The 55,852-nt window shown below is 59.9% G+C and carries 57 protein-coding genes and 1 pseudogene (1 of these 58 cut by a window edge); 28 read left to right on the top strand and 30 right to left on the bottom strand.

Annotated features, from left to right (window positions below; all coding sequences use genetic code 11):
• The 4 genes from BM317_RS17315 to BM317_RS17300 all read right to left on the bottom strand — a co-directional run.
• Window positions 1-611: the beginning of an anthrax toxin-like adenylyl cyclase domain-containing protein gene (locus BM317_RS17315; protein WP_092164956.1), read on the bottom strand. It extends 757 nt beyond the left edge of the window; only the first 611 of its 1,368 coding nucleotides appear in the window; the start codon lies at window positions 609-611; the stop codon falls past the left edge of the window.
• Entirely contained in the window at window positions 604-861 is a 258-nt protein-coding gene (locus BM317_RS30880; protein ID WP_092475389.1) for a hypothetical protein, read from the bottom strand. The genes BM317_RS17315 and BM317_RS30880 overlap by 8 nt, the downstream gene beginning before the upstream one ends.
• 81 nt (window positions 862-942) lie before the next feature.
• Window positions 943-1,392 carry a DoxX family protein gene (locus BM317_RS17305; RefSeq protein ID WP_218189402.1) on the bottom strand — a complete coding sequence of 150 codons (450 nt, stop codon included), beginning with the start codon at window positions 1,390-1,392 and terminating at the stop codon, window positions 943-945.
• Between the two features lie 119 nt (window positions 1,393-1,511).
• On the bottom strand, window positions 1,512-3,071 hold the full coding sequence (locus BM317_RS17300; protein ID WP_092475387.1) for a GMC family oxidoreductase: 1,560 nt from the start codon (window positions 3,069-3,071) through the stop codon (window positions 1,512-1,514).
• Between the two features lie 580 nt (window positions 3,072-3,651).
• On the opposite strand from BM317_RS17300, the gene BM317_RS17295 reads away from it, so the two are divergent.
• Both BM317_RS17295 and BM317_RS17290 read left to right on the top strand, forming a co-directional pair.
• A complete protein-coding gene (locus tag BM317_RS17295; protein WP_092164950.1) occupies window positions 3,652-4,218 on the top strand; it encodes a helix-turn-helix transcriptional regulator in 567 nt (188 codons plus the stop codon).
• A gap of 194 nt (window positions 4,219-4,412) precedes the next feature.
• Entirely contained in the window at window positions 4,413-4,877 is a 465-nt protein-coding gene (locus BM317_RS17290; protein ID WP_092475385.1) for a transketolase, read from the top strand.
• 172 nt (window positions 4,878-5,049) lie between these two features.
• Here the strand turns inward: BM317_RS17290 and BM317_RS17285 are convergent, their stop codons facing one another.
• Together BM317_RS17285 and BM317_RS17280 are read right to left on the bottom strand one after the other, a co-directional pair.
• Window positions 5,050-6,918 (bottom strand): hypothetical protein, encoded by a 1,869-nt coding sequence (locus tag BM317_RS17285; RefSeq protein ID WP_092164948.1) that lies wholly within the window; start codon window positions 6,916-6,918, stop codon window positions 5,050-5,052.
• A gap of 176 nt (window positions 6,919-7,094) precedes the next feature.
• The gene (locus BM317_RS17280) at window positions 7,095-7,535 is read right to left on the bottom strand and encodes a CesT family type III secretion system chaperone (protein WP_092475383.1); all 441 of its coding nucleotides are present in this window, start codon (window positions 7,533-7,535) and stop codon (window positions 7,095-7,097) included.
• A gap of 599 nt (window positions 7,536-8,134) precedes the next feature.
• On the opposite strand from BM317_RS17280, the gene BM317_RS17275 reads away from it, so the two are divergent.
• The 12 genes from BM317_RS17275 to BM317_RS17220 all read left to right on the top strand — a co-directional run bounded on the left by BM317_RS17275 (window position 8,135) and on the right by BM317_RS17220 (window position 16,183).
• Window positions 8,135-9,082 carry a sigma 54-interacting transcriptional regulator gene (locus tag BM317_RS17275; protein WP_092164944.1) on the top strand — a complete coding sequence of 316 codons (948 nt, stop codon included), beginning with the start codon at window positions 8,135-8,137 and terminating at the stop codon, window positions 9,080-9,082.
• 62 nt (window positions 9,083-9,144) lie between these two features.
• On the top strand, window positions 9,145-9,501 hold the full coding sequence (locus BM317_RS17270) for a type III secretion system major pilin HrpA (protein WP_092164937.1): 357 nt from the start codon (window positions 9,145-9,147) through the stop codon (window positions 9,499-9,501).
• A gap of 69 nt (window positions 9,502-9,570) precedes the next feature.
• Window positions 9,571-10,458: a hypothetical protein gene (locus tag BM317_RS17265; RefSeq protein ID WP_092164935.1), complete on the top strand. Its 888-nt coding sequence runs from the start codon at window positions 9,571-9,573 to the stop codon at window positions 10,456-10,458.
• A 54-nt stretch (window positions 10,459-10,512) separates the two neighbouring features.
• Window positions 10,513-10,869, top strand: a complete 357-nt coding sequence (gene sctI, locus BM317_RS17260; protein ID WP_092164933.1) for a type III secretion system inner rod subunit SctI — start codon at window positions 10,513-10,515, stop codon at window positions 10,867-10,869.
• Between the two features lie 7 nt (window positions 10,870-10,876).
• Window positions 10,877-11,680: a type III secretion system inner membrane ring lipoprotein SctJ gene (gene sctJ, locus BM317_RS17255; protein WP_092475381.1), complete on the top strand. Its 804-nt coding sequence runs from the start codon at window positions 10,877-10,879 to the stop codon at window positions 11,678-11,680.
• A 98-nt stretch (window positions 11,681-11,778) separates the two neighbouring features.
• On the top strand, window positions 11,779-12,198 hold the full coding sequence (locus BM317_RS17250) for a hypothetical protein (protein ID WP_092164929.1): 420 nt from the start codon (window positions 11,779-11,781) through the stop codon (window positions 12,196-12,198).
• A gap of 25 nt (window positions 12,199-12,223) precedes the next feature.
• On the top strand, window positions 12,224-12,802 hold the full coding sequence (locus BM317_RS17245; protein ID WP_092475379.1) for an HrpE/YscL family type III secretion apparatus protein: 579 nt from the start codon (window positions 12,224-12,226) through the stop codon (window positions 12,800-12,802).
• A gap of 102 nt (window positions 12,803-12,904) precedes the next feature.
• Entirely contained in the window at window positions 12,905-13,129 is a 225-nt protein-coding gene (locus BM317_RS17240; RefSeq protein WP_092164927.1) for a type III secretion protein, read from the top strand.
• Entirely contained in the window at window positions 13,116-13,541 is a 426-nt protein-coding gene (locus tag BM317_RS17235) for a type III secretion protein (RefSeq protein ID WP_092475377.1), read from the top strand. The genes BM317_RS17240 and BM317_RS17235 overlap by 14 nt, the downstream gene beginning before the upstream one ends.
• A gap of 1 nt (window position 13,542) precedes the next feature.
• A complete protein-coding gene (sctC, locus tag BM317_RS17230) occupies window positions 13,543-15,624 on the top strand; it encodes a type III secretion system outer membrane ring subunit SctC (RefSeq protein WP_092475374.1) in 2,082 nt (693 codons plus the stop codon).
• Complete coding sequence (gene hrpT, locus BM317_RS17225) at window positions 15,621-15,830, top strand: HrpT family type III secretion system protein (RefSeq protein ID WP_170866265.1); 210 nt, start codon at window positions 15,621-15,623, stop codon at window positions 15,828-15,830. The genes sctC and hrpT overlap by 4 nt, the downstream gene beginning before the upstream one ends.
• A gap of 5 nt (window positions 15,831-15,835) precedes the next feature.
• On the top strand, window positions 15,836-16,183 hold the full coding sequence (locus BM317_RS17220; RefSeq protein WP_092164924.1) for a type III secretion protein HrpV: 348 nt from the start codon (window positions 15,836-15,838) through the stop codon (window positions 16,181-16,183).
• Window positions 16,184-16,276: 93 nt separating this feature from the next.
• Here BM317_RS17220 and BM317_RS17215 read toward each other — a convergent pair whose 3' ends face one another.
• The 14 genes from BM317_RS17215 to sctW all read right to left on the bottom strand — a co-directional run bounded on the left by BM317_RS17215 (window position 16,277) and on the right by sctW (window position 29,135).
• Window positions 16,277-17,698, bottom strand: coding sequence for a hypothetical protein (locus tag BM317_RS17215; protein ID WP_177345038.1), 1,422 nt, complete (start codon window positions 17,696-17,698; stop codon window positions 16,277-16,279).
• On the bottom strand, window positions 17,686-18,561 hold the full coding sequence (locus BM317_RS17210; protein WP_092475371.1) for a type III secretion system chaperone: 876 nt from the start codon (window positions 18,559-18,561) through the stop codon (window positions 17,686-17,688). Before BM317_RS17210 ends, BM317_RS17215 begins: the two co-directional genes overlap by 13 nt.
• Window positions 18,562-18,706: 145 nt before the next feature.
• Entirely contained in the window at window positions 18,707-19,783 is a 1,077-nt protein-coding gene (gene sctU, locus BM317_RS17205) for a type III secretion system export apparatus subunit SctU (protein ID WP_092164921.1), read from the bottom strand.
• On the bottom strand, window positions 19,780-20,574 hold the full coding sequence (gene sctT / locus BM317_RS17200) for a type III secretion system export apparatus subunit SctT (protein ID WP_092475367.1): 795 nt from the start codon (window positions 20,572-20,574) through the stop codon (window positions 19,780-19,782). Before sctT ends, sctU begins: the two co-directional genes overlap by 4 nt.
• Window positions 20,574-20,840: a type III secretion system export apparatus subunit SctS gene (gene sctS / locus BM317_RS17195; protein ID WP_092164917.1), complete on the bottom strand. Its 267-nt coding sequence runs from the start codon at window positions 20,838-20,840 to the stop codon at window positions 20,574-20,576. The genes sctT and sctS overlap by 1 nt, the downstream gene beginning before the upstream one ends.
• A 7-nt stretch (window positions 20,841-20,847) precedes the next feature.
• Window positions 20,848-21,501 carry a type III secretion system export apparatus subunit SctR gene (gene sctR / locus BM317_RS17190; protein ID WP_092475365.1) on the bottom strand — a complete coding sequence of 218 codons (654 nt, stop codon included), beginning with the start codon at window positions 21,499-21,501 and terminating at the stop codon, window positions 20,848-20,850.
• The gene (locus BM317_RS17185; protein WP_092164906.1) at window positions 21,498-21,878 is read right to left on the bottom strand and encodes a FliM/FliN family flagellar motor switch protein; all 381 of its coding nucleotides are present in this window, start codon (window positions 21,876-21,878) and stop codon (window positions 21,498-21,500) included. The genes sctR and BM317_RS17185 overlap by 4 nt, the downstream gene beginning before the upstream one ends.
• Window positions 21,868-22,590: a hypothetical protein gene (locus BM317_RS17180; protein WP_092164904.1), complete on the bottom strand. Its 723-nt coding sequence runs from the start codon at window positions 22,588-22,590 to the stop codon at window positions 21,868-21,870. Before BM317_RS17180 ends, BM317_RS17185 begins: the two co-directional genes overlap by 11 nt.
• A complete protein-coding gene (locus tag BM317_RS17175; protein WP_139236039.1) occupies window positions 22,587-23,147 on the bottom strand; it encodes a type III secretion system HrpP C-terminal domain-containing protein in 561 nt (186 codons plus the stop codon). Before BM317_RS17175 ends, BM317_RS17180 begins: the two co-directional genes overlap by 4 nt.
• 7 nt (window positions 23,148-23,154) lie before the next feature.
• On the bottom strand, window positions 23,155-23,598 hold the full coding sequence (locus tag BM317_RS17170) for a type III secretion protein (protein ID WP_092475355.1): 444 nt from the start codon (window positions 23,596-23,598) through the stop codon (window positions 23,155-23,157).
• 2 nt (window positions 23,599-23,600) lie between these two features.
• Window positions 23,601-24,950, bottom strand: coding sequence for a FliI/YscN family ATPase (locus tag BM317_RS17165; RefSeq protein ID WP_092475347.1), 1,350 nt, complete (start codon window positions 24,948-24,950; stop codon window positions 23,601-23,603).
• Entirely contained in the window at window positions 24,947-25,906 is a 960-nt protein-coding gene (locus BM317_RS17160; RefSeq protein WP_092165029.1) for an FHA domain-containing protein, read from the bottom strand. Before BM317_RS17160 ends, BM317_RS17165 begins: the two co-directional genes overlap by 4 nt.
• A 17-nt stretch (window positions 25,907-25,923) precedes the next feature.
• Window positions 25,924-28,023, bottom strand: coding sequence for a type III secretion system export apparatus subunit SctV (gene sctV / locus BM317_RS17155; protein ID WP_092164896.1), 2,100 nt, complete (start codon window positions 28,021-28,023; stop codon window positions 25,924-25,926).
• Complete coding sequence (gene sctW / locus BM317_RS17150) at window positions 28,023-29,135, bottom strand: type III secretion system gatekeeper subunit SctW (protein WP_092164894.1); 1,113 nt, start codon at window positions 29,133-29,135, stop codon at window positions 28,023-28,025. Before sctW ends, sctV begins: the two co-directional genes overlap by 1 nt.
• Before the next feature lie 246 nt (window positions 29,136-29,381).
• Here sctW and BM317_RS17145 point away from each other — a divergent pair, with 246 nt between their 5' ends.
• The 4 genes from BM317_RS17145 to BM317_RS17130 all read left to right on the top strand — a co-directional run bounded on the left by BM317_RS17145 (window position 29,382) and on the right by BM317_RS17130 (window position 32,681).
• Complete coding sequence (locus BM317_RS17145) at window positions 29,382-29,918, top strand: RNA polymerase sigma factor (RefSeq protein WP_092164892.1); 537 nt, start codon at window positions 29,382-29,384, stop codon at window positions 29,916-29,918.
• Between the two features lie 97 nt (window positions 29,919-30,015).
• Window positions 30,016-30,375, top strand: coding sequence for a hypothetical protein (locus BM317_RS17140; protein WP_092164890.1), 360 nt, complete (start codon window positions 30,016-30,018; stop codon window positions 30,373-30,375).
• A gap of 2 nt (window positions 30,376-30,377) precedes the next feature.
• Window positions 30,378-31,289: a lytic transglycosylase domain-containing protein gene (locus BM317_RS17135; RefSeq protein WP_256574158.1), complete on the top strand. Its 912-nt coding sequence runs from the start codon at window positions 30,378-30,380 to the stop codon at window positions 31,287-31,289.
• Window positions 31,290-31,343: 54 nt separating this feature from the next.
• Window positions 31,344-32,681 (top strand): hypothetical protein, encoded by a 1,338-nt coding sequence (locus BM317_RS17130; protein WP_092475344.1) that lies wholly within the window; start codon window positions 31,344-31,346, stop codon window positions 32,679-32,681.
• 202 nt (window positions 32,682-32,883) lie between these two features.
• On the opposite strand, the gene BM317_RS17125 is transcribed toward BM317_RS17130, so the two are convergent.
• Window positions 32,884-33,630 (bottom strand): hypothetical protein, encoded by a 747-nt coding sequence (locus BM317_RS17125; RefSeq protein ID WP_092164884.1) that lies wholly within the window; start codon window positions 33,628-33,630, stop codon window positions 32,884-32,886.
• 355 nt (window positions 33,631-33,985) lie between these two features.
• Window positions 33,986-35,098 carry an FAD-dependent monooxygenase gene (locus tag BM317_RS17120; protein ID WP_092165027.1) on the bottom strand — a complete coding sequence of 371 codons (1,113 nt, stop codon included), beginning with the start codon at window positions 35,096-35,098 and terminating at the stop codon, window positions 33,986-33,988.
• A gap of 392 nt (window positions 35,099-35,490) precedes the next feature.
• Here BM317_RS17120 and BM317_RS17115 point away from each other — a divergent pair.
• The 3 genes and pseudogenes from BM317_RS17115 to nahK all read left to right on the top strand — a co-directional run bounded on the left by BM317_RS17115 (window position 35,491) and on the right by nahK (window position 40,004).
• Window positions 35,491-35,960: pseudogene (locus BM317_RS17115) on the top strand (nitrous oxide reductase accessory protein NosL).
• Window positions 35,961-36,268: 308 nt separating this feature from the next.
• Entirely contained in the window at window positions 36,269-37,432 is a 1,164-nt protein-coding gene (gene nosP / locus BM317_RS17110) for a nitric oxide-sensing protein NosP (protein ID WP_092164882.1), read from the top strand.
• Window positions 37,362-40,004, top strand: coding sequence for a hybrid sensor histidine kinase/response regulator NahK/ErcS' (nahK, locus tag BM317_RS17105; protein ID WP_256326633.1), 2,643 nt, complete (start codon window positions 37,362-37,364; stop codon window positions 40,002-40,004). Before nosP ends, nahK begins: the two co-directional genes overlap by 71 nt.
• A 178-nt stretch (window positions 40,005-40,182) precedes the next feature.
• Here the strand turns inward: nahK and BM317_RS17100 are convergent, their stop codons facing one another.
• The 6 genes from BM317_RS17100 to BM317_RS17075 form a co-directional block, all read right to left on the bottom strand.
• Window positions 40,183-40,848: a response regulator transcription factor gene (locus tag BM317_RS17100; protein ID WP_072405723.1), complete on the bottom strand. Its 666-nt coding sequence runs from the start codon at window positions 40,846-40,848 to the stop codon at window positions 40,183-40,185.
• Window positions 40,849-40,906: 58 nt separating this feature from the next.
• Window positions 40,907-41,440, bottom strand: coding sequence for a PQQ-dependent catabolism-associated CXXCW motif protein (locus BM317_RS17095; protein WP_092475342.1), 534 nt, complete (start codon window positions 41,438-41,440; stop codon window positions 40,907-40,909).
• Between the two features lie 188 nt (window positions 41,441-41,628).
• Window positions 41,629-42,420: an ABC transporter permease gene (locus BM317_RS17090; RefSeq protein WP_060742605.1), complete on the bottom strand. Its 792-nt coding sequence runs from the start codon at window positions 42,418-42,420 to the stop codon at window positions 41,629-41,631.
• Window positions 42,417-43,148, bottom strand: a complete 732-nt coding sequence (locus tag BM317_RS17085) for an ABC transporter ATP-binding protein (protein WP_092164876.1) — start codon at window positions 43,146-43,148, stop codon at window positions 42,417-42,419. Before BM317_RS17085 ends, BM317_RS17090 begins: the two co-directional genes overlap by 4 nt.
• Entirely contained in the window at window positions 43,145-44,134 is a 990-nt protein-coding gene (locus tag BM317_RS17080) for a YVTN family beta-propeller repeat protein (RefSeq protein WP_092164874.1), read from the bottom strand. Before BM317_RS17080 ends, BM317_RS17085 begins: the two co-directional genes overlap by 4 nt.
• 27 nt (window positions 44,135-44,161) lie before the next feature.
• On the bottom strand, window positions 44,162-45,328 hold the full coding sequence (locus tag BM317_RS17075) for an ABC transporter substrate-binding protein (RefSeq protein WP_092164872.1): 1,167 nt from the start codon (window positions 45,326-45,328) through the stop codon (window positions 44,162-44,164).
• Window positions 45,329-45,705: 377 nt separating this feature from the next.
• Between BM317_RS17075 and BM317_RS17065 the strand changes: the two genes are divergently transcribed.
• Together BM317_RS17065 and BM317_RS17060 are read left to right on the top strand one after the other, a co-directional pair.
• Window positions 45,706-46,959, top strand: coding sequence for a HAMP domain-containing sensor histidine kinase (locus tag BM317_RS17065; RefSeq protein WP_092164868.1), 1,254 nt, complete (start codon window positions 45,706-45,708; stop codon window positions 46,957-46,959).
• Window positions 46,959-47,597 (top strand): response regulator, encoded by a 639-nt coding sequence (locus BM317_RS17060; protein WP_092475339.1) that lies wholly within the window; start codon window positions 46,959-46,961, stop codon window positions 47,595-47,597. Before BM317_RS17065 ends, BM317_RS17060 begins: the two co-directional genes overlap by 1 nt.
• A gap of 177 nt (window positions 47,598-47,774) precedes the next feature.
• Here the strand turns inward: BM317_RS17060 and BM317_RS17055 are convergent, their stop codons facing one another.
• A complete protein-coding gene (locus BM317_RS17055) occupies window positions 47,775-48,419 on the bottom strand; it encodes a pentapeptide repeat-containing protein (RefSeq protein ID WP_092164865.1) in 645 nt (214 codons plus the stop codon).
• A 147-nt stretch (window positions 48,420-48,566) separates the two neighbouring features.
• Window positions 48,567-50,432: a quinoprotein ethanol dehydrogenase gene (gene exaA / locus BM317_RS17050; protein WP_092475337.1), complete on the bottom strand. Its 1,866-nt coding sequence runs from the start codon at window positions 50,430-50,432 to the stop codon at window positions 48,567-48,569.
• Window positions 50,433-50,685: 253 nt separating this feature from the next.
• On the opposite strand from exaA, the gene pedF reads away from it, so the two are divergent.
• From pedF to BM317_RS17025, 5 genes are all read left to right on the top strand, one after another.
• On the top strand, window positions 50,686-51,147 hold the full coding sequence (gene pedF, locus BM317_RS17045) for a cytochrome c-550 PedF (protein WP_092164861.1): 462 nt from the start codon (window positions 50,686-50,688) through the stop codon (window positions 51,145-51,147).
• A 5-nt stretch (window positions 51,148-51,152) separates the two neighbouring features.
• Window positions 51,153-52,028: a substrate-binding periplasmic protein gene (locus tag BM317_RS17040; protein WP_092164859.1), complete on the top strand. Its 876-nt coding sequence runs from the start codon at window positions 51,153-51,155 to the stop codon at window positions 52,026-52,028.
• Window positions 52,029-52,038: 10 nt separating this feature from the next.
• Entirely contained in the window at window positions 52,039-52,794 is a 756-nt protein-coding gene (locus tag BM317_RS17035; RefSeq protein ID WP_092164857.1) for a quinoprotein dehydrogenase-associated SoxYZ-like carrier, read from the top strand.
• Between the two features lie 16 nt (window positions 52,795-52,810).
• The gene (locus tag BM317_RS17030; RefSeq protein WP_092475334.1) at window positions 52,811-53,749 is read left to right on the top strand and encodes a quinoprotein relay system zinc metallohydrolase 1; all 939 of its coding nucleotides are present in this window, start codon (window positions 52,811-52,813) and stop codon (window positions 53,747-53,749) included.
• Window positions 53,750-54,049: 300 nt separating this feature from the next.
• The gene (locus BM317_RS17025) at window positions 54,050-55,825 is read left to right on the top strand and encodes a PQQ-dependent methanol/ethanol family dehydrogenase (protein WP_092475331.1); all 1,776 of its coding nucleotides are present in this window, start codon (window positions 54,050-54,052) and stop codon (window positions 55,823-55,825) included.
• Window positions 55,826-55,852: the final 27 nt, after the last annotated feature.

The following is a 55,852-nucleotide window of genomic DNA, read 5'->3' as shown; positions in this document are numbered from 1 at the left end:
AGCACCTCAACAGCCTGACCGTCCGTGGTTATTCGATAGGTGCCGTTTGCTGTTTTCTCAGCAGTGAAGTTAAACGCGGAACCATCCTCCTTGGTGCTTGCGAACGCAGGTGGAACAAGCGGTCTTATCAAATTATGTTGCTTCAGGTAATCCATACGTGCCGCTGGCAGTTCCAAAGGCACCTTAACCGCATGGCCGTTCGCCACGCACTCTTCGATTTGAAGATTCGCTTTTTCCGTCTCGGCCGATGTCGTGTTGCCTTTTCCACTGAGCTGCTGATTTGCCGGAATAAAACCGAACAGCGGGCCGACCATGGAACTCTTCCCTTTTATATTCAGCCCCTTGGTGGGATAGCCCATCTCGATCAGCTGTGCGTTGTGTGGATCAACAGGGCGGAAAGCGATAATGCATCGATGCTTCCGAGCGATGTCATGGAGCTGGTGCAAGTGCTTCCCACAGATGCCTGTTTGCTGGCTGACTTTATCGATATCGTCGCGAACAACCTCAGTCAACGGGCGGGCGGAAACTGACGTGGCATGCTCAGCCTTAGGCGCTGTTGCTGGGGTAAAGCTGAATGTTGGGCTCCATTGAACCGGACCTAAGCTACTCATTCCATCTGCTTTCCATAATTTTAGTTCTCGAATAGGTGGCGATTTCAGGCATGTGGGTTCCGCAAACCTCGGGAATTTGCTCCTGAAGGTTAGGGCGACCGAGTGGAATACCGCCTGACGCACCCATGATCACCTGCTTGCCGCCTCCATAATCGGTACCTGCTTCCTTTGCCAGGCGCTCGGCCGATGGCACCGAAAAAAAACGCGCCCGAAAGAGCGCGTCAAAAATTGGCTGGATGCGGCCAACCAAAGGAGCTCATGACTGGACCTGCGCGGCTGTTTGATCGGCGGGTCAATGCAATCGCACGCGTGGGTCCATGATCTCTGGCCCTCAGAAACGTGATTTCCGCCCTTTGCTTTCAACCAACGGCAGCAGGCAACGGACGGCATTGCTGCGCAGGTAAAGCGAAGCCCAGGCCGCAATGCCCAATAGCGCACTGATGACCTGCGAAGCAGAGCCGAATTCCCCCAGGCGCAAATGGGTGCAAATGGCACCACCCAGGAACCCTGTCACCAGTATCGCGCCCAATACGGCGGTTCTCGGAATCACGTAGAGCACCGCGCAAACCAGGATGATGCCGCCAATGACAGAGGAGAGGTGATCAGGGAATCCGGTCAGCTCCATGTTTTTTGCGAGGACATGGGGTGCGAAAAGATTCACACCGGCGTCGGCAAGTAACGCCAACACCACCAGAGCGCCCAGGACTCTGCCCGTCCAGCGCGCGGCGCTGGTTTTTTTATGTATATCTGAAATCATGATCAGGACCGTGGTAAAACTCATTGGATGGGTTGACGCACCCGTGTTGAATTCAAGCGAGGCCCGGTTCTCCCGCGGGATTCGGCTCGAAGCAGCCCTAGCGAGTGGCTGGCTTGAGCAGAGTCACCGGCGCCTGCTGACGCTCAAAACTCGTAAGTGGACCGTATAGCCTCCACGGTCCGCTCGCCGATCACGACGCACGGGGCCATGGTATTGCCGCTCGTGACATGGGGCATGATGGAGGCATCGGCGATGCGCAGGCCCTGGACTCCGTAGACGCGCAGTTGACTATCGACCACGGACATCGCGTCCTGACCCATTTTTGCCGTACCGCATTGGTGCCAGTAAGTAACGGCAGCGTTGCGAGCGTAATGTTCGAGCGATTGGGTGTTGAGTTTTCCAGGTAGGCTTTCATGTTTGATCAAGCCCTTGAAGGGCGCCTGCGCGCCCAATTCCTGGACAAAACGAATGTTTTCCAGCGCGTTGCGCCGATCGGTAGGATGCGACAGCGTGTTGGGCTGAATGATCGGCGCATCGGTCACATTCGGGCCGCTGAGCTTGACCCGGCCGCGACTTTCCGGGTGGGCAAGGCCAGCGAACATAGTCCAGCCATGTGCGGGAACGCCAAGTGAGGCGGTCTCTGCGCTGGGCACTGGAAATTCAACTTGGCAGTGGAACATGTCGGGGAGATGCAAGGCGCTTTCGCTGCTCCAGTAGAGCGTGGCCTCCGAGCCGCCATAACCCACTGGTTGAGGTGTCGCGTACTCGAAAATAACGGCAAAGGACACGTGGTCCTGATGATTGGCGCCAACGCCGGGGAGATGCTGGACGAGGGGAATACCATGGCGCTGCAGTTCCTCCTCCGGTCCCACGCCTGATTGCATCAGGACCTTGGGCGTGTTGACCGCCCCCAACGAAAGAATGACTTCGTGATCGGCGTAAAAGCACTCAGTCTGCCCATCTTTTATGGTTTGCACGCCGATGGCGCGTTGGTCCCTGAACAGCACGCGGCTGACAAGCGTATCGGTCAGAACGGTGAGGTTGGGCTGACCACAGCGTGGAGCGACGTAGGCGCGGTAGATGGAGTTGCGCCGGCCATCCTTGACGATGAGATCGTTCAAGGCCGCACCTCCGCGGCCTTCCATCATGGTGCCATTGGGATTTTCAAAAGCCGGTATACCCATGCCGGCAGCCGCACTGATCATGGCGTTGGCAATCGGTTGGGCGTCTCGCACAGGCGCGACATGAACCGGTCCGCCCTTGCCGCGACGCACCGGATCGCAGGTGCCCCGATAGTCTTCCACGCGTTGATAAATTTTCAGGACCGACGTGTAGTTCCACGCCGGGTCGCCACTGAGTGCGGCGAAGTCTTCCCAATCGTTTTTGTGGCCGCGAGCCCACAACATGACATTGACGCTGGATCCGCCACCCAAGCCGCGGCCCATATTCAGTGGGATTTTCCGGTCGTTGAGATGAGGGTTCGCGGCACCTACGAAGTTCCAGTCGCGCTCGGTGCCCAGGTTCAGCGGCCAGTTCCCCGGTTCCAGCACGTGGGGGTGGTCATCGCTGCCTCCTGCCTCGATGAGCAACACCTGCACCTCGGGATTCTCGGCCAGCCGTCCGGCCACGACGGAGCCGGCGGTTCCCGCGCCACAGACGATAAAATCGAAATGATGCTTTTTCAGCTCGGGATTCATAGGCATGAGCGAGGTTCCTTGGCCGGTGTGGTATCGCTCGCCAGATTCAAGCGTCGATCGAGGGGCAAAATCATTGCAGGGGAGAACATGCGGTGAATCTCGCTAGGGTATTGATGGATGAAGCCGGGCACGATGACGGGTCAATCGACTGCCGTTTTGTTTGTTGGGCAATGAGTGACGGCAGGCGGGCAAAAGGTTCCAACGGATGTTTTCCGTCGGCTCGGTAGCAGGAGGTGAAACTCAATCTCGTCAGAGGTGACGAGCGTTGCGAGGGAAGTGCGTTGCGTCCTCGATCCGGGCGCAGAAGAGGACCGAAGTTATTGGCCCTTCTGAACGGCCTGGATGACCGTATTTTCGGTCTCGGCAGGTGTGCTTGCGCGTGGTCGGAAAAATTCCTGAGTCAGCGAGTTATTGCTTTTATTGTGTTTGGATCGATTTATATGAAACAAAAATAGTTTATATGATGGATAGAGAAATATTGTTTCGTGTTTTCGTGAAAATATGCAACACGCTTTCTGATAAATATACTTAAGCTTAAGCAGCGGACCTGTCGACAAAACGTGAATAATAAAACCGGGAGCTGAGCATGATGGACCTGAACGGTTTTAGTTGCCTGTCAAGCGATGCCGAGAGCCACGCCATGGCGGCTCATCATATCTGGCTCATTCCCGGGGTGCTTCCAGATGACGGTTTTGCAAAGAAAGCCAGGGTGCCTCATTGGACCGTCGGTGCCTGCGGTCAGCACGATGGACGTTCGTGGGCGGCTCAGGGATTGGTCCAGTCTTATGATCGGCTCGATGGCCGCGGCTATATCCGCGGCTTCGAAAGCGATTCAGGGCTGATTCGCTATCGACTGCGAGTTGCAACATTGACTTTGGAGGCATTGCGCAGCCAGCCACCGCGGCCACCCGACTTGAGCGCCGAAGGAACTCGCGCCATGGCCCAACCCAGAACAAACAGCAACCCGCTCTCCGAGCGTGAAGCACAAATATTGCGCTGCATCAGTAAGGGCGGCAGCAACAAGGAAGTAGCGCGTCAGCTTGGAATCAGCCCGAGTACGGTGCGCACTCACGTTGAAAACATGTTCCGCAAGCTGCAATGCACCACACGCGCAGCGGCCACGCTCAAAGCACTGAGCCTCGGGTTGATCTGATTCAGAGCGGAATATGCGGCGTCCACGGCACCTGGCGCCGTATGAGCGGGTGGGTAATATTGAATGTCACGCATCATGGACGCCGATGTGCGGCTGGGTGCAGCGGGTTTTTAATATCGGTATCCGGCCAAGCGGCAGGTTTGCTCTCCGGGATCAGGTAGTGCAATAGGTGCAGATTAATGGGAGTGGGTGCGATGGATGTGATGTCACAAGCAGCAGCTTGGATCAAGGAGCCCTCGCCGGATGTCGGGGTAGTTATTGTCATCAGTGCGTCGTTACCCAAATACATCATTGATCAGGTGCACATTGCCTTGGACGATTGGGATCAGGTTGCGTATCTGGCGGTCCATCGTCCAGCGGAATTGATGCGCGACTGGCTGCAGTCAGGGGCGAAGCCGACGCAATCGGGGACGCCTTCTCACGGTCAGGCGAGGCAGTTGCTAAGCCCTGTGTGTCCAAATTGCTTTTTGTTGGATGTCGAAGTCGAAGCGATCCCAAGCCTCGCTTGGCTGGGGTCGGTCTGTGGTCACAAGCTGCGGGTCCTTGAGCTGAGTCTCGATGGGCTGTCCAATGTGGAAATGGACCAGCAGGTCGAGCGGATTCTGTCGGCCGCTCGGACCCTGGCCCGGTGCCTGCTGCAAGAGCGATGCGCGCTCTAGCGTAGGACGTCATCGCTGCACCTTCGAAACACTTCCTGAACCACGTCCATCGATGTGGACAGCCTGGCGCCGTGGGAGATGAGCAGGGCGTCAATAAAACTTCAACCGGCAGCGCCAGGGGTATGTGTCTGCCGGCTGAAGTGTCCAGTTATCCGGAGGCTATCGAGCCGCGTCACTTTTGCGAAGAAGCTCCTGGTGGTTGTGGGGCCGCCACGTCATCAGAGTCCTCACCCAAGCGCGCGGCAACTTGCTTGATGGCGAGCTCGGTGAGCTCCGTCGGAACCTGGGACGCGACTTGTAATCCCCCTCGGACACGATGGTAGGTATTTTCTGCAGCTCTGCCCCATGTTCCCGGCATGGACCCGTGCGGTAAATCGGCCCGGTCGGGCAACCGGATGTTCTGCATTGCCGTTTGTGTGCGTGGGAAGTTGGACGCCGGTACTTGAGCGGGGGCGCCCGGCCCGGGCAACTCTTGCGTTTTATGCTCCTTTTCAAGCGCCGCCTGATGGGCCTCGGTTTCCGCGCCCGCCTGAAAGCTTGCATAGGCCGGAATAAGTAGCGCCGGCGAGCCCAACGCAGCCAGGAGTACCTGGCCGAACTGCTGCGCCGGTGTGTCTGAGCCAAAGGCCCGCGCCGCTGAGCTGACCGCCATTGCACTGCCCAACCCGACGAGTGAACCGTAGGTTTTACTGAACAGGCTTTGACGGACCTCGGGATTGCTCGGATCGCTGGCCAGCACCGCGTCCGAAGCCGCTTTCGCCAAGCGATTCGCCAAAGGTTTGTCGACGTCCTTGAAGGTGTGGGTCGGCAGCGCGCGCCCGCGCCGATCAGGAACGCTGCTGCGTAGCTGCGCACCCGATTGCACACCTCCCATGAACAGGCCGCCCGCCATGGAGGCCAGCGTGCGCGGCCCAAATTGATCTACTGGAATATGCGGCTTGGCTAGCCCTATGCCTTTGCGAATACCTTGTGCCAGGCCAAACGCGCCGAAGGCTTCAGCCTCGCCAATGCCGGTTCCATTCTTGTTGGCTTGCTGGGCGTTGAGATGGCGACTGCGCAGTTGTTCAACCTCCTGCATGGCGGCGTCTTTTTGTTCTGCGGGCAGGGGCTTGAGCTCGCCATCGACAATAACCCGGGGGTTCGGGTTTGGAATGACCTCTGACGCTTTCACCGGCTTAAGCGCCCACCCGCCCAGCATCTCTTGACTCATGGGTTTGAGCAGGTTGACCCCTACCTCATGTGCCGCCGCCATCACGGGGGCGGTGGCGAATGCCTGGGCCTTGAGGTTGGGAACCGCTGACTCCACGACCGCCCGCGCGAAGCCGAACGCCAGGCCCGACGCGAGCATTTGTGGCACGGCGCCTGCGACGACCGCCTTGGCAGTCGCTCCCCAGCCGTCGTTGTGTTGATGGAGCTGCTGAAGCCTGGCCGGAAGCTTGGCGTTATCCAGTGCATCTTTGAACTCGCCATCGATTGATGTGTGCTCGACCAATTCACCGAGCATCTGGCTGATGCTTTCCCAGTCCTCTGACGGTTGTTTCAATTGCTTCAGCGCGCTGACTGTTGCGTCTGCTTTGGTCAAGGCTGTTTTTAAAGCGCCCGGGATCGAGTTCACAGTCTGTTGGGCATGAAGTGAGAAGGCGTTTTCGCTACGTTCTATGTGTTGTCGGTCGGCGGCCGATAGCTGTGGGTCGGTCAATACCTGGTCATAGAGTGCGACGTGTGCGCCAAGTAAATCAGTTTGCGCGCGCACAGCCTCTGTCAGCACGTTGCGGCAAGCCTCCAGGTCCGGTGGTTGTTGTGGATCCTCCGTCAGCTGTTCCAACTCGCGGATCAGCGTCTGTTGCGCCTCCTTGGCGTCGACCAGCAAGCGGCCAGTCATGGATTCGGGCGCTTTTCCATTGGCTCTTGCAAATAGCTTGTCACTTATATCGGCGTAAGGAGTACCAGGGTGCTCCTGTAAATACTTACCTTCCAGAACCATGCGCTGCTTGGCTATCGCGACGTCAAAGCCGGACCGCCCCAGTCGGGGTGCCAACAACGCGGCCTCCCTGGCTAGCGCGGGGGACGGCTGTCCAGGTTGTGGCGGCTGATGAGCTTGGGGGGCTGGGTTGTTGACGGGCGCACGAGCACGAGTGGGCGTCAAGGGGATATTTGTCCCAAGTGTGGACTGTGTTGGGGTGAAGGGAAAATTTCCTGCGGGTAGCGTCAGACCTATCATAATCCCCCCAGATTCGTGCGCGCCGAGGGATCGCGTTTTGCGCCTTCATCGAGAAAGTAGCAGTGCTGCCATGATTGCGCATATTCAGCGATATGCCCCAGCAACTGCACGAACTGAGGTGCGCCGATCTGGGTCAGCTCGACTGTGCAACTGAACTGTACTTGGCCGGTGTCGTCGTTGTGTGAAAAGCAACAGGAACGGTCCCCGTTGAATAAATGAAAATTGACATTCATAAGCTGAAGTAGGATGGCATCTCTGCGTCGATCCGGTAATGGACCGAAGTCTGCGTGAATCATGACGGTATCGGCTAAGTTGGCAAAATTGAAGGCAATGCCTTTCACGTTTAGCTGAACCAGATCGAAGTCAACCGCAGTCACAGGGATTTGACAGAGCTGACAGATATCAGTAACCAAACGGTGGTAGCGCTCTTTACTCATTTTTTATTCTCTGAGCTGTTTGAAGGTGAAACAGTTGTTTTTTTATTGTGTTGAACTGTCTCAAGTACTGAGTGGTGCATGCCGTCGAGCAGGTTCCATGTTTTTTAAAAAAATAACGCCAAGCCGTAAAATGTTTATCGAACTTTCTCGAGGGCTCCGGTCAAACCGCGTTGTATCCGAACTGTGAAGTAATGCCATTAAAGTGACCGCCGGCGATTGACAGGATTTGGGTGAGCGGTATTCTCTGCCGCCCTAAAGCACTAGTTGTTGAATGGCTTTCAAGAAGAAGCGCTGACAGCGACCAGAGAAAACTGGTCGGTACGATAGTGCCAAGTGGTCATTCAAATTGTTTCAAAAAATATCTCCTACGCTCGATGGAATAACTGATCGCAGCGCGCGTCACACACGCACTTTTGGATCTGCCGTGGAATTTGATCAATAAATGGACTGTAAGCGCAGTGCGCGTGCAGTCGTCAGGCTTGGTGTAGCGGGTCTGTCCGACCTGCGATCATAACTAATGATCGCGCAGCTTATGGCCATGCTTCGCCTCGTGCTTGCAGCGGGAGGGCGTATGAAGTAGTGCCGATCACGGGGTTTATATGGGTGTGTGCGATTACTTTTACTGCGGACCTGACAACATTGCTGAAGCGCCTGATATCAAGGTCATCGCCCAAAGTACTTCGCTGCTTGGCGTCGATCTATTGCTCTCTGGAGAGACGGGGACCGGCAAGGACACTTTGGCTCAGCGGATTCATTCGATGTCCGGGCGCAAGGGTGCCTTTGTCGCGATGAACTGTGCGGCAATCCCGGAATCATTGGCCGAAAGTGAATTGTTTGGTGTGGTCAATGGTGCGTTCACCGGGGCTAACCGCTCGCGAAAGGGCTACATCGAGGCTGCGCAGGGCGGGACTTTGTACCTCGATGAAATCGATAGCATGCCGCTCAGTCTGCAGGCCAAGTTGCTGCGTGTCCTTGAGGTGCGAGCGATTGAGCGCTTGGGCTCTACCACGGTCATTCCGTTGGATATTTGTGTGATTGCATCGGCTCAGCGGCCCTTGGCCGAGCTGGTGGATCGGGGCGAGTTCAGGCGCGATCTGTATTTCCGGCTCAACGTGCTGACGATCCAGTTGCCAGCGCTACGTGACCGTCGCGAAGACATCGTTCCGCTGTTTTCCCAGTTCGTGGCCGCGGCTGCGCAAGACCTGGGGTGCGAGCCTCAGGCTATATCGCCCGAACTCATGCAAGCGCTCTTGGGTCATCCCTGGCCGGGGAATATCCGCGAGTTGAAATCAGCGGCCAAGCGATTTGTTCTGGGACTGCCGTCGTTGACCCTTGGCTCAAGCGCGGAGATCGAGGGGCGCACGCTCAAGGCGCAAATGCGGGCTATCGAACGGATCCTTATTCAGGAAGCCCTCAAGCGTCACGGGCATTCCATTGATGCCGTGAGCTTGGAGTTAGGCATACCACGTCGAACGCTCTATCACCGAATAAAGTCGTTGGACGTATTTGGCAAGACCTCCATGATTGAAAAAAAATCTGGAACCTGATTTGAACAACTTCCCACCCATTGGTACCTAGCAAATCCGCTAGAGTATGAGGAGTTGTTATTATGCCAGGTATTTCAAGCAATCCTTTTAGCAACATTACTAATACGCTGGGTAGTGCTGCAAATATGGGTGTCAACGCATTTGCAGGTGCAAAGCAGGAAGCCAATAGCGTTAAAGCTAACGCCGCTACGCAAGGTCAGTTGACTAACGCAGCATCAGGTGGTGAGTCAATGGCCGCCCAGTTGGATGTAATGAAGCGCAACGATAAGGAACAGGCTGGATTGATTAAGTTGCAGGGCGAGGCGGCTATGCAAACTATGAGACTGAATACAGCGAGCGCTATCGATTCCGCTCGTTCTGACGCGGCAAGCAAGTCTATTTCCAATATGGCTGGCCAGGCTAAGGCCATCAGTTACTAACGATCTGCCCTCCTTTTTTCAGTGTTGCGGTAATAAAAAGGGGGGTAGCCTTTAGCGAGAACCTTAAAAATGCTGAATTCTGTTATAGGCCTTGCAGCATCGGCTGTCGGTGGGGTAGGTGTCTCTGGTGTTTCTCAACCTAAACACGACGTTTCATCAAACATCTCGCCTTCTTTGTCAGGCGTAGTTTCGGAGCTTGCCAACTCCCTAATGTCCGGTGGGAAGCCCGATTTTAATAGTCCGCTGGGCAAGATGGTGCACGAAAAACTTTCCGAAAATGGCGGGTTGGGTCTTATGGGGATGGCGTCGAAGCCCCAAGAGACCTTGAAGAATGCCCTGATGGATATCGTTAAAGACAAGATGGGTAGCAATTTTGTTACCAGCGCCGGCGGCAGGGACAGTAAAGAACTCATGGGTCAGGTTATGAGTGGGTTGGGCCAATCCGCGCTGAATAACGCACTGCAGCCCAAAGGCGATGGCACGACATTTTCCAATGCTGACAAGCCGCTGCTTCAGCAAGTGGCCGATTATATGGACAAGAACAAGGCTGCCTTTGGAGCGCCAGATTCCGGCTCATGGAGTAAAGAGCTGGATGAAGATAATTACTTGTCCAGGGGTGAAACTGCCAAATTTCAACAGGCACTCGAACAAGTCTCTCAACACATGGGGGCCGGAGCGAGTAGAACCGACTATCCGGGCGCTGAAAGGATGATGGAGGGCGGAGAAGGTGGCCTTGGTAGCAGTTCTTCGCTTTCGGGAGGTGGCATGAGTGATCTGGAGCAATTGCGCCAGATGCTAAAAGGCAACGACGGAATGAATATCTTTCAGCAAGGGTTGCAGTTGGGATTAGAAATTGCTTCTGGTACGCAAACCGGCCCTCAGGTGAATCAAGGAGGGCAAGCAGCTTCTCATGCCGCTCAGAATGTCCTTGATGTGATGCGCGCTAGCATAACGTGAGCCCTGAAGCGAAAGTTTGATATTCCATCGTCTATGTTCCATAGGAGAAAACCGGTGACCATTTCCAACGTCAATTCATTCAGGGGTGTCACACCTGACCATGAGCTGGAGATGGTTTCCGCTCCCGCTCAGGCTGATGTGGATTTGTTCAATAGCGCAGTGCGCAGCAATCAAGAGCCAGGTGGTCTGGCAAGTAATCTGCTTGGTGTGATCTCGGAGCGTCTAACCGGTCAAACCGAGTTATCGCATCAGGCTGAGCGTGCGATGAAGACCGCTTCATCTTCAACCGATCCGTTGGATATGCTGAAAATGAATAGTGCTCTCTCCCAATATTCGTTGCAAACGGCGCTCACCACCAAGGTGGTGAGTAAAGGCGCGCAAGTGCTCGATAAACTGACCAATTTGCAATAGGTTCCTCGTGAAAGTACCCGGATTACTAACGGTCTTGGCCTCCTTGGCGCTCGCCGGCTGCAGCGACGACACCGTACTGTTCAGTGGTATGACAGAGCAGCATTCAAACTCAGTGGTCGCTAGGCTGGCACAGGAACACATAGCCGCGCGTAAGCAGATAGAAAAGGCCGGCATAACCGTAATCGTTGCCAATGATGATGTGAATCGGGCGGTGCGGGTGTTGGATGCTGCTGGTTTGCCTCATCAGACCCGGACTAGTTTGGGCGAGATATTTAAAAAGGAAGGGGTCATCTCCACGCCTCTGGAGGAACGCGCTCGCTACATCTACGCGCTTTCGCAAGAGTTGGAATCAACGCTGTCCCAAATCGACGGCGTCATCGTGGCCCGCGTACATGTCGTCTTGCCCGAGCGAATCGCGCCGGGAGAGCCCGTTCAGCCGGCATCTGCATCGGTGTTTATTAAGTATGCAGCGTCGGCCTTGGATCCGGACAGTGTCCGTGGGCGCATTCAGCAAATGGTTGCCAGCAGCATCCCGGGGATGAGCCAGGAGAGCAATTCCACAAAGAAATTTTCGATTGTATTCGTGCCATCTATGGAGTTTCAGGACCCTGAGCATCTCGTGTCCTTCGGACCGTTTCTCATTGATAGCAAGGATGCAGGCTTTTGGTGGGGGCTGGTAATTGCGTTGCCTTTGGGTCTGGTGTTTGCGGCAGGTGTCTCGGTCCTGATGTTGCGTCCAGACTGGCGCCAAGCATTGCTTACCCGCTTGCGCGCCAGGCGCCGGACAGCCGGCTTGCCCGCGCAGCTATGACCGATGAGCAGTGGGTCCGATGGTGGTGCTGTACGTGGCGCTGGATGCACCCAGAGTGGAGGTCCGGTGTATGGGAAAGAAATGGAGTTGATTTTGATGTGTGCATTGAAATCTGCCGCAGCCAACACGGCATCTTGCTCAGCTTACTGGGCATTGTCCCATCTGCGCCGCCCGAGCCAGAGCCCAACGTTATCGAATGGCTGTCGTTGACAGAAAAGCAACGTCTGCAGGCTTTATCTCTGGTTCACGCAATTTGTTTTGCGGTGAGAAATGATGAGTTGTCGGAGGAGCAGTGGTCGTGGTGCCGTGGCATAGCCAAGGCGCTGCGACCAGGACTGTGGTTGACTGCTGATGTCACTGACTCGCGCGCGATGCTTGGGGGGTGGCTGGGTGAACGATACTGGTCGCGCCTGCGTGTGTCGTGGGCGCCCCAAGTGGCGCTGGAGCCTGCTTTTAATGTTCCCGCACGCAAACTTGATGCGCTGTGGCGGTCGGTGTTGTGGAGGGTTCAGGTATGACAGGCGCGCAGATTGAGTGTCGAAAATGCTGATTCGTCGAAGTATGTCCTTGGGCGATCTTGAACTTGGACGCGAGTTAATCGTTCGTCACGAGCAGTTCGCTGACTATCGGGGAGCTGTTGACGTGATGTTGCAGGCGCGTGCTGACGCCAATGCGCTGCTGCAACAGGCAGAGACCCTGCGACAAGAGTCTCTGGATAGAGCGCTGGCTGAGTTTTGGACCCAGGCCAGTGGTTTTTTAGAAGCGTTAGAGGCAGAACGCCAACAATGCAGGGAGGGTGTAGTTGAGGTGTGCCGCGAGTTGTTGAATGTCGTTATCGGCAGACTGTTCGATGAATGCCCTCCGAAGGAACGCATCAGGATTCTGCTGGACCATCTAGTAGCAACCTGTGCATATCCGTTGAGTAGCGCCACTTTGAAGTGCCATCCCGAACTTTTTGTTGAGGTGCAAGCCTGGCTGGCAGCCAACAGTTCCTCGGCCCTGTGGCAGTTGAGGGAGGACAGTACGATGGCGGTCCAGTCTATTCGCCTGAGCACCGAAACCGGCGAATACGCCGTTGAGTGGGACGACTTGCGGCGTTCGCTTCAGGCCGCGAGTGCATAATATTTCAATATACCCACGCATGTTTGACTCCAATTATTCTTTTTGGAACCTCCAAGAGCATTGGCGCCACCCATGTTGGGTAAATTTCAGGGAGTTGCACGCATGATCAATTTTAAGTCCCTCCAAAATCAATTGGAAAACAACTTTTCCAATGCAAGTGACAGCGTTGATGAAGCAGCCATAAATGTTGCTGAAAGCGGCAATTTGGAAGACATGAGGGCGTTCGTTCAAGCGACCCAGTCGATGGGCATCACGACCGTTGTCTTGGGTGAAGGGATGCGCGCTCATCACAGCATGACCAAAGCGATCATCGATGGAATTCAGTGATTTCAGCGCGCGACTGAACCGGTGGCTCGATGACTGTTCGGTCGCCCCTTTGGATTGCTGGGTTGACGATGCGAATGTGCAGCTTGCCTGGGTCGAAGGAGGAATCCGCTGCAGCATCGACGTGCTGGATCCGTTTGATGCCAGCGCTCCTGATCGACTGATGAGCATCCTGGGGCAGGGAGGGGCGAGCGTTGCGTGCCGTTGTCCGGGGGCACTGGGTACCGATCCGCAAAGCCAGTGTCTGGTGCTGGTGCACTGGATGGCCTCGTCCAGTTCGGTCGAGGCCTTGCTGGAGGTCTTACAGACCTTGGCCAATCAGCGCGCAGCCATGCTCAGCCTGATGCATAAAACCTTATTTGATTCGCCTTCGGCCGAGTCCCGTCTAGCAACTAATTGGCACACTGGAGTGTGATATGCGTAAGGCCTACCGGTGGTTACCGTGGCTGTTATTGGGACTGAGTGCCCCGGCGTTCGCGGCGATACCGCCAGCGTGGAAACAAACGGCCTATGCGTTCGACGCGCAACAGACTGAGCTTTCAAGCGTTCTTGAAGCATTTGCCCGAGAGTTTGGCGTCAACCTTGAGATGGACCCCATTGAAGGTATCGTCGAGGGGCGTATCCGCGCGGACAGCCCGCAGGCGTTTCTTGATCGATTGAGCCAGCAGCATCAGTTCCAATGGTTCGTCTACAACAACACCCTGTATGTCAGCCCGGCCCGTGACCAGATAACCGAGCGAATCGAGGTATCCCCGGACGCCGTTGACGACCTCAAGGGCGCATTGACTGAACTCGGCTTGCTCGATTCACGATTTGGCTGGGGAGTCCTGCCGGATGAGGGCGTGGTGTTGGTCAGCGGACCTGCGCGGTATGTTCAGTTCATTCGCGACTACAGCAGCAACGTCGACAGGCCCGAGGAAAAGCAAGACGTCGTGGTCTTACCGTTGCGTTACGCGAACGCTGCCGATCGCACCATCAGTTACCGTGATGAACAGCTGACCGTTTCAGGGGTAGCCACGATCCTCAAGGAGCTGCTGGATAGCCGCTCGCAAGGCGGGTCAGGTAGCGTCTTTAACGTGTTGCAAGGCGCGGGACTGGGAGCTGGCGCGAGCAGCGCCAGCAGCTTCGCGGGCACGCCAAGTTTGCTTGGCGGCTTGGCCGATGATCAGTTGCAGCAAACCCTGGATCGCGTGATTGCCGGCACCAGCGGCGGCGCTCAGAACAAGGGCGGCTTCGCTGGCAGGTCGCGGATACGGGTCGCAGCCGACGTACGCAACAATGCGGTGCTGATCTACGACTCCCCCAAGCGCAGGGCCTTGTACGAGAACCTGGTCAAGCAGCTTGATGTGCCACGCAACCTGATCGAAATCGACGCGGTGATCTACGATATCGACCGCGACGAGTTGAACGAGTTGTCCAGCAACTGGAATGTCTGGGCCGGAGGGACCAACGTCAGAGGGTCCTTGCTTGAATCAGGCAGCTCGACGCTGTCGGCCGAAAACGCCGGGCGGTTCGCCCTGGCGGTCCGCACGCTGGAAGCCAAGGGGGCGGCGACGGTGATCAGCAATCCTTCGATCCTCACCCTGGAGAACCAGCCCGCTGTCATTGATTTCAGCCGGACCGAGTTCCTCACCGCGACGGGGGAGCGTGTTGCCGATATCCAGCCGATTACTGCCGGTACCAGCCTGCAAGTAGTTCCGCGCTCGATGCAGCACAATGGCAAGACGCAGGTGCAGTTGATCCTCGATATCGAGGACGGACAAATCGAAGCATCGCTGCTTGATGGCACCAAACCCAGCGTGCGTAACGGCAGCGTCAGCACTCAGGCGGTCATCGCCGAGCGTGGATCGTTGGTGGTCGGTGGTTTTCATTCTCTGCAGTCGAGCGACAAGGTAAGCAAAATCCCGTGGCTCAGCGACATTCCGCTCATCGGCAAATTGCTGTTCACGTCCAGCAGCCGCAGCACCAACAAGATAGAGCGCTTGTTCATTCTTACGCCTCGGCTGGTGGGCAACCAGATTGACCCGGCACGTTATGTCGAAAGCGGCAACCCGGAAGATATCGATTCCGCCGCCCAGCGGATCGACGGGCGCCATGGCGATGGACAACCCACTCGCGTTGATATTCAGCGCGCCTTCACTCAGTTGTTGAGTGATGTGCAACCGACAGGTTTTACCCCGAGTAACGAGCCTTTGTTCACGCCGGCCACTTTATGCGCGCCGCAACAGGGCCTGGTCATCGACGCCGATCGCAGCCAGTGGTATGGGCGCAACGCCTGGAGCATTGGCGTGGTGGTCGCGCGCAATACGGGTGATAAACCGCTGCGTATTGATGAAAGCAGTTGTGGTGGGCGCTGGGTGCTGGGTGTCAGTGCATGGCCTCGCGCTTGGTTGCAGCCTGGGGAACAAAGCGAAGTCTATGTCGCGGTGCGTAATCCCCAGTCGCTCAAGAGCAACGCGCCCCTTCGCGACTCATTACTCAAGGAGGCAACTCGATGACCAAGATGAACTGGGCTGCGTTCGGCCTTCTGTGTGTGATGCTCTCCGGTTGCTCGACGACCTGGGGCGGCTGTTCTGGACGGTCCTGCGACCGTCCAGACTCCAATAACCGGGAGCTGGTGATCTGGTGGCCGGCGGACATGCGTACTGGCCTGGAAAATCCGCAGGACACCGCGGACTATACTGTCGTGCCACTGCGGGATTGAGCATCATGATACAAGTCTCGGGGAAAGCGGAGTTCTACGAACGGGTAGCTGCTGGGCAAACAGCGGTATGGCCGGTAGCAGCGGGTGTTTCTTTCGTGAGTCGCCATGAGCACCATGATTGGGGTATAGCGTTGCACATCGACAGTCGTGCGCTGCAGCCCCAGCAACTGCGTGAGGCGCTGGAGCGACGCTTCACGCAATCCTACCTGTTCCCTGACTATTTTCTGTTTCTCGATGCCCACCGCGACTTCGTCGTCTGGCATGCGGTGCCGTCATCCTCCCATGGTCGCGCGGTGCTCGATAATATCTGCCAACATCAATTGCTGTTGGCAGGCTTGAGCCCCTTGGAATGACCGTCCAGCCACTGCGCCAGTAGCGATTGCTGGCGCAGTTTCCCTTCCTTTTGCGACGCTTGAACTGTCGACCGCGCGGCGCGGCGTTGCGGTTCAAGCTTGCTGTTGCCCGGCAGCAGCCGTCGCCGCTTGTTTGTCGACGGCCTTGCGCACACTCGCGTGGGATTGGAATGTTTGATTGACGGTGCGATAGGCCAAACCCATCGCCGCTGCGGTCCCCATATTCCCGAGAAAGCCGGAGAGGGCGGGCGGAACCTTGCCGCGCAGTGCTTCGCCGGTGGCCATATTGATTGCGCCAGCCAGGCTGGCCCAGGCGACTCGAGCGGGGGATTGGTCCAAGACCCGGCCATAATCCTTGAGCGGAAGGCTCGGCTTCAACTCCTGGTTGGTGCCAACCTGGCGCGTGTCGAAATGCCGCTGCAGATGGTTGTCGAGGGTTGCGACAACGGTGTTGAATGCCGCGCGCGTGCCGGCCAGGGATTGGATGGAAGCGGCCAGTGCTTCGCCCAACAGCGGTTGCTGATCCGGCCCGAGCAGTGCCGGACTCGTCAACGTCTGGCCCGGTGGCAAGACCTGTTCACTGATGGAGTCGAGCATGAAACCCATGCTCAAGGTCATGGCACCGTAGGCCCAGCCGAGCGTCGGCATATTATCCTCGTCGACCCCGTAGGTCTTGGTGTCGTCCTGGGGGGCGGTCATGCTGAAAGTGGCCTGCATGGTTTCGCGAGAAAGAGCATAAATCACGTCGCGTAGCTGAGTGGCCAAAACCCTCGCGCTCAGCGCACCGTCACCACGCGCGGCGCCCATGGCGCCCATGCCCAGATAAAGCGCCTCGGCGACGACCTGGTTGCGGGTGATGTTGCGCGAATCGCGCTTCATCTGCAGGCGCAGTGTGTCTTGCTTATCGGGCGGCAGAGCGTTCCATTTCGCTTCGCTGAGGGCGAAGTGCCCGCGCACCGCATCGCTGGAGTCGGCGGCGAGACGCTCCAGGCGCGGTTGGCGTACGTAGAGCTGGGTGGCAATGGTCGCCAATGAGACAGCGGCCTGCAAAGCCAGCATTCCCCCCGGGCTTTTTTTCGCGAGCCCCTCGTTGAGTGCACTGTAGGCATGCATGAACGCCAACTCGCGAAGATAGGTAGGCGCTCCGCAGTTGACCATCTGTTGGACAGTATGGCCCGCAGCGGCAAGCGTTGTGCGGCCGGAAGGCAAATTAGCCATGCTGTCGCTCAACGCGAGCTTTGCTCCGCGTCCGACCTTGTTGCCCAGGGCCACGCCGTGTTCCTTGGCGCTTCCCCAGAGGGCGCCTGTGGCTCTGCCTGCCGGCGCCAGATAGTCGCGATGGAAGGCCTGGCTCAGGCCTGTCACATGCGCGCGGGCGCGCGAAGTGAAATCAGGCAGGTGAACGGGGGCCTCGCCGCGCTCCAAAGCATTGATATCAGCGGTGGGATGTCGATGCCGCAGCTCGATTTGCGGTGTTGGCAGGATACGTCCCAGGTTTGGGGCTATCGGGTCCATGGGATGTTCCTTGCTGGGCGAATGGCCGGGGTCTGCATGAAGCTCTCGGCCAGTTGACCGAAGTCCAGCAGCCATTCGGCAAATGCCTGACCGTCCAGCCCCGTGCTGTTCCAGCGCGCCTGTAACGCGCTGCCGTGTGGCGCGAGGACCACGGCAGCTTGGGTCAGCATCATCAGGTGCAGGTTGGCCAGTAATGCGCGTTCGCGTTGCGTCGCCGTGTTCAGCGAAGTTGGCAGCGGCGTACTGATCAGCAGATGTTGGTGATCACTGTCGGCAATCACTTCATAGGCACGGCCGTTGGCCTGGATCACGCCGACGGTCAATATCTGCTCGAAGGGTGGGGCGGCGATGTCCAAGTGCTGCAGCGCAGCGATCAGTAATGGACGATGCCATTCCCGATTCATCGCCGCCTGCGCCTGTTGCCCCGCGCGCTCATCTTGCCTCGGTGCCGTGGTGACGGGCCCGGGTGCGCCGCCTTGGTTATCTTGAAGTGCGGTGGCACCCGCCACGAGGCTTTCGGCGACGGACAAGAGATGGCTCAGCTCATCGGCAAGCATTTCACGCTGATGTTGCGGCTGCGAGATAAGGCGCAGCACGAGCACGGCGTCACCGCTGTCGTTCAGGCTCACGCTGCTACTGCTCATTGCCGATATGGCGCAATTGGACCGCAGCAGCAACTCGCTCCAGACCTCAACCGGCAAACCGTTGGGGCGTGGCAGCAGAGCCAACACCACCCACTGCTGCACAGGCGACGTCTGCCAGAGCGACAATTGCAAGGTCAGCCCCGGCAACGACAGTTGGGCGCTACGGGAGAACGCTCGTGCCTGCGCAGAGGGAATGCCGAGCCGCTCAGCGGCCTCCAATAACCACGTGTTCGTTTGCTCTGGGAGAGGGATCGATCCCGGGGATTGGAAGCGCGAGCTCGACGAAGGCATGGGGTAGACTTCCAGAAGTTTTGACCACCATTAAAGCGCGCCGGTATTAAAGTTTTATGACTGCAATGGTGGCTCAGTGGGTTTCGAGCTGGATGATTTCCTCGGTGACTTCATCAAGCTGGCGAATGACCTGATAGATGTGGGCAACTTCCAGCAGGGTTTCGCGCGGTATATGGCGACCCGTGCGAACGGTGTACAACGCACGTGCCAGCCAAACACACTGGACCACCGGAATCTTGGCGTCCTGGGCGCGCTTGATCAGCGCCAGTGCATCATCGTCTTGTCCTTTGCAATGAATCAGCGGCAAAGGTGTCTGGCCTGGTCGATAGAACAGTGCCACCGCGTAGTGGGTCGGATTGACCAACAGCAGGTCGGCATCCTCGACCGGCCGGGGGGCTGTGCTGGGTTCGGAGTTGAGCAGTTCGTGCGCCAGCTGACGACGATGGCCTTTGACGTGCGGATCGCCCTCGGACTGCTTGTATTCCTGCTTGATGTCTTCGTGGCTCATGCGCAATTTCTTGGCGTGAAAATATTTCTGCAGGGCAAAGTCGACCATGCCGATCACCAGCAACAGGCCCAAGGTGTTGCGCAAGATGTTCCGAAATACCTCCAGCAACGAGCGCCAGTAGGTGACGAGATCGGTGTCGGCCAACAGCACCAGCTTGCCCAGGATGGGCATGATCGAGACATACAGAATGACCGCAATGGCCAGCGCTTTGAGGACGCTCAACAGCAGGTTCATCAGATTCTGTTTAGAGAACATCTGCTTGATCTGGCCGATTGGATTGAGCTTGCCGAGATCGACCTTCAGGGCCTTGGGCGCAAAGAGAAATCCGATCTGCATCCAGGTACCGGCCAGGCGTATCAGAATCGCCACGCCGACGCTGGCCACGATGAAGGAAACAAGTGTCCACAGCGCCGTTCCGCTGAGCTCAACGGCAGTACTGGCGAAGGGTTCGTTCAGTCGTCGCAAGGGTAATTCGGTGAGGTGCTGGAGGCGCGTCATGCTTTCCTCGGCCATGCCCAGACAGACTTCGCTGACCACCATCAGCACCAGCAGTTTGGCCAGGTCCTGGCTCTGCCCAACCTGGCCTTTTTCCCTCGCGTCGCGTTCTTTCTTTGGCGTCGCCTTTTCGGTTTTTTCGCTCACGGCACTTTCACCAACAGGTTCAGCAGAAATTTCAAATCGAACCAGCGTCCGACCTCGGCGTTACCCAGATCGAGCAGCGTGGGCAGATACACGAGCAGAAACAGCAAACCGATAACGCTCTTGGCCGGCATCGCCAGAATCGAAACATTCAGTTGCTGGGCATAAAGACCGACGATGGCGAAAGCGGCTTCAATCAGCAGCAACAGGCCTATGAATGGCGCCGCGTACAGCAATGCGTGCTGCATGGTTCTGTTCAGCTCTCCAAGCAGTATGTCCAGCCCCTCTACCGTCATGATCGGCATCCAGGCGGTGGGCGGCCAAATGATGTAGCTGTCCCAGATGACCTGGGTAATCAGCGAGAGGCCGCCGGACAGGATGACGAGCATGATGAGCACTTCCTGCAGCAACTCCCCCAGTGGCGTCGCGTCGGGCCCGAGGGATGGGTTGATCTGACCGCCGCTGAGGGCGCCGCGCTGGCTGTCGAGCAAGGCGCCTACCGTCGCGAACATCCAGAAGGGCATATACAGCAGTAACCCCAACAGAACGCCCAGGATCATTTCCTTGAGTAACAAACCGCCGATCATCAGCCAGTTTTCATGTTGTCCGGACAACACCCGACCGATGCTCGGCGCTGGAATCATCGCAACCGCGCAGGTCACGGCATAACGCAGCGGGCCCTTGAGGTATTTGAAGCAAAACGCTGGCACCAGCATCATGCACGGTAGAATCCTGGCCATGGCTAACGCGATACCGAGCATCAGTTCGAACAAATACTCGGCGTTGAATGGCATCAAACGGCGCCTCCGGTGCGTGCGATAAGGTCGAACGCGGTGTTGATGAACAGGATCAATTCAACACCGATCCAGCGGCCGGTCGCCGCCAGGGTCACGCCCACGGCGACCAGTTTGATACCAAAGGGCAGGGTCTGGTCCTGAATCTGCATCAAGGCTTGCACGAGCGACGTCAATACGCCCACCAGCACCGCGACCAGCAGCGGTGGCGCGGTAAGAATCACCACCAGGTACATGCCCTGTTTGAACAACTCCAGCGCTTCCACGGCAGCCTCACAGATAGGAATAGAACAGACTGTCGAGTAACCGCGTCCAGCCCTGGACAAGGACGAACAGCAGTAGTTTGAGCGGCAGCGAAATGGTCATGGGCGAGACCATTTGCATGCCAAGCGCAAGCAGCAGGTTGGACACGATCAGATCAATGACGATGAACGGAATGTAAATCAGAAAACCGATCTCGAACCCGGCCTGCAGCTCCGACAATACAAAGGCTGGAATCGCCAGTAGCAGATCCTTGCTGCTGGCTTTTTCGGCCAGTTCCGCAGGCCACATACGATGGGTGTTGTCGACCAGATGAGTCAGCACGTCCGGATCGGTGTTACGGCTCATGAAGTTTTGCAGCGGGGCGATGACCGTGTTCACGCTGGCTTGAAGTTGTTCGGTAGTGCCTATCTGCAAAGGATTTTCAGCCACCCGTTGCTGGATTTCATAAGCCACCGGAGCCATCACGAACATCGTCGCCGCCAGGGCAATGCCGTACAACGCCATATTGGGCGGAACCTGTTGAACGCCGATGGCATTGCGCGTTATCAGCAACACCATGGAGATTTTCAGAAATGCGGTACAGACAATCAAAAACAACGGGATCAGCGAGAGCGCACCCAGAAACAGCGCGAGCATGATCGGGTTCATGCCATCCAGAATCATTGATCAAATACCAAGCGAGTGATTTGCATACCCAAGCGTCCATCCACGTCTACCAGCTCACCGTAGGCGACCACCCGCTCCTCATGGCACAACGTCGCTGCCCCCGGTGCCATGCCCGTGACATCCACCACGGAACCGGCCGCCAGCCGGCCGAGCGCTTCGAGGCTCAGCTTCACTTCGCCACACCGTACGGTCAACGCCAGGGTCACGCCGGACAAGGGCGATGGCGGTTGCGTTGCAGCCTCCTGCGGGAGGGGGGCGTCTGGCTGCGCCGAATCGAGCCGTTCCTGCTGGTCGTCGTTCGCTTCCTGGGCCGCCAACTCATCGTTATTGTCGAACTCGTACAACGGTTCTTCATCCTGCGGTTCATTGCTCATGAATGGAGCCTTCTTCGTGAATCAGCCTGAGCTGTAAGTGATCATTCCGGTCTTCGCTACAAACCGCCCAGCGCTGGTTGCCCAGGTGCAGGTTTCCTCGACCTTGAACATCGAAGACTGCCTCGGCAGGCAACAGCACATCGCCTGGACGTAATGAGCGCAGCTGATTGACCAGCAAATCCATGCGCCCAACGATGACCGGATGAGTCAGGACCCAACATTCAGGCACGGTTTGTTCGATAAATCGCCACGGTGCGTCATTCAGCACTCGCAGCAGTGATTCGGCGCCGAGGCTTAGCGTTCCGTAGGCTTTCTCGCCATTGCGCTCGATGAGCACGCGACAATCCCAGCGGTCATCCAGTACCGGCTCCTCGGCCAGTGGCGCCAACGGTGCGAGCAGGTCGGACAACACCGGCGCCATCCGTTGATTGATCAACTGCCAATACCACGCTTGCGGCGGCTCGACGGTGAGCACGGGAACTTCACCGCACAGACTCAGCAGCGCATCGGCGTTCGACAACAGCAGGGGGCCGTGTCGGCTGGACAAGCCTATCCAGCGCTCATCGGCAATGGCGCCGCAGGGTGTCAGCGGGCCGAGCGTCATGCGTATCTTTTCAGCTCCGCTGGTGAACTCCAGGAAGCGGCCGCGCCCCAAGGCCAGGGAGGCCATTGCGGCCGTGCTCGTCAGGCGTCGCAGGCTGAGTTTTTTCATGCGGGCCCCGTCGGCTGTAATCTCAGCTCGACGTCATGGTCCAGCGCCTGGGCGAATGCTTGCTGGCAGGCGCCATGATGCTTGGTCAATCGCTCCAGGACGTTTGCGCGCTCGAGACCAAGCTCGATATCCCAATGGCTGTCTCGTTTCTGGGCGCGAATCTGGACCTTGCCCAGATTGGGCATTAGCAGGGTGGCGCTGAAAGGACGGTTGCCGTGTTGCGGCAACTGCAGCGCCAGCTCATCAATCAACTGTGTCGGTATGCCGTCGAGCGGCGCGAACATAGAGAACGAGCTCGAACCATTGCCCGAGCTGCCCTGGTCGTCCGAATGGGCGGGCGGTGGTGGTACAAGCATCTGCATGAACAACATCGCATCGGCGTCCAGTGGCCTGACGCCGTCGTTGGCAGATCTGACTTCGACCGGACGGTTGCGTTGGACCTCGGTACCTTTGCTCGACGGCGTCGTGGATGCCGCGGCAGTGGGTTTTGCCGCAGGTGCGGCAGGTGCCTGTGGAGCAGGGCGCTGGGGTGGCGTGTGCTTGATGGGGGCAGTCATGTCTCACTTATTCCTCACTGAGTGTCTCGCTCATGCAGGCGAGTTTTTCCACCGCGCGTTGCCGTGCCTTGGCGTCCAACTGTGCTTGTTGCAACGACTGCTCCTGCGCTTCGATGTGCAAGCGCAACTGGCTGACGTCCTGGCGGATCTGGGCGAGGCGATCAAGCATGCGTCGCTCCTTTTCGTGCCAGCGGTCGATATCAGCCAGTTCCAGCGTGGTTTGCAGGTGGGTATCGGCTAACGATCGCCGCTTGCGCTTCTGATTGGTACGCTCCTGGTTCATTGAGCGTTCGCTGGCCAGCAGTTGCTCGCGCAACCTCGCCACCTCCCGTGCAAGGCGCGCACGGGCACGTTCTGCACTGGCCTGGCGGTGCTGACGCAAAGGGCCGAGCAGGCCGATGACGCGCTCCAGCGCCTGGCGCTCCGGGTTCATATCGAGATCTTCGTCCAAGGTCAGTCCACCAGTTGCGAGGTAATGTGATTGAGTTGGGCGAGTGTTTCTTCGAGCGCTACCGGCCCGCGCAGGTCCTGGCGCAGGAAGCGGTTGATGCTGTCGTTCAGTTGTACCGCCAGGTCAGTGACCGGGTCGGCACCGGCCTGGTATTCACCCAGGCGCAGGAGCATTTCCACCTGCTTGTAGGCCGCCATCAACTGGCGCAGGCGATTATTGGCCTGGACATGCTCGCGGCTGGTGACGTTGCCGAGGATCCGGCTGATGCTCGCGGACACGTCAATGGCCGGATAGTGCCCACGCTCGGCCAACTTGCGCGACAGCACGATGTGCCCGTCGAGCAACGACCTGACTTCGTCGGCGACGGGATCGTTCATCGAGTCGGCCTCGATCAGCACGGTGTAGATGGCGGTGATCGAGCCGTTCTCGCTCATGCCCGCGCGCTCGACCAGTTGCGGCAGCAGGGTGTAGACCGAGGGGGGCAGGCCGCCACGTCCGATCGGCTCCCCGGCGGCGATGCCGATTTCGCGTTGAGCACGGGCAAAACGGGTGAGCGAGTCAATCAGCAAGAGCACTTTCATGCCGCGCTGGCGGTAGGCTTCCGCGATAGCGGTGGCGGTGAAAGCGGCGCGCGCACGCTCCATGCTGGAGCGATCGGAGGTGGCGCAGATCAGTACCGAACGCCGGCGTAGTTCATCATCCAGTTCATGGTCGAGGAACTCGCGCAGCTCCCGTCCCCGTTCGCCGATCAGGCCGAAAACGATGACGTCGCAGTCCATGTTCCTGGCCATCTCCGCCAGCAGCGTGGTCTTGCCACAGCCCGCTCCGGCGAACAATCCGACACGCTGCCCTTCGCCCAACAGGATGGCGCTGTCGATGGCGCGAATACCGGTGGGCAGCGGGTTGCTGATGCGTGGTTTTTGCATCGGCGGCAGGGCATCGGCGATCACAGCTGTGGTGCTGCGACCATCATGGACATCGGCAAAGGCGCCGAGGCCGTCGCCCAGCAACGGTCGACCAAAACCATCGAGCACGCTTCCGAGCAACTGATCATCCACCCCTATGCGGTGCGCCATCCCAAGCGGTTGGATACGGGCCCCGACTTGAATGCCGGCAGGGGGGCCAAGGGCACTGAGCAGTGTGCATTGATCGGTAAAACCGACAATTTCCGCCAGCATTGAGCTGCCGTCCGCCTTGCTGACTTCGCAAAGATCGCCAATCTTGGCCGCAGGCACCTGGCACTCCAGCAGTATCCCGCTCACCGCCGAAACCTTGCCGCTGACTCGCACGGCCGAACAACTGGCCAGCCGCGCGCGCTGTTGTCGAGCCCATTGTTCAAGCGCATCGGTCACCAGCTCACCTCGATATGCTGGTCGCCATCAAAGATGATTTTGTGCTCATCTATCCGCGTCAAACGCAGGCCCTGCACCACGTCGCCAACATAAATCTGCAGGCCGTCGGCGGTCACCAGGTGAGCATTGTTGCCAGCAATAATTTGCACCAAGGTGAACGGCAAGCTGGTCCTGACGATGCCGACTTGATCGACCATCGGGACCGTGGTGGGGTAGCGCTCTTTGAAACTCTTGAGCATTCGCTGATAGACCTCCAGCGCTTCCTCCTTGAGGTTGCCTTTGAGCACCAACCCTTCGTCAAGCTCCTCGACGGTGACCTCTGTGAGCAGGCGTTCCGCCAATTGAGTGGTCAGGAGCCGGCGGATCTGTTCCCGATCTTTCAGGCTGGTGCTACCGGAGGATTGGGCGGAAGCAGGCGCCGGGGAGGGTTGCGCCGGACTTTGAGGCGCCTTGGCCGCGGTAACCTTGACGGTGCTCGGCGGGGCTTCGGACTGGCTAAGGCCCCAGGCGCCACCGACCAGGCCTACGACCACGCCAGCGATCACCGCCGATATCAGCTTCAAGGAGGGCACGCCTGGCATCGATTTACGCGCGGGAGACGCTGACGACTGAGGCGGCTGGCCGTTGGCATCCGCAGGCGTGGCCAGAGCCGGTACGTCAGGCCAGGGCTCTTCGGCGGATGCCAGGCACAGCCAGACGTTTGCGACGGCGAACGGTTGGTTCGGCGTCAATGTGATAGCGTTTGACGCACGCCCTTCGTCGTCGTTGACCGGCATCTGTTCGGCCGCCAGGTTCCAGCCTTCCTCGGTTCTGCTCAACCGACAATGGAGCGAGGCGATGCCCGGGTCGTATAACGCCAGATCATGGTCGTCGTTGGCGCCGATCAGCCATTGGTCGCCAACCAACGGCAATGCAGCGCCCTGGTGCAGCCCATTCAATACTCGTAGTTCAAACATCGCGAAGGCACTCGACATCAAGCCGCATAGTCGTCTTCCAAGGGCAAAAATTCATTTTCCAGGTCGAAACGGCCGAGGACCTTCACCTCGGAGGCATTGGTAATCTCGGCAAAGGAGAGCACCGGCACGTGATGGAACTCGTCCTGCAATAACGTGCGTAGCGGAGCGCGCAGATCCTGGGCGACCAACATCACTGCACGTTCTGACGATCGCTGCGGGAAAGCCATGCGCAATTGTTGAACCAGCATCAGGCTGGATTCGCTGTTCAGGGCAAAGAACGTCTCGGTTTGCGTCTGACGCAGGCTGTCACGCAGGATGCCTTCGCTCTCAGGGGTGAACAGCCAGACGAGCAATCCCTCCTGGCTGCAATACTGGTTGTAGATCAGCGACTTGAGGGCGATACGTACATAATCGGTGAGGGCCAGGACATCGCGCTCATGTTGCCCATGTTCGATCAAGGTTTCGGCGATCACCCGGATACCGCGCAGGGGCACGCATTCGGAAGCCAGCCGCTGCAGTACCTGAGAAAAACGCGCGAGAGGCATGACGCGCTGCAGCTCCTGGGCCAGTTCCGGCTGTTCTGTTTCCAGCCAGCCGAGGATCGCCTTGGTTTCCTGCAGCCCGATGAATTGCGGTCCGCAAATCTGCAGCGCGCGCTCCATGCGTTCGATAATCAGCGTACTGGGGCTGATAATTTCCACGTCGCAATTGTGCAGGTGTTCAGCATCGGCCGGTACCCAGATCCACTGGCTTTCCTGCCGTTCCGAACTGCCTTTGCTGTATTGCTGGTCGTTCTCAATGGCTTGTGAGGAGCCATCGATAGCCACCAGGGTCTCGCTGAACGTGGCCTTGAGTACAGGAACCTCGTACACCGTAAAGCGGAATTCATCCGGCTCCAGATGCGCCTGGTGTTCGATGATGAACGAGGGCAGCGTCAGCCCGAAGTTCACCACCAGGCGATTGCGCCGTTGACGAATCTCGCTAACCAGGGCTTCGATCCGCTCAAGACTCTGGCTGGGATGAAATTGCAGGACAAACTGGCGGCTGGGCAGGAACATTCGCAGGTCTTCCTGTCCGTTATTTTCCGGGGTTGTCGGGGCAGCTTGCTCTTGATTGCCCTTGGGGTTGGCGCGATTGATCTGCAACAGGCCGCCGCCGCAACAGATGATGGCGATCGTGATGAACACCAGGGTCGGCATCCCGGGCATGGCGGCGAAGCCGAGCATCGCTGCCGAGGCGATGATCCAGGCCTTGGGCTGGCTGGTGATCTGTTCGGCAATTTCACGGCCGATATTGGCCGGCCCGGCGGCATCTTCGTTCGGCACACGAGTGATGATCATGCCGGCCGTCACGGAGATCAGCAGCGCGGGGATCTGTGCAATAAGGCCGTCGCCGATGGTCAGTACCGAATACAGCTGCACGGCATCGCCGGCAGTCATGCCGTGTTGTATGACGCCAATGGTGATACCGCCAATCATGTTGATTGCGACGATGATCAGGCTGGCGATTGCGTCGCCGTTGACGAACTTCATTGCGCCGTCCATTGCGCCAAACAGCTGGCTTTCCTTGCCAAGCTCCGAGCGCCTGCGCTTGGCCTCGTGGACGCTGATGAGGTTGGCGCGTAAGTCGCTGTCGATCGACATCTGTTTACCGGGCATGGCGTCAAGCGTGAAGCGTGCGCCTACTTCGGCCACCCGTTCCGAACCCTTGGTGATGACCATGAAATTCACCACTGTCAGAATCATGAAAATCACCATGCCGACCGCCAGGTTTCCGCCCACCACGAATTGCCCGAACGCTTCCACAATGTGCCCAGCGTCCTGGTCCAGCAGAATCAGCCGGGTCGTGGCAATCGACAGGGCCAGGCGAAACATGGTTGTGATCAGCAGTACCGAAGGGAACGTCGAGAAGGCGAGTGGGCGAGGCAACTGCATGGCCAACATGATCAGCAGACAGGAGATGCAGATGTTCACCGCGATCAGAATGTCCACCAGCCAGGTGGGTATCGGGGTAATCATCATGAACACAATGGCCAGCACGATAAACGCGCCGACGACTTCTGAGCGGCGCATCGCCGCGAGTGCCAGACGGTTTAGCAGGTCGATAATCAGATTCATCAGGCCAGGTTCCCCTTGAGCTGGTTTTGCTCTTGCTGAGTGAGTTCGGCCATCAGCAACAACAGGTTCCCCAAGGCATTCTGTCGGGACTTGAGGTCTTGCCACAGCAAGATAGGCAGCTGTTGGAGCATCGGGCGCAGGCCGTTGAGAAATGACAACTGATGCTTGAGTTGCGCGCCGCCGATAAATTGCGTGAGTTGCAAGGTTTCCTGCAGGTTCATGCCCTTGCCTGAGAGTACGAGCAAGTGTTTGAGAAACGTCGGTGCGCTCACCTGCAGTTGCGGGTTCTTGTCACGCATGCGCCCGAGCAGGTGTTCGCAGCTTTTAAGCAGAGTTGATACATGCCTGGCGGTATTCACGCCATGCATCAGGGTGCGTAATTGCTGGCGAGGGCTCGATGGATTGGCTGAGGCAAGGTCGTCGGCAATGGCACGACGCAGGTCGCGCAAGGTCGGCTCGAACTGTGCTTCGCCATCCTCTTGACCCAGTAGCGTGTCGATGAGGCTGGTTATGGTGGGCTGGCCTACGACGCCGTTGTAATACAGCTCCCGCAGATTTTTGCGTCGCTGCGAGTCCAGCCCCGCTCTGGAAAAGGCCCGGGCCGTATTGACACCCGCGCGGGCTCTGTTGCCATGGCGCTGCCTGAGTGCGCTGGCGTGATCCGATAGCGCCTGGTGCTCATCCCTGGCACCCTCGTGATGCGCTTGTTTCATTGCGGCTTGCAGCATGACATGCGCTTTGGCCGGGTCCCCGCCAGCGAAGGCGAGCACCCGGCCAAGCATCGACTCATCAGAGCGTTGACGTTTCAGGGTCTGGCGCAGGGTACGCACTGCTTCATCCAGCCTTCTGTCATTACTGCCCATCAGCATCTGATAAAGCTCACCGAGCTTCATCGCCTTTGATTGCAAGACGGTACCGCCGATGACCAGCTCACGCTGGCTGAGCTCCTTGCTTTGTTGGATCAATGCGGAGGTGAATCGCGCCACCTGTTGTGGCGTGGTGCCCTGGTCTTTTGCGATGTGCGACGCCGTCTGCGTAGCGGATAACGCTGGGCGGGCGCTTGCCGGATTGACCGAATGAATCGCGACTGGGGTGAAACCGGGGATTTTCATGGGACGGCATCGATGCAAAGAGTCATGCGCAGTGAGTGGCGCAAACCCGCCATCGGGTTCCTGAAGTCAGCGCTTTCGCGTGGGCGTGCATAAATGCGCGACGACTTCGATCGGTTTATGCAAAAGATTGCACGAACAGAAAAAAACTTAAAAAAATCTTCATGAAGAACAGTGGCTTAGATCGCGCAAACGGTTGGCACGCATATCGCTCTTACAGCCGGACTTACCTTCAAATGGTTATTGTCCATGTGTGTAATCAACTCGATCACGTATCCGGCTCCGGCTTCTCTCCTTCGTCAGCTCGATCGCAGGATGGTGCAGAAGGTGCGGTTGTTTATCAGGGCAAAGGTCGCGAACCCTGATGATGCGGAGGATCTGCTCCAGGCAACCTTCCTCGAAGCGCTACGTAACGAACACAAGTTTCGGCACGACTCGCTGCTGCTGACCTGGCTCTGCGGCATCGCGCTCAACCTCATTCGCAGCCATTTCAGGCGCCTCTACAACCAGCCGTTTCATGACGACCTGCAAGAATGCGGCGTATTGGAGATGGCCGACAGTCGCGATGTTGTATCCGAGGTCAGTGGCTTGCGTCAGCTGGTGCGAGTCTTTCGTGCGATGGAAACCTTGCCGCCGAATATGGAGGAGGTGATTCGGGTCGCGATGGAGATGGAAGGTAATTACCTGGAGACCGCCGCTCGGCTGGATATACCGGTTGGCACGGTGCGTTCGCGCCTGTCGCGGGCCCGCGAGCAACTCAAGCGGCGAGTCTCCAGCGAGTACTGAGCCCAGGCGAATCTGCGCCGCGGCGATAAGAACAGGGAACCTCTTTCGCCTCTGGCTCCACGCATTATTTAGATCCCATCTTCACGGAGTGCCCGGTATGCGAGTTTGCATCGCTTACATCCAGGGTCCTGATGACAGTTCGAAGGCCGGACAGGCTATTGCACGGGTTCCGAACTGGACACTCGAGACATCATCAGTGAGCGCCGGAAATGTGCGCGCGAACCTGGCTTGCAGCCGAACATTGCTTGTATTCAGGCCAACCGGTATTGAGTTGGCGTTGCAGGAAACGACCAGAGCGCTCATCGAAAAATCGCCTTCAGCCAAACGTCAGTTTGCTCGACTGATGAGGCGATTGTTCGATACCGGCCCTGTTTCGCAGTCCGCACATCAAACCGCTTTGCCTGAGCACTACGCCTTCGAACCGATCGTCACCGTATTCGCGAACCTGGAGCATTGATTTTGAGCTTGTCTATCTCTCCCATTCGTAGCGCCACCCCCGACACGCTCCCTGCGCCTGAAAACCACAATGAGCGGTTTAGTCGGCACGGCGGTTCAAATCCCGCAGTGGCAGGCGATATGTTCGCGGCTCGCCCCGAGCGACCGATCAATTTCGGCCCGCCTCCTGAGGTGTCTAACCGGCCTGTGTCTGCACAGAAGAGTGATGCCGAGCAAACCGACCTGATGATGCAACTGATGGAAGTCATCATGAAGGCCATCATGCAGTGGCTCCGTTCCTTGATGAATCAACAGGAAGGAGGCGGGGGAGGTGGGATTGCCCAGCCAGGGGGGCAACCCCACAACACGTTGATGGCGCAACCGGGTGGTTCTGCCGCCCCTGGCGGTGGCGTCAACAATGCCCAGGCCGGTGGTGTGGCTGGCAGTCCGGCCTTGAGCGGTCAGGGTGGGTTGCACTTGCCCGCGCAACTGGAGCCGTATCGCCAGGATATCGTGGATGCCTCCAATGCTACGGGTGTTCCGGGCAACGTGATAGCAGCGCAGATATGGGCTGAGTCCAGAGGCAACCTGAATTCCAGCAGCACCAATGTCAACGGCAAGACCGACGCTGGCTTGATGCAAGTCAACGCCGACACCTTCGCTCAATTGAAGAGGGACAATCCGGCGCTGCTTGGCAATGCCGACGTCAACAACCCCCGCGACAACATCATGGCGGGGGCCCTCTATTTGCGCGATCAGACCAATGCTTTCGGTGGCGACATCGGCGCAGGGCTGCGCGCCTACAACTCCGGTCCCGACAAGGTGAATCGCAACGATTTGGCGGATACCGGAGGGGTAGGGGATCCCGGTTATCCGGCCAATGTATTGCAATTCGCCGAGATCATTGCGAGCGGCAGAGGCCAACTGCCTGGCTGATAGACACGTCGCGTTTGCGCAGAACATAAACCCGCATGTAAGGAGTAGCACCTCATGGATATCAATAGAGCCGGCTCCCCCGTGCCACTGCGCACACTAGAGAGCCATCACGTTAACGATGCTCGATCAACGCATCTGGAGCGAAGCGGGGACGTATCGTCTGTTAATGGCGACAACTCTCCAGAGCTGGCCGCGTTGAAGGACAAACTTAACAACCTGTTCGAACCCCACAGGACGGCTGAGAACCATGAGGCCATCAATGCCTTGATTCATGATCGCGCCGTTGAATTGCAGGAAATGGGAGAGACGCCGGAGACGCTCGAGGCGTTGCTCGACAAGGCGGCGCGCATGGATCGTGTCACGGCTCCGATACAAGGTGCGGTGGCTTCCGTGCCCTTTGCGGCGGCCTCGGTTGTTTTGGACAAGGTGCCTGAGGTGACGGCTCATGTTGCCAATAATCCAGCCTTGACCGGCTTTGTGGCGGGCTCTTTTTCCGGTGCGATGGATGCAGTAGGCGGTGGTCTGCTGGCGAGAGCCACGCACGACACTTATTGGCTGAAGCCGCCGCCGGAAACCTTGGAGCCGGTGATGCAGCAAGCCTTGACCAGCAAAAAGGAGCAAACCAGGGTGAGTAACGCTGGGGAGGCTGCGCTGTCCTGGCAGACCTTCAGTGCTCGCAATGCTGTGCGCTTGGGGGTAGCGGGCGTCATGAATGCCACAGTCGGACCGAAGGCTGCCTCGGCGGTTGATACGGCGATCGCCTCAGCGGGAGGTTTGGCTGCCGGCGCAGGTTATGCCCATCTTATGAACAAAAACGACTTGCAGGCCCATCGTGCCGGGCCCGCCTATCTTTTAGGCCGTACCGACTGGAAGACCCAATATCAAGCGCTGAAAGAAAGTACGGCACTGAGCCCGATGGCAAACGGTGCCAAGCGTATGGCCAAGCTTCCCCTGGACGTCGTGACCGGTACGGCAGAGGCTTTGAGTGGCGCGTTGTCCTTTCAAAGTCTGGTCTCCAACTTGGGCGTACTGGGTGGCGGCTTCGGTTTGGCATCGCTGGCTCGCGATGCGGCCAGAGATCTGGCAACCCAGAAAGGTCTGGGGCCAGGAGAGGTCGCTGCGGTAGACCACACGGTCAACCTCGCCATGTCGGCGCTTACTTTTGGTTCCTATGGGGTGGCCAGTATTGCAACCGAGCCCCTCAGCAATGCGGCCGTAAAAGTATTGCAAGAGGACGTTCCCGCCAAAGCGCAGGAAGTTGCTGATGCAACTCTAGAGGCCGGCAAGGCGCTGGCGCGAGGCGCTGTCACTACGGCGAGAGAAATAACGGACCGCGCGCTGGAGCATCGCAGACTCCGAGAGGGGGGCGGTGCGACGGAGAATCCCGTCTGATTTCACGCGTCTCGGATGATGTCGATAGGCTGTAGTCAGGGCTATGAGCATGCGCTTGGCATTTATGCCAAGCGCTTTTTGTCGCAGCAAATGGCGGGGCATTTTTAACGCTGTAAAACACCTGACTAAATGTAAGGCACCAGGGTGATAGGCACCACCCTGTATTTCCAGCCTCAGATGCCCTTTATGTGATCCGATCTGTCTATCTAGCCCAGCGTTGAAGTTGATCCAGTCTGGCCTCAATACCCGCTTGCTGTGGGGCTGGCAGCGAAGCAACTTGTCGGATCGCGGAAGATAGCGGGTTGATCATCGGCAACGAGGGGGTGTAGCTCGTTGCATATAAGCTCTCCATTGCGCTTACATGTTGCTCGAGCGCGGCGCCTCGCTCTTGTTCGGGTAGGTGTTGCAACCCATGCAGGTTCATATTCCTCAAGGTCCAGGCCATCTGGTCTTTTGTTGTCGTCGTCATTCTCATCGGCTGGGCCGACGTGACGACATCGCGCAATTTGCTTGATGCCGCCAAGCCTGTAGTGGCCAAGGCCGGCGTACGTGTGAGATTCAATAACGGCGAAATTGCGCTCGCGAGGCCCATGCTTTGATGGGGTGAAGTATCAATTAATGCTAGAGACTGCTCGATCGTTTTTTTCAAGTGCCCAACGTCTCGAGTGCCGGTGCTTAATTCTGAAAGTTGGCGTTGCAAATAGGTTGCGAGGCGGCGACTCAGTTTTTCATGATCTGCAGGGTGTAGGGGGGAGGCTAATAACCCCAAGGCATCGTCTATTGCCTGGGGGGCAGCGCGTCCATGACCAGCATTGAACTGGCGGAACAATTGCTGCAATTGTTTATGCTCCTGGCCGGCGGTGGGCAAGGTCTGGTGATAGGCGCGCGCTGTGCTGGCGAGCGCAGCCTTGTCTTTCGCAGGCAAATGACTGGCCACCTCAAGAAGCATTTCTGGCGGAACATTGCCCAAAGGGCTGGGCCGGAGTGAGTGGGCTGCAGATGAATGCTCAAACTGAATACCCGTCAAGAGTGACGCGCGTGGATGATCAGCAGGGGCATGCGGTCGTATTGATGATGAGTCTCTTGCGGTATCTTGCGCATTGTTTGAATGAGCCGCGGGGCCATCGGTAGCCGGCTGGGGCGGTGATGGATCTACCGTGGTGGCGTCCATATGATTGTTGCGCACGCGGGAAATACAGTTACCACCCATTGTGATCACTTCCTCAGTATTAAATCCAATGAGTGGTTCCAGATTCTCTGCGGGTTCCCATGTCGATCAGCCATTCGTTGCCCCGAATCTTCAGTCAAAGGGGCGCCGCCAAAGGCGAGTAACTCCGCGCATACAATCTGTTACCGAGCACTTTGAGGACAGCGTTGCGCATCGGAGTCGGCCACGCTCGCATTTTATCCCGGGCTGCACATTGCTTTTGCGTCCATTCAACGCGATGTCTGCGTCTGGCGGTGTAAGTCGCGAGCGCGCCATCTGGGCTCTTTGCTGCGGCTATAGACGCTGCCAATACCAGCGCATCCTCAAGCGCCATGCCCGCGTTCTGCGCCATACTCGGTGAGGCTGCGTGAGCCGCATCTCCAATGAGCACAACACGTCCTTTTACCCAATCGTCCATGACGACTTGTTCTATTTTGCTGAAATGCACCAGGGTGCCGGCAGGTATCTCCGTAATGAGCGGCAAAATAGGACCGGAAAAATCGTTGAACAGCGTTGGCAGCGATGCTTGCGCAGTTGCGCTCTGAATGTCCTGGGAGGCGAGCGCGGTATCGGCGTATACATAGATGTCATTGGCGTTTACCGGAATTGCGAGCAACGCTTTGCGATGACCCAGCATCGCCGTCCAGCTATCAATTGCCGTGGTGTTACGCGTTATGAAACGCCAGCTGACATTGCCGACGTAGGTCGGATTGATCGCCGGAAACAGCATGCCGCGTACCGATGAACCAATACCGTCAGCACCGATGACAATGTCATAAGTGGCGGATGAGCCATCGGAAAAGTTCACCTGGCATGTCGTGGCTGATTGCTCGATTGCTTCTACCGCCAATCCAAAACGTAGCTGAGTCCGAGACAAGGATTGACGCAGAATGCCGTGTAATTCGGCGCGAGGCAGCGAGAGGCAGGGCCCACATGATCCCCACACGTCTTGGGTCTGTGTCACAGATAACTGCCTGCCGTTTTTGTCGAGGATGCTCTGGGTGCGGATGAAGGCGGCGGCACTTTGAACACGGTCGAGCAGGCCCAGCTGCTTGAGTGCGCGGCCAGCGTTTCCCGGCAGGAACAGTCCTGAGTCACCGCAGCTTTCGTCAGGGCGGCGTTCAACCAAATCTGCCTGGTAGCCTTTGAGCTCAAGCGCCCTGGCCATGGAAAAACCGGCGATTCCGCCACCGACAATCAAAATTTTCATCCACAAGCCCTTAGTCATGTTAAGTCTTTGTTACAACAGCCGAAGTTGGCACCTTGTTCCGTCGATGTAATGCAGTTATCAGGTTGGGCTGCTTCTCCGGCTTGACGATGAATGGAACTGCGTCCATTCCGAAGGGCTACACATCCACACCTTTGTCAAATCGATAAGTGGTTCCACTGTTACAAACAGTTCCCTGCGTTGTGTGAACGCAAGCATTTTCTCGGCAGTGCCCGCTTAAATTAAGCAGTGCGCGGCGACCGGTGGTTCACTTGGACACGCCGCCTGATTGCGGCGAGCGCGGCTTGGCTGGGTCGGAGGAGTACATGTCCTCAAGTTGATTTCAATCAAGGGCCGCGCAGGGGGGGGCTTACCATGATCGCCAAGATCCTAAGGTGTCCTTCAAGGCAGGCCGCCTCTTGGCCGGGTTACTGGTGTGCCTGGCGCTGGCGTTCCATCCCAGTGACGAGTGCCATGTGTGCGGCATGGTCATCACTGACTTTCCCGGGCCCAAGGGCGCGGCGGTCGGGGCAGGGGGCGTGAAGAAGTTCTGCTCGCCAGCGGAGATGCTGGGCTGGTGGCTGCACCGGAAAACCATCGGGCCGACGTCAAACTGTATGTCCATGACATGGGCCGCAGTCATTGGGCTACGCCGGATGACGCCCACCTGATCGACGCCCGCACCGCCTACTTCGTCATAGGCAGTGAGCTCGAAGGCGCCATGGGCGTGGTACTGGCCTCGTTCTCCGATCCCCAGGCGGCACAAAAACTCGCCAGCGATACCGGCGGTCGGGTGCTGCGCCTGGAAGACATCGACCAGAAACTGCTGGGGCAGGCAAGCGCGATGGCGCCGATGAGTCACTGATACCTGGCAATGTTGCTTGTATGCCGAACCGCCTTTGTGGAGAGGGAGCTTGCTCCCGCTGGGCTCTGTAGGAGCTGTCGAGTGCAACGAGGCTGCGATCTTTCCCCAAACGCTTGAGTCTCAAGCGAAAGATCAAAAAGATCGCAGCCTTCGGCAGCTCCTACAACCGAGCGGGAGCAAGCTCCCTCGCCACATTGCGCATCAACCTCATCCCATGGAAGCGTCCACCCACTACCCAAGTAGCATTCGTCGCGCCGCCGCAGCTTCGTACACTCAGGGCTCCTATCACGCACCCGCCGGAGGCGACGATGCAGCAGGCCCAGAGCGAGGGTGTGGTGAGCGCCATGTCCCAGGCGAGCGACGTCCAGCAGGTGGCCCAGGCGCTGGCGCGGCAGTTGTTGCACCCGCACCTGGGGTTCGTGCTGTTTTTCTGTTCAGCCGAATACGACTTGCCGGCCCTGGGCCAGGCGCTGTCCCAGAGTTTCGGCGGGATTCGCCTGGTGGGCTGCACCAGCGCCGGGGAAATCACCCCCCAGGGCTACGGCCGCAACTGTGTGACGGCAGTGGGTTTCGATCATCGGCACTTTTCCATTGCCGCCGAGCTGATCGGGGAAATGGAGCACTTCAGCCTGATCGACGCCCAGCAAATGGTCGAGCGCCTGGCCAGCGGTTGTCGCAGCAACGCCTTGGCGCCGATCAAGGGCCATAGTTTCGCCTTGACCCTGCTCGATGGCTTGTCCAGCCGCGAGGAAATGGTGCTGGCGGCCTTGAGCGCCGCCCTGGGGGACATCCCGCATTTCGGCGGTTCGGCCGGCGATGACAACTACCTGACCCACACCCACGTCTACTTCGAAGGCCAATTCCACAGTGGCGCGGCCGTGGTGGTGCTGATCAACACCTGGCTGGAATTCGAAGTCTTCACCACCCATCACATCCTGCCCCGCCAGGAAAAACTGGTAGTGACCGGTGCGGACAGCGCCTCGCGACGGGTCTATGAGCTCAACGCCGAACCCGCCGCCGAGGAGTATGCCAGGCACATCGGCGTGCCGGTGAGCGCGCTCGACTACCGGGTGTTCGCCGCCCATCCCTTGGCCGTGCGCATCAATGACCAGTACTACGTACGGGCGATCCAGCAGGTGCACCCGGACTTGAGCCTGAGTTTCTACTGTGCGGTGGAGACCGGCATTGTCCTCACCGCCATGACTCCCGGTCCCTTGCTGCACAACCTGCAAACGCTGTTCGACGGTTTGCAGGCGCGCCTCGGCGACTTGCTGCTGACCATCGGCTGCGATTGCTTCCTCCGGCGCCTGGAGTTGGAAGATCGTGGCGGCCTGGAGCAGATCGGCCAGTTCCTGCGGGAACAACGGGTGATGGGGTTCAACACCTATGGAGAACAGTTCAATGGCATGCACATCAACCAGACGTTCACCGGAGTTGCCATTGCCCGACATCGCGTCCCCGGCCATCGCTGACCTACAGGCTCAGCTCGCCAGTCTGCAGCACGAAAACCGCAAGTTGCGGCGCATCAACGAGGCGCTGATCGAGCGGGTGGAGTCCGGCGTCACCCGGGGCAACGACCCCTATGCGGCGTTTCAACACTCGGTGGTGCTGGCCGAGCAGGTGCGTGAGCGCACCGATGCCCTGAACCAGGCCATGGCCGAACTCAAGGCCGGCAATCACTTGCTGGGCGAGGCGCGGCTGCGGGCGGAAACCGCCCATCGACACCTGATCGATGCCATCGAAAGCATCTCCGACGCGTTTGTGCTGTTCGACGAGCAGCAACGCATCGTCCTGTTCAACAGCCGCTTCAAGGCCTTCTGGGCCAACAGCCGGGTACGGATCATCGCCGGCATGCGCCTGTCCGAGGTCAAGCGCCTGATGACCGCCAACGGCCTGTTCAGCGAAGAACCCCGGGGCCAGGCCGACGAGCACGTGTTGTATCGCTTGCAGAACGGGCGTTGGCTGCAAGTCAGCGAGCGGCCGACCCAGGAAGGCGGGCGGGTGATCCTGTTTACCGACATCACCGACGTCAAGCTCAGCGAAACCGTGCGCCGCGAGCAGGCCATTGCGCAGAAATCCCATTTGTTGCAGCGGGCGGTGGACAACCTGTCCCAGGGCGTGGCGATGGTCAATGCCCAAGGCGTGCTGGAGCTGTGGAACCGGCGCTTCCTCGAGCTCAGCGGCCTGGCGCCGGTGGCGGCCCACCGGCCGTTCAACGAAGTGATTGCCGACAGTGAGCTGCAACTGCTGACCCCGGCCAGCCGCGACAGCAACGGCCGGCTGATCCACGAATGCGAGCAGCGCCTGTCCGATGGCCGGGTGCTGGAGATTCGCACGCATCCGTTGCCCACCGGTGGCTACGTCAACACCTTCACCGACATCACCGAGCGCTACCAGCACGCCGAGGCACTGAGCGAAAGCGAGCGCTGGATCCGGCTGATCACCGACCATGTGCCGGCGCTGATCGCCTACCTCAACGCCGACCTGGTCTATGAGTTCACCAATAAGGTCTACGAGCAATGGTATTGCTGGCCCCGTGGCGTGATGCTCGGCCAGAGCCTGCGCGAAGCCCATAGCGAGCAGCATTACCAGCGCCTGGAAGCCTACGTGGCCCGGGCGCTGGCGGGTGAGAGCGTGACGTTCGAATTCGCCGAGACCAACATCAACAACCAGGAGCGCTACATGCTGCGCTCCTACGTGCCGAACCGTTTGGCCAATGGCGAAGTGGTCGGGATTTTCGTGCTGATCCGCGACATCACTGAACGCCGTCGCACCGCCGAAGCCTTGCACCAGGCTTACCAGAACCTGGAGCAGCGGGTCCAGGAGCGCACCGCCGAACTGACCACACTCAATGACCAGTTGCTGCGCGAGATCGACGAGCGCAGCCGGGTGGAGTTGCGCCTGCGGGAGGCCAAGCGCGAGGCCGAGCAGGCCAACCTGTCCAAGACCAAATTCCTCGCGGCGGTCAGCCATGATCTGCTGCAACCGCTCAACGCTGCCCGGTTGTTCACCAGTGCCTTGCTTGAGCGCCGTGAGCCGGTCGCCAACGCGCAACTGGTGCGCAACGTCAGCAATTCGCTGCAGGACGTGGAGAACCTGTTGGGCACCCTGGTGGACATCTCCAAGCTGGACGCCGGGGTGATCAAGGCCGATGTCGCGCCGTTCGGCCTCAGTGAGTTGCTGGACAACCTGGCCGCCGAATACGCCCAGATCGCCCGCAGCGAAGGGTTGGAGCTGCATTTTGTCGGCTGTTCGGTGCTGGTGCGCAGCGACATGCAACTGCTCGCGCGGATCCTGCGTAACCTGCTGAGCAATGCCATTCGCTATACCCCCAGCGGGCGGGTGGTGCTGGGCTGTCGCCGACATCGCCAGCGCGTGTCGATCCAAGTCTGGGACAGCGGCATCGGCATCGCCGAGAACCGCCTGGAGGAAATATTCCAGGAGTTCAAGCGCGGTGACGTGCAGCGCCCGAACCAGGACCGTGGGTTGGGCCTGGGCCTGGCGATTGTCGAGAAAATTGCCGGGATCCTCGGACACCGGATCCAGGTGCGCTCCTGGCCGGGCAAGGGCTCGATGTTCGCCATCGACGTGCCGCTGAGCGCCACCGCGCCCAAGCCGTTGCCGTGCCTGGACATGAGCGAGCCGATGCTCGAACGACTGCGTGGGGCACGGGTCTGGGTGCTGGATAACGACGCGGCGATCTGCGCCGGCATGCGCACCTTGCTGGAGGGCTGGGGGTGTCGGGTGGTGACCGCGCTGTCGGAACAGGATCTGGCCCGCCAGGTGGACAACTACCACGCCGAGGCGGACCTGCTGATCGCCGACTATCACCTGGACCACGATCAGAACGGCGTCGATGCCGTGGCCCGGATCAACGCACGCCGGGCCTCACCGATCCCGGCGATGATGATCACCGCCAACTACAGCAACGAACTCAAGCAGCAGATCCGCGAGCGCGGGCACACCCTGATGCACAAGCCGGTGCGGCCGATGAAGCTCAAGATTGCGATGAGTCACCTGTTGGGCCAGCTCCCGAACCATTGAGCCGGACACCGTTTGTGGCGAGGGGATTTATCCCCGTTGGGCTGCGAAGCAGCCCCAGGACCTGTCAGACGTACTAAATTGTCAGGTTTTAGGGCCGCTTCGCGCCCCAGCGGGGATAAATCCCCTCGCCACAGGAAAGTGTTAACCATGTCCCCCGGTCCAAACAGGGGGGACCGGTTCACCGCCGCAGATAAGCCCCGAAATCAATATCCCCGGCACTGAGGATCGCCTGCACCCGGTTGTGCACGTTGAGCTTGCGCAGGATCGCCGAGACGTGGGCCTTGACCGTGGTTTCGGCGATATCCAGGGTGTAGGCGATCTGCTTGTTCGACTCGCCCTTGGTCATGCGTTCGAGCACCAGCAGTTGCTTACGGGTCAAGGCCTGGAGCAGTTCCGGCGGGAACGCCGGGGTTTCGTTCAGGCGCCGGCCCACCGGGCTCTTTTGCGTGCGGATGATGTCCGGCGGCAGGTACACGTTGCCGTTGAGGATCTGCTCGATGGCGTCAGTCATCTGCGAGCGTGGCGAGGATTTGGTGATGAAACCCACCGCGCCATAGGTGATGGCCTGCAACACCACTTGCTTGTCCTGCTCGGCGGAGACGATGACCACCGGAATGGTCGGTGCCTCGTTGCGCAGGTTGATCAGGCCATTGAGCCCGTGCATGCCGGGCATATTCAGGTCCAGCAGGATCAGGTCCAGGTCGTCGTGCTCGGCGGTCAATGCCAGGGCACTGTCCAGGTCGGCGGTTTCCATGACCTCGCTGCCAGGAAAACCGTCGCTGATGACGTTGTGGATGGCTTCGCGAAACAGTGGGTGATCGTCGGCTATCAGGATTTTATACATGGCCATTCACCTCGTTATTGTCGTGTGGGGCAGGGCAGTTGCGCATTTCTTTGCAAAATCAGGGAAAGGGTTCGGGGCGGGCCGCTTGCAGGGGCAGGTTGGCCGCCTCCCAGGCATCGAGGCCATCGCGATACCAGTACACTTGCTTATAGCCCATGGCAGCGGCGCGTTTTACCGCGTTCCAGCTCAACCAGCAATCGGCGCGGCAATAAAAGACCAGCGGTAGATCCAGCCGCCCGCCGGTGGCCGTGCGCAGGTGATGGCTGAAGTAGTCCTGCCAGGTCGGGTCGAGATCGCCATCACCGGTATTGGCCAGCCACAAGCTGCCGGGGAGGTTGGCGTGGGGTTCGTTGTCGATGAAACGCCCTTGGACCCACGGACGACGATAAACGTCGATCAGCAGCGGGGGCGAGGCTTGGCCGAGCAGGCGTTGCAGGGCCTGGGTGTCGAGGGTCTGGGCGCCGTCGACGGTGGCGGGCGTCGGGCTGCGGTATTGGGCGATGCGGTAGCCCTGCGTTGAAAACAGCGCGGTCTCGGCCTGGGCGACATTCAGTGCCAGGCCCAGCAAGAGGATCGCCAGCAAACGGGGCATAGGATTTATCCTTTTTGTTATGCGCCCATTACATGCCAGGGTCGAGGTCTTGTGAATGCGACCATAGACAGGAAAACCGGTACTAAAGTAGTAATTTTAGCCATGGGGCCCTGCGCAGACCCCTTGTGGGAGCGAGCAAGCTCGCTCCCACAGGGTTCCCCCCATAGGGATATTGGGCTGGGGCAGGATCAATTGGCCTTGCGCAACGCCGCATGCTGCGGATTGAACGTCCACACCGCCAGCAGCGCGAACACCAGGGTCAACCCCACGCATACCGCCATCGCCAGGAGGTTGAACTGCTCATACAGCGCAAAGCGCACCAATTCCACGCCATGGGTGAACGGGCTCACCGCGCAAAGCCAGTACAGCCAGGGGCTGGCTTCCTGCATTTTCCACAGTGGGTACAGCGCCGAGGACAGAAAGAACATCGGGAAGATCACGAAATTCATCACCCCGGCAAAGTTCTCCAGTTGCCGGATGGCATTGGACAGTAACAAGCCCAGGGCGCTGAGCATGAGGGCTACCAGCAGCAAGGCTGGCAAGGCCAGCAGCAGGCCCATGGTCGGTGGCTGGATGCCGTACAGCCAGGCGATGGCGAGAAAGGCGTAGACCTGTAACAGCGAGATCAGTGAGGTCGCCAGCAACTTGCTCGCCAGCAGGAAAGCCCGGGGCAGGGGGCTGGTGAGCAGGACGCGCATGCTGCCCATTTCCCGGTCATAGACCATCGACAGCGAGCCCTGCATGCCGTTGAACAACAGGATCATGCAGGCCAGCCCCGGCACGATGTACACCTCGTAGGGAATGTAGGTGTCATAGGGCGCGATGATGGCGATGCCCAGCGCCGCGCGAAAGCCCGCGGCGAACACCAGCAGCCACAGCAGCGGCCGGACCAGGGCGCTGAGCAGCCGGGTGCGTTGCAGCACGAAGCGCAGCCATTCGCGCACCACGATGCCGCTGAAACAGTGCCAGTACGCGTTCATGGCCGGACTCCCGAGGCGGTCAAATGGTTGAAGGCCGAACCGAGGGTGCCACCGTGTTCCTGGCTCACCGCGTCGGCCTGGCCGCTGGCGACCAGGCGGCCCTGGTGCACGATCAACAGGTCGTCGTCGGGTTGCACTTCGTCCAGCAGGTGAGTGGTCCAGAGCACGCTGATGCCCTGTTCGCTGCACAGTTGCCGAACGTGCAGGCCGAGGGCGAGACGGCTGGCCGGATCGAGACCGACGCTGGGTTCGTCCAGCAATAACAGGCGCGGTTCATGGAGCAGGGCGCGGGCGATTTCCACCCGGCGTCGATGGCCGCCATTGAGGTCGCGCACCCGCTCGTGGCGGCGCTCGGTCAGGTGCTGGCGGGTCAGTTCGGCATCGATGCGGGCACTGCCTTGGCGCCGCGAAAAACCATGCAGCGCCAGGTGATAGCGCAGGTTCTGTTCGATGCTCAGGTCCAGGTCCAGGGTGCTTTGTTGGAACACCACGCCCAACTGGCGCAAGGCCGGTCGTGGCGCCTTGTGCAGGGAGTGGCCACCGACGCGGATATCGCCCCGTTGCAGGTCGTACAGGCGCGTGAGCAGGGCGATCAGCGTCGACTTGCCGGCGCCGTTGGGCCCCAGCAGCGCGGCGAAACGGCCGGCGGGCAGGCTGAAACTCATCTGCTTGAGGGCTTCGCGCGGGCCATAGGCAAAGCTCAAGTCGCTGACTTCCAGGGCGTTCATGGCGTGACCACCACGCCCCAAGGGTAGCGCCCGACTTTCACCGACTTCAGGACTTTGCGGCTCTCTACATCGATCACCGAGACATCGCCACTGACGCCATTGGTTGCCAGCAGTTGCTTCTGGTCCGGGGTGAACGCCAGTTGCCAGACGCGCCGGCCCACGAGCAGGTAATCCAGCACTTCGAAGGTCTTGGCGTCGATCACCGCCACATGGTTGGCCGGACCCAGGGCGACGAACGCCAGCTTGCCGTCGGCGCTGAGCTTGATGCCCACCGGCTGCACCTTGTCGGGGTGGACACCCTTGATCTGGAACGTCAGGGTCTTGAGCACCTGGCGCGTGGCGACGTCGAGGACGGTCAGCGTGCCACCGATCTCCGCCGAGGCCCAGAGCTGCGTTCCGTCACGATTGAACTCGACGAAACGTGGCCGTTGGTCCACCAGGGTGTTGTCGGCCAGGGTCTGGGTGCTGGTGTCGATCCAGTGCAGCATGTTCGTGGTTTCACTGGTGTTGACCGCCCACTTGCCGTCGGGGCTGACAGCCATGCCTTCGGGCTCGACACCCACGCCGATCTGGCCCAGCACTTCGGAGGTATGGGTGTCGATCACTGTCACCAGCGCATCGTCTTCGTTGGACACGTAGAGCCAACGGTCGTTGGGATGCAGGGCGAATTGCTCGGGATCCTTGCCCGAAGGCAACTCCTTGACGATCTTGCGGGTGGCGACGTCCATCACCTGGACCCGGTCCGAATCGCTGGCGCAGATGTAGAGCAGGCGATTGTCATGGGACAGCAACAGGCCGCGGGGGCGCTGGCCCACGGGCAAGGTCTCGATGACTTCCAGGCTCTGCATGTCGATCAGGCTCAGGCTGTTGTCTTTTTCGTTGGAGACCCAGGCGATGCTGGCAGCGGCGGGATCGGCAGCCAGCAGAACAGCACCCAGGGCGAGGACTTGGCAGAGCAGGGCCGGTTTGAACAGCGGGCGGCGCATGGCGGTTTTCCTTATTGTTGTTATCGATCAGGGGTAACGGCAGCTCACTTCGGGCCGGTCATAGCCCAGGCTGTCCATTTCATTGGAGGGGTGCAGAAAACCGTCCTGGGGCGAGGTGCTGACCAGCGCCCGGGGCTGGACCAGGGGAATCGGTTGGCGTAGTTGGCCATTCCACGACCGGTAGCTGAGCTTGCGTCCCTTGAAGCCGTCCAGGGGCAATTGGTCGCTGAGGGCCAGTTGGCGGAGGGCGAACGGGTCGGTCTGACGCAGTTTGCTCACGGCGCTGGCGATGCTGCGCACGGCGATCCAGGCGGCGAAGTCACGGTCGTTCATCCAGCGCCCGGCGAGGGCTTCGAAGCGTTTTTGCAACTGCGCCGCGCCGTAGGTTTCCACGGTCTTGTGCCAGCCGGTGGGCGTCAGCCCTTGGGTGCCGGCCACTGGCCGTGGGTACCAGGTCTGGTAGGGCAGGTATTCGCCGAAGTCGCCGCGCTCGTCAGCCACCAGCACCACGTCGTATTCGGCGGTCTGGGTGAACAGCGGCATGTCGGCCTGGGCGCTGCGGCGCTGGTCATTGTCGAACTGCCAGGCCTTCTCGGCGACGATCTTCATGCCGAAGCGTTTCATGGCCCGGCGCAATGCAGTGGCATAGGCCTGGTCCTCGGGTGTCTGGCCGACGATCAGCAGGGCCCGCTGCCATTTGCGCACCACGCTGAACTGCACCAGGGCATCGGCGAGCATGGCTCGATCGGGCAGGCTGTGCAGCACGTTGCCCAGGCAATCGGTGGTGCGCAGGCTGTCGTCGGGGCTGCCGGCGTTGAACAGCAGGCTGTCGGGCAGGGCGGCGCTGAGATCGCGCAGACTGGCGGCCGGTGCATTGACCACGAACAGCCGCAGTCCTTGGTCGTGTTGGGCGCGGGCAGCCTGGAGCAGGGCTTCGGGGGTGTCGACGCTGGCACTGTCCAGGCGATAGTCGTGCTTGAGGAAGCGCCCGGTGCTGTTGCTGTCGATGATCGCCAATTCGGCGCCGCGCTGCCCGGCATCGGCAGGCTCGGCAATGACATTGGATAACAGCGGGCCGGGGTCGGGGCGATAACCCAGGTAGCCGATGCGTACTTGCAACGGCGTGGCATCGCCCGCGTGAGCGGTCGCCGCTGCCAGCAGAAAAACCAGGGCGTAACTGACGAGCCGGCGCATGACGTCCTCCATTGCGGGTAGCGCCAGCATAGGAAGGCTATGGCCCTGGGGAAATATGCAGAAAGTACCGCCGGGGCAGTACCAAGGTAGTAACTCGCGTTGGAAGCCGGGGTTTTAGGATGCAAGGCATCGTCATTGCCCAGGAAGGGACAGACCATGCGGATTCTCAAGACCCTGCTGCTGACGTTGCTGCTGATCCTGAGCTTGATCGGGGTGGATCGTCCCCAAGCCTGGAACTCTCCAACCCCTCCTGTGGGAGCGAGCTTGCTCGCGATAGCGTTGGTTCAGTCGGCCTCGGTATCGGCTGTGCCGCCGTCATCGCGAGCAAGCTCGCTCCCACAGGGTGGGGGTATCAATTCAGGGTTGGAGCACTAGCCATGTCGGCCCTATGGCGCATCAACCTCTGGGTGTCAGCCTTCTTCGCCCTGGTCACCCTGGCTTGTGCCGTCTTGCTGTTGCACCAGGCCACAGCCGATGTGAAGCGAGAATTGCAATCGGCCGAGTCGGTGGTGCATTACCTGCGTGAAACCGCCGAGCGCGACCCGGCCAGTCTCCAGCCGCGGTTGACCGGCAGCCTGCGTCATGTGCGGGTCCGTTGGCTTTCCCCTGGGGAACGGTTCCCCGCGGATGAAGACGGGATGAAAGCCTGGCTCGGCCGCCAGCTACTGGACGACGGCCCCGCGGCCCAGGTGGTGGCGTTGCCTGACGGTCGGCGGGCCTGGATTGCCGTCGATCCGCGGGACGAAATCGACGAGATTCTCGATTCGTTGGTGCAACTGTTGTACGTCTGCGCCTTGGCGCTGTCGCTCAGCCTGTTGGTGATCCGCTGGGCGGTACGCCGGGGTATGCGTTTGCTCGATGAATTGCTGCAGGCACTGCGTCAGGTGTCTGCCGGCAACCTGCAGGTGCGCCTGGGCATTGAAGGTGTTCCGGAAGCGCAGCAACTGGCGGGGCATTTCAATCGCATGACCGCCGCCCTGGCCGCGGCCCAGGCCGATAACGCCCGGCTCACCCAGGCCTTGCTGGCCGTGCAGGAACAGGAGCGCACCCGGCTGGCCCAGACCCTGCACGACGACCTGGGCCAATACGTGGCCGGCATTCGTGCCCGCGCCTGCCTGTTGCGCCTGGTGATGGATCAGCCGCCGGTGCTGGAGCAGACCGTCAGCCAGCTCGAAGACCATTGCGAGCATTTGCAACAAGGTTTCCGGGCGCTGGTGCATGACTTGTACCCGGTGGTGTTGCAGCACCTGCCATTGTGCGAAGCCATCGGGCTCTTGGCCGGGCAATGGCAGGCCAGCCAGGGCATCGCCTGTCAGCTGCGGATCGACGAAGCCTTGCCGCCCATGTCCGGATCGGACAAGACCCACCTGTATCGCCTGTTGCAGGAAGCACTCACCAACGTTGCCCGGCATGCCGGTGCCACGCAGGTAAGGATTCGCCTGCAACATCGCGCCGGGCGCCTGCGCTTGCTGGTGCGCGACAACGGCCGCGGTGCGACGCAGCCACCGCGCGCCGGTGTGGGCTTGCACTCGATGTCCGAACGGGCGCGCAGCCTGGGCGGGGAGTTGCGCATCATCAGCCAGCCTGGCGCCGGTTGGGCGCTGGCCTTGAATATTGCCCTGGAGGCGTGATGAACATTTTGTTGGTGGATGACCATGCGGTGGTTCGGCAGGGCTATGCCAGCCTGCTACGGGCGCTGATGCCGGACCTGCAGGTCCGCGAAGCAGCCACCGGTGAAGAGGCGCTGAGCCTGGTGCAGGAACAGGTGCCGCACCTGGTGATCATGGACTTTGGCCTGCCCGGTATCAGCGGTCTGGAAACCACCCGCCGGCTACGCCAGCGCCTGCCGCAACTGCGGGTGCTGTTCTTCAGCATGCACGACGAATTGCCGCTGGTGCGCCAGGCATTGGACGCCGGCGCCGCGGGCTATCTGACCAAGAATTCGGCGCCCCAGGTGTTGGTGGAAGCGGTACGCCGAGTGCTGGCCGGTCATGCCTACATCGAACAGTCCCTGGCCACGCAACTGGCCTGCGCCAGCTCCCGGCAGGATGTCGACCCGCGCCTGCAATGCATGACCCAGCGGGAGTTGGAGATCTTCGTCATGCTCGCCAAGGGCACACCGGCGCGCACCATTGCCGAGCAGCTGTGCATCAGCGCCAAGACCGTGTCCAACCACCTGACGTTGCTCAAGAGCAAGTTGCAGGTCAGCTCCCATGCCGAGTTGGTGCACTTGGGGATTGATATGGGGGTGGTGCGGGTGGCGGGGTGAATCCCTGGTTCCACTGCGATGGTCAACGGTGGTGAGGGGATTTATCCCCGCTGGGCTGCGAAGCAGCCCCAAAACCTGACAACTCGGTGTGTCAGATTCACTGAGTGAGCTGCTCCAGGGGCTGCTTCGCAGCCCAACGGGGATAAATCCCCTCGCCACAGGGTTCTGTGGCAATCCTTACTGATCCCAAGAAGTCGGGCAGCCGGTGCAGCCTTCCATATTCGCATCCTGGAAATTTCCATAGTGCTGGCGAGAACCGCTCAGGTTGGCCTGTTCCAGGTTGCTTTCGCCGAGCTTTGCTTCCTGCAGGTTGGCGTCGCGCAGGTCGGCGCCCTTGAGGTCGGCCTTGCTCAGCCAGGCCATCTCCAGGTCAGCGGCCTGCAGGTTGGCACCTTGCAGCCGCGCGCCGGACAAGCGGGCGAACTGAAGGTAGGCGGCGGTCAGGTCGGCACGTTGGAACTGCGTGCCCTGGGCGAATAGCCCCCAGCCCTGGATCGCCTTGAGCGTGGCGCCGCTGAAGTCCGCCAGGCGCAGGTTGCTTTGTTGCAGGCTGGCGCGGGTTAGGTTGGCGCCCTGCAGCTGGGCTTTCTCGAGGTTGGCCAGGTCCAGCCGCGCGTGCCGCAGGTCGGCGTCGCGCAGGTCGGCACCGCTGAGGTTCATCTTGCGCAGGTCCTGGTTCGCCAGTTTTGCGCCACGCAGGTTGGCGCCGGGGCATTGGCTGGCTTCGGCGATGACGCAGCCGTTGAGGGTGAGTGGGGTGTCGAGGTCGTCGGCGTTGGCCAAGGCGCCAACGAACAGAAGCAGCAATGACAAGCATCTCATGGCATGAACTCGGGCAATTGTGGGAGCGAGCTTGCTCGCGATGGCGGTGGTTCAGCCGGCATTGATGTTGACTGACGCGGCGCCATCGCGAGCAAGCTCGCTCCCACAGGGGATTGTTGTATCGATCAGGATTCAGGTGGGATCGGGCTATTTCTGCGCGGTCGCCTTATCCCAACTCGGAATCTTGAACACCCAGAACGACCCACCCTGGGCTACGGGCTTGGTCAGTTCTGCCATGTCACCGCCCCACAACGGTACGGCGCCGCCGTAGCCGACGGTCACGCCGATGTACTGCTCGCCGTCCTGTTCCCAGGTGATGGGCGGGGAGACAATGCCGCTGCCGGTCTGGAACTTCCACAGCTCCTTGCCGGTTTTCGCATCAAAGGCCTTGAAGAATCCGTCGCCAGTGCCGGTGAACACCAGGTTGCCCTTGGTCGCCAGCACGCCGGCCCACAGCGGCAGCGGTTCCTTGTGCTCCCACACCACCTTGCCGGTGGTGGGGTTCATCGCCCGCAGGCTGCCGACGTGATCGTCGTACATGCGCTTGATACGGAAGCCCATGCCCAGGTAGGCCGAGCCTTTCTTGTAGTTCACTTCTTCGGTCCAGTATTCCTCTTTCCACTGGTTGCCGGGGACGTAGAACAGGCCGGTGTCCTGGCTGTAGGCCATGGGGTTCCAGTTCTTGCCGCCGAGGAACGGAGGCGAGACTTCCACCGGCTTGCCCTTGGTTTCGCCGGGCAGTGGCTTGGCCGGGCGCTGGCCGGGATTTTCCACGGGGCGGCCGGTCTTCAGGTCGATGTGGCTGGCCCAGGTGATGTTATCGACGAAGGGGAAGGCGTTCTGCAGCTTGCCGTTGTTGCGGTCCACCACGTAGAAGAAGCCGTTGCGGTCGGCGTGGGCGGTGGCCTTGACCACCTTGCCGTCCTTGTCCTTGTAGTCGAACAGCACCAGCTCGTTGTTGCCGGAGAAGTCCCAAGCGTCGTTGGGCGTGTGTTGGTAGAACCACTTCACCTCGCCCGTACTTGGGTCGACACCGACCTGGCCCGAGGTGTAGAGGCTGTCGTAGTCGTGGGGGTTGCCGTCCTTGGCCGTGCGCGCCCAGGTGTTCCACGGGCCGGGGTTGCCCGCGCCGACGATGATGGTGTTGGTCTCGGCGTCGAAACTGGCGCTCTGCCAAGGTGCGCCGCCGCCATGACTCCAGGCTTCGACCTTGCCGGTTTCGGTGGTCTTGTCGTCGGGCCAGGAGGGCGCCTTGACGTCGCCGGTCGGGGTGCTGTCCTTGCCGTTGAGACGGCCCATGTGGCCTTCGACGAACGGGCGCATCCAGACTTCTTCGCCGGTGTCCGGGTCGCGGGCAAACAACTGCCCGACCACGCCGAACTCGTCGCCGGAGCTGCCGTGGATCAGCAGCACCTTGCCGCTGGTCTTGTCCTTGATCAGCACCGGTGCGCCGGTCATGGTGTAGCCGCCGGCGTGATCACCGAATTTTTTGTTCCACACCACCTTGCCGGTGTTCTTGTCCAGGGCGACCACCCGCGCATCCAGGGTGCCGAAGTAGATCTTGTCGCCATAGATGGCCGCGCCGCGGTTGACCACATCGCAGCACGGGCGAATGTTGTCCGGCAGCCGGTGGTTGTAGGTCCACAGGCGTTTGCCGGTCCTGGCGTCGAGGGCGAACACCCGCGAGTAGGAACCGGTGACGTAGACCACGCCATCGCTGACGATGGCTTGGGATTCCTGGCCGCGCTGCTTCTCGTCACCGAACGAGTAGGACCAGGCGGGGGTGAGCTTGAACACGTTCTTGTCGTTGACCTGGGCCAGCGGGCTCCAGCGCTGGGCGTTGGTGCCCATGCCGTATTGCAGCACGTCCTGGGTGGTCAGGTGGTCGTTGGCAATGTCTTCCCAACTGACCCCTGGCGTCGCGGCGCTGGCCAAGGGGCTCAGCGACAGACTGCCGGCCAACAGCAAGGCAACAGTCAAGGAGGAGAGGGCGGGTAGCATTTTTATTCTCATGGTGGCAGTTCCCAGTGAAGGTTTTGGCCTGACTAGGTTGGGTCGCGCCGGTGCCTGGCCGATACGGAAAAAGTCCCGCCTTTGCCGGGAAGACTTCCCGAACCGCCTGTCTTTGCGACTTGCGTCGGATGGCCTGCTACCAAGGAACTAGACCGCGGCCACCAAAGCAGCATTCGGCTGTGGCGGTGTGGTTCCTAAGATGACGGCACGGCCTCTGCAGAGAGGTCATGCGTGCAATCCAGAGGGCATAACAATGACAACAAAATGCAACGCCATCATCGCTACCGCACTGCTGATGGGGCTGATCGGCGCAGGCTCCGCGTGGGCCCACGGCAACGTAGTGCCCCAGGCAGTGGAAACCAAAGGCTTGACCCCGGTCAAGGACACCAACCTGCCGCTTGACGGCGATGGCTGGGCTTCGCAGAACCCATACCGCAGTTCTCCCGAGCGTGACAAAGCTGTGGAAATCGGCGCCTCGGCCTACAACCAGAACTGCGCCGCGTGCCATGGCCTGGAAGCCAAGTCCGGTGGGATCGCCCCGGACCTGCGCATGTTGGACGCAGCCGAAGCCGGTGATGAATGGTTCGTCGAGCGCGTACGCCACGGCGCGGTGCGCGACGGTCGGGTCTATATGCCGAAGATGGCCGATTACCTGAGCCAGGAAGCCTTGTGGGCCGTGCGCACCTATCTCGACAGCGTGCACGTCGAGGAGTGATCGCCATGCGCTGGTTCGCCTGGGTAATCTGCTGCGTGTTGCTGGGTGCCCAGGCGGTTCAGGCCCAGGTGCGCAGCTACGATCAGATGATCGCCGCCGGGGAACTGAAGGTGGCGGTCTACAAGGACTTCGCCCCCTACAGCTTCGAAGACCAGGGCCAGCCCAGGGGGGTCGACGTCGAACTGGCCCAGTCCTTGGCCAATGCGCTGGGTGTGCGCCTGCAACTGATCTGGGCGCCGCCCGGCGAAAAGCTCGATGACGATCTGCGCGACTACATCTGGCGCAGCAGTCCGCTGCATGACCGGCAACTGGCCGACCTGATGATGCGCGTCCCGTACGATCACGACTATGTGCAACGCCGCAACGACGTGGGTGAGTTGGAAAATGCCCAGGTGGTGATGTTCGGGCCTTACCAGCAGGAGTGCTGGCAGGTGGCGTATGACCGTCGCCGGCTGGATTCGGTGGGCAGCGTCGCGGTATTCCAGCAGCACCCTATCGGGGTGGAGGTCGACAGCGTGCCGTCGTTCTACCTGACCTCGGTGTTCAACGGCATGCTCAGCGCCAAGACCCGCCATTACCCCAGTGTCGCCAAAGCCTTCGGGGCCATGCAGGCTGGCGAGGTCGACGCGGTCATGGCCATGCGTGGGGAAATCGACTGGCAAGTGCATGAGGCGGCCGATCCGCAACTGGCACTGGCGGAGAATGCCTATCCGAACATGGGCAAGCAGCGCTGGGAAATCGGCATGGCGGTGCATGAAAGCAACCGTCAGTTGGCCTATGCGGTGGAAGAGGCACTGGAAGGCTTGATCCGTGACGGCAGCGTCAAGGCTGTCTACGCCCATTACGGCCTGCGTTACGAAGTGCCCGAGATGTACCAATAGGAGCGCAGGGATGAACTGGCGAGCGTATGGCCTGCTGTTGTGGTGCCTGCCGTGGCTGGCGATGGCGGTCGAGCCAGGAAAGGATCCGGTGCCGTCGGTGATGTGGGCCTTCTATCACAAGCAATTGTTGGGGGACGCGCCGTTCGTGTTCGACGAGCGGGTTCGGTTGCTGGCACCGCCCTTTGCCGAAGACGCGCGCCAGGTACCACTGGAAATCGATGCCCGGGCCTTTGCCGGCGACGTCGTACGGGTGCTGGCCTGGGCCGAATTGAATCCGTTGCCGAAGATCGTCGACTTCCACCCGGGGGAGCGGGTGCTGCCCTGGTTGTCGATCCGTATTCGTATCGAGCAGGCCACGCCGTTGCGGGCCGCCGTGCAGACCCGCGATGGCCTCTGGCACGTCGGTTCGACCCTGATCGACGCGGCGGGTGGTGGCTGTACCGCGCCCAGCGTGGTGCGCACCCAGCCGGGTTGGGAAGAGCACCTGGGCGAGGTGCTGGGTGGGCGGTATCCGCGAGGGGAGTCGAGTCGCTTGCGCCTGCAAATTGCCCACCCCATGGACAACGGCCTGGTGAGCGGCATCCCGGAATTCTTTATCAACCAGGCGCAACTGTTGGACGCCGACGGCAAGCTGCTGGCGCGCCTGGAGCTGTTCCCGGCGGTCAGCGAAAACCCCAACCTGGGCTTCGATATCCAAGGCCCGGGACAGACCCGCCTGATGCTGCGCGACAACAGCGGCAACGCGTTCGAGGCGGCCATTCCCTGACCAGAAGGAACGCGCCATGCGCTGGCTGTTATTGATCTGTCTTGGCCTGTGCCTGCCGGCATGGTCCGCCACCGATTATTCACTCAAGCCCCGGCAGATCGCCGAAGGCACCTGGCTGCTGGAAGGCAGCACCGAAAACTTTGCCAAGACCAACGGCGGTAACATCGTCAATACCGGCTTCATCGTCACCGATGCCGGCGTGGTGGTGATCGACACCGGGCCGTCGAAGCGCTACGGCGAAGCCCTGCGCCAGGCCATTGCGGCGACCACCGATAAGCCGGTCATCCAAGTCTTGCTGACCCACCATCACCCCGACCACGTATTGGGCAACCAGGCGTTCAGCGACGTGCCCATCGGTGCCTTGGCCGGGACCACGGACTTGCTGCGGCAACAGGGCGATGCCATGGCGGAAAACATGTACCGGCTGGTGGGCGACTGGATGCGCGGCACCGAGGTGGTGCTGCCCAGCCAAGTGTTGACGCCCGGTGTGCTCAAGGTGGGCAATCATGGGTTGCGATTGCTGCAACTGGCCGGGCATACCGGGGCCGACCTGGCCATCCTCGACGAAACCACCGGCGTATTGTTCGCCGGCGACCTGGTGTTCTACGAACGGGCCCTGACCACCCCCAACAGCCCGGGGCTGGAGGTCTGGCTCAAAGACCTGGACACCCTGCAGGCCTTGCCTTGGAAGCAGATCGTGCCCGGCCATGGCCCAGTGGCGACTGACGCCCGACCCTTTGCGCAGATGCGCGATTACCTGGGCTGGCTCGACCAACTGCTGCGCGACGGCGCGACCCGCGGCGACGACATGGCCGAGATGATCCGCAGCCCCATCCCCGAACGCTTCGCCGGGATCAGCCTGAGTCGGTATGAGTTGATTCGTAGCGTCAGCCATCTCTATCCACGTTATGAACGGGCGGTGATGACGCGGGTAGATGCCCATGACCCAGGCTGAAGACACACCCCTGTGGCGAGGGGATTTATCCCCGCTGGGCTTGCAGCCCCATGAGCCAGTCCAGCCACCCTGATCGTCAGCAGAAGATAAAGGGCCGCTTCGCGCCCCAACGGGGATAAATCCCCTCGCCACAAATGGGCCCGTCGCAGGCATTGTGGACACAGGCAACGGCCCCACATGTACCAAGGAACTAGAAAACTCAACACAGCGGGCAATTGTTGGCAGCGGCCCCGAGGCCAAGAATCTGTGGCAGACCGGGAAAATTTCCCGGGTATAACAATAACCGCAGAGGTAGCCGTCATGAGTCATCCCGCACGTCGCCAACCCTTCGCCGTGAGCCTGCTGCTCAGCGCCATGCTGCTGTCCGGTTCGGCCCTTGCAGCCGTGACCGATCAGGAAATTCTCCAGGACCCGAAGAACCCCGAGCAGATCGTGACCAATGGCCTGGGCGTCCAGGGCCAGCGCTACAGCCCGCTTGCCACCCTCAACACCGACAACGTCAAGGACCTGCGTCCGGTCTGGGCGTTTTCCTTCGGTGGTGAAAAGCAGCGCGGCCAGCAAGCCCAGCCGATGATCAAGGACGGGGTGATGTACCTCACCGGTTCCTATTCTCGGGTGTTTGCCGTGGATGCGCGCACCGGCAAGAAACTGTGGCAGTACGATGCGCGTCTGCCCGATGACATCCGCCCTTGCTGCGACGTGATCAACCGTGGCGTAGCGCTGTACGGCGACCTGGTGTTCTTTGGCACCCTCGACGCCAAGTTGGTGGCATTGAACAAGGACACCGGCAAAGTGGTGTGGAGCAAGAAGGTCGCCGACCACAAGGAAGGCTATTCCATCAGCGCCGCACCGCTGATCGTCAACGGCAAGCTGATCACGGGCGTGGCCGGTGGCGAGTTCGGTGTGGTGGGCCAGATCAGCGCCTATGATCCGAAGAACGGCGAACTGCTGTGGACCCGTCCGACCGTGGAAGGCCACATGGGCTACGTCTACAAGGACGGCAAGGCGGTCGAGAATGGCATTTCCGGTGGCGAGGCGGGCAAGACCTGGCCGGGCGATCTCTGGAAGACCGGCGGTGCGGCGCCTTGGCTGGGCGGCTACTACGACCCGGAAACCAACCTGTTGCTGTTCGGCACCGGCAACCCGGCGCCATGGAACTCCCACCTGCGTCCTGGCGACAACCTCTATTCCTCCTCGCGTCTGGCCCTGAACCCGGACGACGGCACCATCAAATGGCACTTCCAGAGCACGCCGCACGACGGCTGGGACTATGACGGCGTCAACGAACTGATCTCGTTCAACTACAAGGAAGGCGGCAAGGACATCAAGGCCGCGGCCACCGCCGACCGTAACGGCTTCTTCTACGTGCTTGACCGCACCAACGGCAAATTCATCCGCGGCTTCCCGTTTGTCGACAAGATCACCTGGGCCACCGGCCTGGACAAGGACGGCCGGCCGATCTACAACGAGGCCAGCCGTCCGGGTGCTCCGGGCAGCGAAGCCAAGGGCAGTTCGGTGTTCGTGGCACCGGCGTTCCTCGGCGCGAAAAACTGGATGCCCATGGCCTATAACCAGGACACTGGCCTGTTCTACGTGCCGTCCAACGAATGGGGCATGGACATCTGGAACGAAGGCATCGCCTACAAGAAAGGCGCGGCGTTCCTCGGGGCCGGCTTCACCATCAAGCCGCTGAACGAGGATTACATCGGTGTACTGCGGGCCATCGACCCGAAGACTGGCAAGGAAGTCTGGCGCCACAAGAACTATGCGCCACTGTGGGGCGGGGTGCTGACCACCAAGGGTAACCTGGTGTTCACCGGGACGCCTGAAGGGTTCCTGCAGGCCTTCAACGCCAAGACCGGGGAAAAGGTCTGGGAATTCCAGACCGGCTCCGGCGTGCTTGGCTCGCCCATCACCTGGGAAATGGACGGCGAGCAATACGTCTCCGTGGTGTCCGGGTGGGGCGGCGCGGTGCCGCTGTGGGGCGGCGAGGTGGCCAAGCGTGTGAAAGACTTCAACCAGGGCGGCATGCTCTGGACCTTCAAGTTGCCGAAAGCGTTGGTGGCCAAACGCTGAGTTGAACGGGCCGGGCGCGGTCCTTGT

Source organism: Pseudomonas sp. NFACC24-1 (assembly GCF_900115235.1).
Taxonomy (GTDB): Bacteria; Pseudomonadota; Gammaproteobacteria; order Pseudomonadales; family Pseudomonadaceae; genus Aquipseudomonas; species Aquipseudomonas fluorescens_AA.
This window is presented reverse-complemented; position numbering and strand designations above follow the sequence as displayed.

What these genes read in the sequence shown, in the direction of transcription:
- BM317_RS17305 (WP_218189402.1), bottom strand. Translation starts at nt 1,392, where the DNA reads ATGAGTTTTACCACGGTCCTGATCATGATTTCAGATATACATAAAAAA.
- BM317_RS17300 (WP_092475387.1), bottom strand. Translation starts at nt 3,071, where the DNA reads ATGCCTATGAATCCCGAGCTGAAAAAGCATCATTTCGATTTTATCGTC.
- BM317_RS17295 (WP_092164950.1), top strand. Translation starts at nt 3,652, where the DNA reads ATGATGGACCTGAACGGTTTTAGTTGCCTGTCAAGCGATGCCGAGAGC.
- BM317_RS17290 (WP_092475385.1), top strand. Translation starts at nt 4,413, where the DNA reads ATGGATGTGATGTCACAAGCAGCAGCTTGGATCAAGGAGCCCTCGCCG.
- BM317_RS17280 (WP_092475383.1), bottom strand. Translation starts at nt 7,535, where the DNA reads ATGAGTAAAGAGCGCTACCACCGTTTGGTTACTGATATCTGTCAGCTC.
- BM317_RS17275 (WP_092164944.1), top strand. Translation starts at nt 8,135, where the DNA reads ATGGGTGTGTGCGATTACTTTTACTGCGGACCTGACAACATTGCTGAA.
- BM317_RS17270 (WP_092164937.1), top strand. Translation starts at nt 9,145, where the DNA reads ATGCCAGGTATTTCAAGCAATCCTTTTAGCAACATTACTAATACGCTG.
- BM317_RS17265 (WP_092164935.1), top strand. Translation starts at nt 9,571, where the DNA reads ATGCTGAATTCTGTTATAGGCCTTGCAGCATCGGCTGTCGGTGGGGTA.
- BM317_RS17245 (WP_092475379.1), top strand. Translation starts at nt 12,224, where the DNA reads ATGCTGATTCGTCGAAGTATGTCCTTGGGCGATCTTGAACTTGGACGC.
- BM317_RS17240 (WP_092164927.1), top strand. Translation starts at nt 12,905, where the DNA reads ATGATCAATTTTAAGTCCCTCCAAAATCAATTGGAAAACAACTTTTCC.
- BM317_RS17235 (WP_092475377.1), top strand. Translation starts at nt 13,116, where the DNA reads ATGGAATTCAGTGATTTCAGCGCGCGACTGAACCGGTGGCTCGATGAC.
- sctC (WP_092475374.1), top strand. Translation starts at nt 13,543, where the DNA reads ATGCGTAAGGCCTACCGGTGGTTACCGTGGCTGTTATTGGGACTGAGT.
- hrpT (WP_170866265.1), top strand. Translation starts at nt 15,621, where the DNA reads ATGACCAAGATGAACTGGGCTGCGTTCGGCCTTCTGTGTGTGATGCTC.
- BM317_RS17220 (WP_092164924.1), top strand. Translation starts at nt 15,836, where the DNA reads ATGATACAAGTCTCGGGGAAAGCGGAGTTCTACGAACGGGTAGCTGCT.
- BM317_RS17215 (WP_177345038.1), bottom strand. Translation starts at nt 17,698, where the DNA reads ATGGACCCGATAGCCCCAAACCTGGGACGTATCCTGCCAACACCGCAA.
- sctT (WP_092475367.1), bottom strand. Translation starts at nt 20,574, where the DNA reads ATGCCATTCAACGCCGAGTATTTGTTCGAACTGATGCTCGGTATCGCG.
- sctR (WP_092475365.1), bottom strand. Translation starts at nt 21,501, where the DNA reads ATGATTCTGGATGGCATGAACCCGATCATGCTCGCGCTGTTTCTGGGT.
- BM317_RS17185 (WP_092164906.1), bottom strand. Translation starts at nt 21,878, where the DNA reads ATGAGCAATGAACCGCAGGATGAAGAACCGTTGTACGAGTTCGACAAT.
- BM317_RS17180 (WP_092164904.1), bottom strand. Translation starts at nt 22,590, where the DNA reads ATGAAAAAACTCAGCCTGCGACGCCTGACGAGCACGGCCGCAATGGCC.
- BM317_RS17175 (WP_139236039.1), bottom strand. Translation starts at nt 23,147, where the DNA reads ATGACTGCCCCCATCAAGCACACGCCACCCCAGCGCCCTGCTCCACAG.
- BM317_RS17160 (WP_092165029.1), bottom strand. Translation starts at nt 25,906, where the DNA reads ATGTTTGAACTACGAGTATTGAATGGGCTGCACCAGGGCGCTGCATTG.
- sctV (WP_092164896.1), bottom strand. Translation starts at nt 28,023, where the DNA reads ATGAATCTGATTATCGACCTGCTAAACCGTCTGGCACTCGCGGCGATG.
- sctW (WP_092164894.1), bottom strand. Translation starts at nt 29,135, where the DNA reads ATGAAAATCCCCGGTTTCACCCCAGTCGCGATTCATTCGGTCAATCCG.
- BM317_RS17145 (WP_092164892.1), top strand. Translation starts at nt 29,382, where the DNA reads ATGTGTGTAATCAACTCGATCACGTATCCGGCTCCGGCTTCTCTCCTT.
- BM317_RS17140 (WP_092164890.1), top strand. Translation starts at nt 30,016, where the DNA reads ATGCGAGTTTGCATCGCTTACATCCAGGGTCCTGATGACAGTTCGAAG.
- BM317_RS17130 (WP_092475344.1), top strand. Translation starts at nt 31,344, where the DNA reads ATGGATATCAATAGAGCCGGCTCCCCCGTGCCACTGCGCACACTAGAG.
- BM317_RS17125 (WP_092164884.1), bottom strand. Translation starts at nt 33,630, where the DNA reads ATGCTTCTTGAGGTGGCCAGTCATTTGCCTGCGAAAGACAAGGCTGCG.
- BM317_RS17120 (WP_092165027.1), bottom strand. Translation starts at nt 35,098, where the DNA reads ATGAAAATTTTGATTGTCGGTGGCGGAATCGCCGGTTTTTCCATGGCC.
- nosP (WP_092164882.1), top strand. Translation starts at nt 36,269, where the DNA reads ATGCAGCAGGCCCAGAGCGAGGGTGTGGTGAGCGCCATGTCCCAGGCG.
- nahK (WP_256326633.1), top strand. Translation starts at nt 37,362, where the DNA reads ATGGCATGCACATCAACCAGACGTTCACCGGAGTTGCCATTGCCCGAC.
- BM317_RS17100 (WP_072405723.1), bottom strand. Translation starts at nt 40,848, where the DNA reads ATGTATAAAATCCTGATAGCCGACGATCACCCACTGTTTCGCGAAGCC.
- BM317_RS17095 (WP_092475342.1), bottom strand. Translation starts at nt 41,440, where the DNA reads ATGCCCCGTTTGCTGGCGATCCTCTTGCTGGGCCTGGCACTGAATGTC.
- BM317_RS17090 (WP_060742605.1), bottom strand. Translation starts at nt 42,420, where the DNA reads ATGAACGCGTACTGGCACTGTTTCAGCGGCATCGTGGTGCGCGAATGG.
- BM317_RS17085 (WP_092164876.1), bottom strand. Translation starts at nt 43,148, where the DNA reads ATGAACGCCCTGGAAGTCAGCGACTTGAGCTTTGCCTATGGCCCGCGC.
- BM317_RS17080 (WP_092164874.1), bottom strand. Translation starts at nt 44,134, where the DNA reads ATGCGCCGCCCGCTGTTCAAACCGGCCCTGCTCTGCCAAGTCCTCGCC.
- BM317_RS17075 (WP_092164872.1), bottom strand. Translation starts at nt 45,328, where the DNA reads ATGCGCCGGCTCGTCAGTTACGCCCTGGTTTTTCTGCTGGCAGCGGCG.
- BM317_RS17065 (WP_092164868.1), top strand. Translation starts at nt 45,706, where the DNA reads ATGTCGGCCCTATGGCGCATCAACCTCTGGGTGTCAGCCTTCTTCGCC.
- BM317_RS17060 (WP_092475339.1), top strand. Translation starts at nt 46,959, where the DNA reads ATGAACATTTTGTTGGTGGATGACCATGCGGTGGTTCGGCAGGGCTAT.
- BM317_RS17055 (WP_092164865.1), bottom strand. Translation starts at nt 48,419, where the DNA reads ATGAGATGCTTGTCATTGCTGCTTCTGTTCGTTGGCGCCTTGGCCAAC.
- exaA (WP_092475337.1), bottom strand. Translation starts at nt 50,432, where the DNA reads ATGAGAATAAAAATGCTACCCGCCCTCTCCTCCTTGACTGTTGCCTTG.
- pedF (WP_092164861.1), top strand. Translation starts at nt 50,686, where the DNA reads ATGACAACAAAATGCAACGCCATCATCGCTACCGCACTGCTGATGGGG.
- BM317_RS17040 (WP_092164859.1), top strand. Translation starts at nt 51,153, where the DNA reads ATGCGCTGGTTCGCCTGGGTAATCTGCTGCGTGTTGCTGGGTGCCCAG.
- BM317_RS17035 (WP_092164857.1), top strand. Translation starts at nt 52,039, where the DNA reads ATGAACTGGCGAGCGTATGGCCTGCTGTTGTGGTGCCTGCCGTGGCTG.
- BM317_RS17030 (WP_092475334.1), top strand. Translation starts at nt 52,811, where the DNA reads ATGCGCTGGCTGTTATTGATCTGTCTTGGCCTGTGCCTGCCGGCATGG.
- BM317_RS17025 (WP_092475331.1), top strand. Translation starts at nt 54,050, where the DNA reads ATGAGTCATCCCGCACGTCGCCAACCCTTCGCCGTGAGCCTGCTGCTC.